Source organism: Vogesella lacus, from assembly GCF_979366295.1.
Map to the genome: position 1 here is coordinate 226042 of NZ_CEETQT010000003.1, position 56865 is coordinate 282906.

The 56865-nt window shown below is 59.6% G+C and carries 51 protein-coding genes (2 of these 51 cut by a window edge); 34 read left to right on the forward strand and 17 right to left on the reverse strand.

From position 1 onward, the window contains the following. A protein-coding gene (locus tag ACZ9W6_RS05175) for a replication-associated recombination protein A (RefSeq protein WP_465190004.1) crosses the window boundary here: on the reverse strand, nucleotides 1-702 show its 5' portion. The gene continues 618 nt to the left of window position 1, outside the view; 702 of the gene's 1320 nt are visible here — the first part of the coding sequence; the start codon lies at nucleotides 700-702; the stop codon falls past the left edge of the window. 102 nt (nucleotides 703-804) lie between these two features. Between ACZ9W6_RS05175 and ACZ9W6_RS05180 the strand changes: the two genes are divergently transcribed. The 3 genes from ACZ9W6_RS05180 to ACZ9W6_RS05190 all read left to right on the forward strand — a co-directional run bounded on the left by ACZ9W6_RS05180 (nucleotide 805) and on the right by ACZ9W6_RS05190 (nucleotide 4071). Continuing rightward, on the forward strand, nucleotides 805-1485 hold the full coding sequence (locus ACZ9W6_RS05180) for a MarC family protein (RefSeq protein ID WP_465190005.1): 681 nt from the start codon (nucleotides 805-807) through the stop codon (nucleotides 1483-1485). A gap of 115 nt (nucleotides 1486-1600) precedes the next feature. Next, a complete protein-coding gene (locus ACZ9W6_RS05185) occupies nucleotides 1601-2674 on the forward strand; it encodes an SEL1-like repeat protein (protein ID WP_465190006.1) in 1074 nt (357 codons plus the stop codon). Nucleotides 2675-2886: 212 nt separating this feature from the next. Then, complete coding sequence (locus tag ACZ9W6_RS05190; protein WP_465190007.1) at nucleotides 2887-4071, forward strand: multidrug effflux MFS transporter; 1185 nt, start codon at nucleotides 2887-2889, stop codon at nucleotides 4069-4071. 6 nt (nucleotides 4072-4077) lie between these two features. Here ACZ9W6_RS05190 and ACZ9W6_RS05195 read toward each other — a convergent pair whose 3' ends face one another. After that, nucleotides 4078-4350 carry a SemiSWEET transporter gene (locus ACZ9W6_RS05195; RefSeq protein ID WP_465190008.1) on the reverse strand — a complete coding sequence of 91 codons (273 nt, stop codon included), beginning with the start codon at nucleotides 4348-4350 and terminating at the stop codon, nucleotides 4078-4080. A gap of 138 nt (nucleotides 4351-4488) precedes the next feature. On the opposite strand from ACZ9W6_RS05195, the gene ACZ9W6_RS05200 reads away from it, so the two are divergent. Then, a complete protein-coding gene (locus ACZ9W6_RS05200; protein WP_465190009.1) occupies nucleotides 4489-5262 on the forward strand; it encodes a sulfite exporter TauE/SafE family protein in 774 nt (257 codons plus the stop codon). Here ACZ9W6_RS05200 and ACZ9W6_RS05205 read toward each other — a convergent pair. Both ACZ9W6_RS05205 and ACZ9W6_RS05210 read right to left on the reverse strand, forming a co-directional pair. Then, nucleotides 5259-5597, reverse strand: a complete 339-nt coding sequence (locus tag ACZ9W6_RS05205; RefSeq protein ID WP_465190010.1) for a cysteine-rich CWC family protein — start codon at nucleotides 5595-5597, stop codon at nucleotides 5259-5261. The two genes, ACZ9W6_RS05200 and ACZ9W6_RS05205, sit on opposite strands and share 4 nt — an antisense overlap. Continuing rightward, a complete protein-coding gene (locus ACZ9W6_RS05210; RefSeq protein WP_465190011.1) occupies nucleotides 5594-6175 on the reverse strand; it encodes a HutD/Ves family protein in 582 nt (193 codons plus the stop codon). Before ACZ9W6_RS05210 ends, ACZ9W6_RS05205 begins: the two co-directional genes overlap by 4 nt. Here ACZ9W6_RS05210 and ACZ9W6_RS05215 point away from each other — a divergent pair. Both ACZ9W6_RS05215 and ACZ9W6_RS05220 read left to right on the forward strand, forming a co-directional pair. Then, nucleotides 6174-6416, forward strand: a complete 243-nt coding sequence (locus tag ACZ9W6_RS05215) for a hypothetical protein (protein ID WP_465190012.1) — start codon at nucleotides 6174-6176, stop codon at nucleotides 6414-6416. The genes ACZ9W6_RS05210 and ACZ9W6_RS05215 overlap by 2 nt on opposite strands. Nucleotides 6417-6498: 82 nt before the next feature. Then, a complete protein-coding gene (locus ACZ9W6_RS05220) occupies nucleotides 6499-7707 on the forward strand; it encodes an amino acid aminotransferase (RefSeq protein WP_465190013.1) in 1209 nt (402 codons plus the stop codon). 96 nt (nucleotides 7708-7803) lie between these two features. Here the strand turns inward: ACZ9W6_RS05220 and dapE are convergent, their stop codons facing one another. The 4 genes from dapE to ACZ9W6_RS05240 form a co-directional block, all read right to left on the reverse strand. Further along, nucleotides 7804-8934 (reverse strand): succinyl-diaminopimelate desuccinylase, encoded by a 1131-nt coding sequence (gene dapE / locus ACZ9W6_RS05225; protein ID WP_465190014.1) that lies wholly within the window; start codon nucleotides 8932-8934, stop codon nucleotides 7804-7806. Beyond that, nucleotides 8931-9281 carry an ArsC family reductase gene (locus tag ACZ9W6_RS05230; RefSeq protein WP_465190015.1) on the reverse strand — a complete coding sequence of 117 codons (351 nt, stop codon included), beginning with the start codon at nucleotides 9279-9281 and terminating at the stop codon, nucleotides 8931-8933. Before ACZ9W6_RS05230 ends, dapE begins: the two co-directional genes overlap by 4 nt. A 20-nt stretch (nucleotides 9282-9301) precedes the next feature. Next, entirely contained in the window at nucleotides 9302-10420 is a 1119-nt protein-coding gene (locus tag ACZ9W6_RS05235; protein ID WP_465190016.1) for a PilT/PilU family type 4a pilus ATPase, read from the reverse strand. Nucleotides 10421-10530: 110 nt separating this feature from the next. Next, the gene (locus tag ACZ9W6_RS05240) at nucleotides 10531-12189 is read right to left on the reverse strand and encodes a long-chain-fatty-acid--CoA ligase (RefSeq protein WP_465190017.1); all 1659 of its coding nucleotides are present in this window, start codon (nucleotides 12187-12189) and stop codon (nucleotides 10531-10533) included. A 273-nt stretch (nucleotides 12190-12462) separates the two neighbouring features. Here ACZ9W6_RS05240 and rimP point away from each other — a divergent pair, with 273 nt between their 5' ends. From rimP to alkB, 8 genes are all read left to right on the forward strand, one after another. Then, nucleotides 12463-12891 carry a ribosome maturation factor RimP gene (rimP, locus tag ACZ9W6_RS05245; protein WP_465190018.1) on the forward strand — a complete coding sequence of 143 codons (429 nt, stop codon included), beginning with the start codon at nucleotides 12463-12465 and terminating at the stop codon, nucleotides 12889-12891. Between the two features lie 57 nt (nucleotides 12892-12948). Next, nucleotides 12949-14427 (forward strand): transcription termination factor NusA, encoded by a 1479-nt coding sequence (nusA, locus tag ACZ9W6_RS05250; RefSeq protein ID WP_465190019.1) that lies wholly within the window; start codon nucleotides 12949-12951, stop codon nucleotides 14425-14427. 35 nt (nucleotides 14428-14462) lie between these two features. Then, a complete protein-coding gene (gene infB / locus ACZ9W6_RS05255; RefSeq protein ID WP_465190020.1) occupies nucleotides 14463-17357 on the forward strand; it encodes a translation initiation factor IF-2 in 2895 nt (964 codons plus the stop codon). A 139-nt stretch (nucleotides 17358-17496) separates the two neighbouring features. After that, nucleotides 17497-17925, forward strand: a complete 429-nt coding sequence (rbfA, locus tag ACZ9W6_RS05260) for a 30S ribosome-binding factor RbfA (protein ID WP_465190021.1) — start codon at nucleotides 17497-17499, stop codon at nucleotides 17923-17925. Then, complete coding sequence (gene truB, locus ACZ9W6_RS05265; RefSeq protein ID WP_465190022.1) at nucleotides 17922-18833, forward strand: tRNA pseudouridine(55) synthase TruB; 912 nt, start codon at nucleotides 17922-17924, stop codon at nucleotides 18831-18833. The genes rbfA and truB overlap by 4 nt, the downstream gene beginning before the upstream one ends. A 106-nt stretch (nucleotides 18834-18939) precedes the next feature. Beyond that, nucleotides 18940-19209: a 30S ribosomal protein S15 gene (gene rpsO, locus ACZ9W6_RS05270; RefSeq protein WP_465190023.1), complete on the forward strand. Its 270-nt coding sequence runs from the start codon at nucleotides 18940-18942 to the stop codon at nucleotides 19207-19209. 159 nt (nucleotides 19210-19368) lie between these two features. Next, on the forward strand, nucleotides 19369-21519 hold the full coding sequence (pnp, locus tag ACZ9W6_RS05275) for a polyribonucleotide nucleotidyltransferase (protein ID WP_465190119.1): 2151 nt from the start codon (nucleotides 19369-19371) through the stop codon (nucleotides 21517-21519). Between the two features lie 97 nt (nucleotides 21520-21616). Further along, entirely contained in the window at nucleotides 21617-22267 is a 651-nt protein-coding gene (gene alkB, locus ACZ9W6_RS05280) for a DNA oxidative demethylase AlkB (protein ID WP_465190024.1), read from the forward strand. Nucleotides 22268-22316: 49 nt separating this feature from the next. Here alkB and ACZ9W6_RS05285 read toward each other — a convergent pair whose 3' ends face one another. From ACZ9W6_RS05285 to ACZ9W6_RS05295, 3 genes are all read right to left on the reverse strand, one after another. Continuing rightward, nucleotides 22317-23984, reverse strand: a complete 1668-nt coding sequence (locus ACZ9W6_RS05285; protein WP_465190025.1) for a cation acetate symporter — start codon at nucleotides 23982-23984, stop codon at nucleotides 22317-22319. Next, entirely contained in the window at nucleotides 23981-24292 is a 312-nt protein-coding gene (locus tag ACZ9W6_RS05290; RefSeq protein WP_465190026.1) for a DUF485 domain-containing protein, read from the reverse strand. Before ACZ9W6_RS05290 ends, ACZ9W6_RS05285 begins: the two co-directional genes overlap by 4 nt. Nucleotides 24293-24445: 153 nt before the next feature. Further along, complete coding sequence (locus tag ACZ9W6_RS05295) at nucleotides 24446-26092, reverse strand: acyl-CoA synthetase (RefSeq protein ID WP_465190027.1); 1647 nt, start codon at nucleotides 26090-26092, stop codon at nucleotides 24446-24448. 172 nt (nucleotides 26093-26264) lie between these two features. Here ACZ9W6_RS05295 and ACZ9W6_RS05300 point away from each other — a divergent pair, with 172 nt between their 5' ends. Continuing rightward, the gene (locus ACZ9W6_RS05300) at nucleotides 26265-28307 is read left to right on the forward strand and encodes a PAS-domain containing protein (RefSeq protein WP_465190120.1); all 2043 of its coding nucleotides are present in this window, start codon (nucleotides 26265-26267) and stop codon (nucleotides 28305-28307) included. Continuing rightward, nucleotides 28289-29026: a response regulator transcription factor gene (locus ACZ9W6_RS05305; RefSeq protein ID WP_465190028.1), complete on the forward strand. Its 738-nt coding sequence runs from the start codon at nucleotides 28289-28291 to the stop codon at nucleotides 29024-29026. Before ACZ9W6_RS05300 ends, ACZ9W6_RS05305 begins: the two co-directional genes overlap by 19 nt. A gap of 1 nt (nucleotide 29027) precedes the next feature. Here the strand turns inward: ACZ9W6_RS05305 and ACZ9W6_RS05310 are convergent, their stop codons facing one another. Both ACZ9W6_RS05310 and ACZ9W6_RS05315 read right to left on the reverse strand, forming a co-directional pair. Next, nucleotides 29028-30068, reverse strand: coding sequence for an oxidoreductase (locus ACZ9W6_RS05310; protein WP_465190029.1), 1041 nt, complete (start codon nucleotides 30066-30068; stop codon nucleotides 29028-29030). Further along, entirely contained in the window at nucleotides 30065-31249 is a 1185-nt protein-coding gene (locus ACZ9W6_RS05315; protein ID WP_465190030.1) for a citrate synthase family protein, read from the reverse strand. Before ACZ9W6_RS05315 ends, ACZ9W6_RS05310 begins: the two co-directional genes overlap by 4 nt. Nucleotides 31250-31363: 114 nt before the next feature. Here ACZ9W6_RS05315 and ACZ9W6_RS05320 point away from each other — a divergent pair, with 114 nt between their 5' ends. After that, nucleotides 31364-32146 carry a class I SAM-dependent methyltransferase gene (locus ACZ9W6_RS05320; protein WP_465190031.1) on the forward strand — a complete coding sequence of 261 codons (783 nt, stop codon included), beginning with the start codon at nucleotides 31364-31366 and terminating at the stop codon, nucleotides 32144-32146. Here ACZ9W6_RS05320 and ACZ9W6_RS05325 read toward each other — a convergent pair. Further along, nucleotides 32124-32978: a response regulator gene (locus ACZ9W6_RS05325; protein ID WP_465190032.1), complete on the reverse strand. Its 855-nt coding sequence runs from the start codon at nucleotides 32976-32978 to the stop codon at nucleotides 32124-32126. The genes ACZ9W6_RS05320 and ACZ9W6_RS05325 overlap by 23 nt on opposite strands. Before the next feature lie 133 nt (nucleotides 32979-33111). After that, nucleotides 33112-34698 carry a YdgA family protein gene (locus tag ACZ9W6_RS05330; protein ID WP_465190033.1) on the reverse strand — a complete coding sequence of 529 codons (1587 nt, stop codon included), beginning with the start codon at nucleotides 34696-34698 and terminating at the stop codon, nucleotides 33112-33114. A gap of 111 nt (nucleotides 34699-34809) precedes the next feature. Between ACZ9W6_RS05330 and ACZ9W6_RS05335 the strand changes: the two genes are divergently transcribed. Together ACZ9W6_RS05335 and ACZ9W6_RS05340 are read left to right on the forward strand one after the other, a co-directional pair. Then, on the forward strand, nucleotides 34810-36033 hold the full coding sequence (locus ACZ9W6_RS05335) for a DesA family fatty acid desaturase (protein WP_465190034.1): 1224 nt from the start codon (nucleotides 34810-34812) through the stop codon (nucleotides 36031-36033). Nucleotides 36034-36105: 72 nt separating this feature from the next. Next, nucleotides 36106-36450, forward strand: coding sequence for a RidA family protein (locus ACZ9W6_RS05340; RefSeq protein ID WP_465190035.1), 345 nt, complete (start codon nucleotides 36106-36108; stop codon nucleotides 36448-36450). 97 nt (nucleotides 36451-36547) lie between these two features. Here the strand turns inward: ACZ9W6_RS05340 and ACZ9W6_RS05345 are convergent, their stop codons facing one another. Further along, on the reverse strand, nucleotides 36548-37933 hold the full coding sequence (locus ACZ9W6_RS05345) for an FAD-binding oxidoreductase (protein ID WP_465190036.1): 1386 nt from the start codon (nucleotides 37931-37933) through the stop codon (nucleotides 36548-36550). A gap of 493 nt (nucleotides 37934-38426) precedes the next feature. On the opposite strand from ACZ9W6_RS05345, the gene ACZ9W6_RS05350 reads away from it, so the two are divergent. Continuing rightward, nucleotides 38427-39821: an amino acid permease gene (locus ACZ9W6_RS05350; RefSeq protein WP_465190037.1), complete on the forward strand. Its 1395-nt coding sequence runs from the start codon at nucleotides 38427-38429 to the stop codon at nucleotides 39819-39821. Nucleotides 39822-39916: 95 nt separating this feature from the next. On the opposite strand, the gene ACZ9W6_RS05355 is transcribed toward ACZ9W6_RS05350, so the two are convergent. After that, the gene (locus ACZ9W6_RS05355; RefSeq protein WP_465190038.1) at nucleotides 39917-41695 is read right to left on the reverse strand and encodes an ABC transporter ATP-binding protein/permease; all 1779 of its coding nucleotides are present in this window, start codon (nucleotides 41693-41695) and stop codon (nucleotides 39917-39919) included. A 187-nt stretch (nucleotides 41696-41882) separates the two neighbouring features. Here ACZ9W6_RS05355 and cysS point away from each other — a divergent pair, with 187 nt between their 5' ends. From cysS to ACZ9W6_RS05425, 14 genes are all read left to right on the forward strand, one after another. Continuing rightward, nucleotides 41883-43256 (forward strand): cysteine--tRNA ligase, encoded by a 1374-nt coding sequence (gene cysS / locus ACZ9W6_RS05360; RefSeq protein ID WP_465190039.1) that lies wholly within the window; start codon nucleotides 41883-41885, stop codon nucleotides 43254-43256. Between the two features lie 128 nt (nucleotides 43257-43384). Continuing rightward, on the forward strand, nucleotides 43385-43600 hold the full coding sequence (gene rpmE, locus ACZ9W6_RS05365) for a 50S ribosomal protein L31 (protein WP_465190040.1): 216 nt from the start codon (nucleotides 43385-43387) through the stop codon (nucleotides 43598-43600). 93 nt (nucleotides 43601-43693) lie between these two features. Next, complete coding sequence (locus ACZ9W6_RS05370) at nucleotides 43694-45334, forward strand: ArnT family glycosyltransferase (RefSeq protein ID WP_465190041.1); 1641 nt, start codon at nucleotides 43694-43696, stop codon at nucleotides 45332-45334. Nucleotides 45335-45551: 217 nt separating this feature from the next. Then, entirely contained in the window at nucleotides 45552-46772 is a 1221-nt protein-coding gene (locus tag ACZ9W6_RS05375; protein ID WP_465190042.1) for an aspartate aminotransferase family protein, read from the forward strand. Nucleotides 46773-46881: 109 nt separating this feature from the next. After that, the gene (gene aruF / locus ACZ9W6_RS05380) at nucleotides 46882-47922 is read left to right on the forward strand and encodes an arginine/ornithine succinyltransferase subunit alpha (RefSeq protein ID WP_465190043.1); all 1041 of its coding nucleotides are present in this window, start codon (nucleotides 46882-46884) and stop codon (nucleotides 47920-47922) included. Then, entirely contained in the window at nucleotides 47919-48953 is a 1035-nt protein-coding gene (gene astA, locus ACZ9W6_RS05385) for an arginine N-succinyltransferase (protein WP_465190044.1), read from the forward strand. Before aruF ends, astA begins: the two co-directional genes overlap by 4 nt. Further along, entirely contained in the window at nucleotides 48954-50414 is a 1461-nt protein-coding gene (gene astD / locus ACZ9W6_RS05390) for a succinylglutamate-semialdehyde dehydrogenase (protein ID WP_465190045.1), read from the forward strand. It begins immediately after the preceding gene. Beyond that, nucleotides 50411-51760 carry an N-succinylarginine dihydrolase gene (gene astB / locus ACZ9W6_RS05395; RefSeq protein ID WP_465190046.1) on the forward strand — a complete coding sequence of 450 codons (1350 nt, stop codon included), beginning with the start codon at nucleotides 50411-50413 and terminating at the stop codon, nucleotides 51758-51760. Before astD ends, astB begins: the two co-directional genes overlap by 4 nt. A gap of 500 nt (nucleotides 51761-52260) precedes the next feature. Continuing rightward, the gene (locus ACZ9W6_RS05400; RefSeq protein WP_465190047.1) at nucleotides 52261-53190 is read left to right on the forward strand and encodes a branched-chain amino acid ABC transporter permease; all 930 of its coding nucleotides are present in this window, start codon (nucleotides 52261-52263) and stop codon (nucleotides 53188-53190) included. Between the two features lie 22 nt (nucleotides 53191-53212). Beyond that, complete coding sequence (locus ACZ9W6_RS05405; protein WP_465190121.1) at nucleotides 53213-54289, forward strand: ABC transporter permease subunit; 1077 nt, start codon at nucleotides 53213-53215, stop codon at nucleotides 54287-54289. After that, entirely contained in the window at nucleotides 54282-55052 is a 771-nt protein-coding gene (locus ACZ9W6_RS05410) for an ABC transporter ATP-binding protein (RefSeq protein ID WP_465190048.1), read from the forward strand. Before ACZ9W6_RS05405 ends, ACZ9W6_RS05410 begins: the two co-directional genes overlap by 8 nt. Next, nucleotides 55049-55759, forward strand: a complete 711-nt coding sequence (locus ACZ9W6_RS05415; RefSeq protein ID WP_465190049.1) for an ABC transporter ATP-binding protein — start codon at nucleotides 55049-55051, stop codon at nucleotides 55757-55759. The genes ACZ9W6_RS05410 and ACZ9W6_RS05415 overlap by 4 nt, the downstream gene beginning before the upstream one ends. A gap of 71 nt (nucleotides 55760-55830) precedes the next feature. Beyond that, nucleotides 55831-56613 carry a YdcF family protein gene (locus tag ACZ9W6_RS05420; RefSeq protein WP_465190050.1) on the forward strand — a complete coding sequence of 261 codons (783 nt, stop codon included), beginning with the start codon at nucleotides 55831-55833 and terminating at the stop codon, nucleotides 56611-56613. After that, on the forward strand, nucleotides 56610-56865 hold the beginning of the coding sequence (locus ACZ9W6_RS05425) for a competence/damage-inducible protein A (RefSeq protein WP_465190051.1). The gene runs 509 nt beyond the window's last position; only the first 256 of its 765 coding nucleotides appear in the window; its start codon is at nucleotides 56610-56612; its stop codon lies off the right edge, out of view. The genes ACZ9W6_RS05420 and ACZ9W6_RS05425 overlap by 4 nt, the downstream gene beginning before the upstream one ends.

Below are 56865 nucleotides of genomic sequence, written 5' to 3' on the forward strand. Positions count from 1 at the left end.
GGTCAGCACTTCGGCGAGAAAGGCGCTGTCGATGCGGCCAAGCTTGCGCGCGCGGGCGGCGGTGCGGGTTTGCTCCAGCAGATTGAGAAAACGTCGCGCATCGCCGTCGGCATAGCCGCACAAGGCCTGACGCGCTTCATCGTCAAAATCCAGCCCGTCAAGCTGGCCAAGCTTGGCCGCACGCGTAAACAATTGCAGCAGCTCGTCGCCGTTCAGCGACTTGAGCACATACACCTGGGCACGTGACAGCAGGGCGGGGTTGACCTCGAAGGACGGGTTTTCGGTAGTGGCACCGATAAAGGTCAACAGGCCGGATTCGACAAAGGGCAAAAACGCATCCTGCTGGCTCTTGTTGAAGCGGTGTACTTCATCGACAAACAGGATGGTGCGCCGTCCGCTTTGCTGCAGGGTGGCGTGCGCGCGCTCGACCGCCTCGCGGATGTCTTTTACCCCGGCCAGCACCGCCGACAGCGGGATGAACTCGGCATCAAAGCCATGGGCGAGGATGCGCGCCAGCGTGGTTTTGCCGACGCCGGGTGGCCCCCACAGAATCATGCTGTGCGGGATCTGGGCGTCGATAGCCAGCCGCAGCGGCTTGCCCTCGCCGATCAGGTGCTGCTGACCGATGACATCAGCCAGCGAGGTTGGCCGCAAGGCCTCGGCCAGCGGCTTGTGCGGTTCTTGCGCAAAGAGATCGTTCATGCCGCTATTTTACGCGCAAAGCGGCGGCCAACGTAGATGGCTATTGCACGGCAGCCGGCCAGTGCTAACATCCAGCCATTCCAAGACACGCGAAAGATGTCCATGAGCCAGTACCTGTCGACCTTTGTCACCAATTTCCTGTTTGTGCTGGCAACCCTGTGGCCCATCATCAACCCGCCCGGTGGTGTGCCGATTTTCATGACGCTGACGGCGCATAACAGCAATGCCGAACGTGCGTTTCTGGCGCGGCGTATCGCGTTTTACAGCTTTTTGCTGCTGATCGGCAGCATGTATTTTGGCGGTGTGGTGCTGTCCTTCTTCGGGGTGGAAATCCCGGTGGTGCAAGTGGCGGGCGGCTTGCTGATTTCGGTTGCCGGCTGGCGCATGATGAACGAGGCACCAGCGCCGAAAAGCGCGCCGGACAGCACCCAGGACATGTCCGACCACCTGAAGCAGCAGGCGTTTTACCCGCTGACCTTCCCGATGATGGTGGGGCCGGGGTCGATTTCGGTGGCGATTACCGTTGGTGCGTCGCTGAGTCGCAAGGGCACGTTGCTTGAGCGTTTCACCATCGCCCCGCTGGCGGCGCTGGCGGCGATTACCATCATCTGTATCGCGGTGTGGGCCAGTCTGCGCTATGCCGACCGTCTGCTGAAATTCCTCGGCAAGACCGGCACCATGGTTTTCATGCGCCTGACCGCCTTTATCCTGCTGTGTCTTGGCGTGCAGATCATGTGGCTGGGTATCAGCGGTCTGCTGGAGCCGCTGTTGGGCACACGATAAGGATGCGGCCAGGGTTGGCCGCAAAGGCTTGAGTGGACAAACGGGCAGGCAGCGCTTGCCCGTTTGTCATTTCTGGCGATAGGATGGCGGCAATTTTTATATCTTTGGAATGACTATGCCGATTCGTCGAGCGCTGCTTGCTGCCTTGCTGGCGCTGACTGTTCATGCCGCTCATGCCAGTTACGAGCAAGGCAAGGCGGCTTATGGGCGCAAGGATTACGCCACGGCGCTCAAACTGTGGCAACCGTTGGCCGCGAAGAATGACGCCCGTGCCGTCCAATCCTTGGGCAGGCTGTATGCCAATGGTTATGGCGTGAAACAGGATGAGGCCAAGGCAGTGGGCTTGTTCCGTCAGGCTGCCGAACTGGGTAATGCCAAAGGGCAAACAGCACTGGCCATCATGTACGATTCGGGCCGGGGCGTAAGCAAAGATGTAAAGCAGGCTATTTACTGGTATCGCAAGGCTGGCGAGCAGAACGAGCTTTTTGCCCAGTATGCCTTGGGCGAAATCTATCACAAGGGGCTTGGCGTCAAGCCGGATTACCGGCAGGCGGCGTTCTGGTATGAAAAGGCTGCCGTTCAAGGTGATGGCGATGCCCAGACCAATCTGGGCACCTTGTACTTTGATGGCAAAGGGGTGGGCAAGGACGCTGCCAAGGCGGCGAGCTGGTTTGCCAAGGCGGCGAGCTGGTTTGCCAAGGCGGCGAGCTGGTTTGCCAAGGCTGCCGCGCAGGGTGAAAAGGTTGCCCGGCACAATCTGGCCGTGCTGTACGCCAGTGGCGAGGGGGTGAGCAAGGATGAAGCCAAGGCGCACCAGCTCTATTTGTTGTCAGCAGAAGCGGGCCACGACAGTGCCCAAGTCAATCTGGGCACTCAATTCTTGCAGGGGCGTGGTACCGGCAAGGACTACTCCCGTGCCAGACACTGGTATCTGCAAGCGGCGCAGCAGGGCAATGATTGTGCTTTCAATAATCTGGGCGTGATGTACCAGGAAGGGCAGGGCGTGCCGCGCGACAAGGTGAAGGCGCATGCCTTGTTCAGCCTTGCGCACAAGGCGGGCAATGCGGCCGCACGTCATAGTCTGCGTGAGCTGACCGGCAGTCTGTCAGCCAGCGAGCGCCAGGCCGCCAGCGACTTGCAGGATGAGCTGGCAAAGCCCGGCATGCTGCTGAAGGTGCTGGGCAGCTAGCTTCGGTAGCGCGGCCAGTGTTGGCCGCAAAGGGTTGGGTGGAAAAACGGGCAGGCGGCGCTTGCCCGTTTTTCATGGCCTGCATTGTGGTGATGTGGCCGTGTTTCGCTTCATTGTTCTGCCACGGGAAAAGCCTGTTTGCCGTGCTGCCTCCCTGCTGGCGGCATTCCCCTGTAAGATGCCCGTCCCGTTTTTCAAGCCTGCCGTTTGCCATGTCTTCAGTTTCTCAAGCCAATAGCCGCCGTGCCGCCCATGCTGCGCGCCTGCTGGTGTTGCTCAGCCCGCTGGGTATTGACCTGTATCTGCCGGCCTTGCCGGCCATCAGCCAGGAGTTGGGCAGCCAGGCGACCTTGTCGCTGAGTGTGTATCTGGCGGCACTAGGCTTGGGCCAGCTGGGTTTCGGCCCATTGTCAGATCGTCTCGGCCGCCGCCGTGTGGCGCTGGCGGGCACGTTGCTGTTTGCCTTGTCGTCGGTACTGCTGTTTTTTACCGGCAGTCTTGCCGGCCTGCTGGTGTGGCGTTTGTTGCAAGGCTTGGCCGCCAGTGCGGCTTCGGTCTGTGCGATGGCCGTGGTGCGCGACCGTTTCAGCGGGGCGGAGGCGGCATGCGAGTATGGCGTGCTGGGCGGGGTGCTCAATGTGGTGCCGTTTGCCGCGCCCTTGCTGGGCAGCGTGCTGTTGCAGTGGTTTGACTGGCGTAGCGGCTTTGCCGTGCTGGCCGCCTTGGGCGCACTGGTGTCGCTGGCCTTGTGGTGGCGCATGCCGGAGACCGCGCCCAAACGCGAGGCCGGGCAGGTGAGCAGCACGCCGTGGCGGCATCCGGTATTTCTCGGTTTTGTGCTGTGCTGCGCGCTGTCGCTGGCGGTAATTCTGAGTTATGTGACGCTGGCCCCGCGCGCCCTGATGAGCGAGGCCGGCTTGTCACCGTTGGCGTTTGGTGGCCTGTTTGCGGCCAACGCTTTGCTGATCAGCGGCAGTTGTCTGGGTTTTGCACGATTGTCGGCGCGTATCGGCGCGGTCAAGGTCTTGCAGCTGGCCTTGGGCCTGCTGGGTGTCGGGGCAGGCTTGCTGCTGCTGTCAGGTGTGCCCGGCGGGGTGGCCAGCTTCATGTTGCCGATGGCGGTGATCAGTGTGGCCTTCGGCGGCATTACCGGCCCGGCCAGTAGTCTGGCGATGCAGCCGTTTGCGCAGAATAGCGGCGCGGCAGCGGCGTGGCTGGGTTGCCTGCAGATGCTGATTGCCTCGCTGATCAGTGGTGGCCTGAGCCTGCTGGCGCTGCCGGTACATCTGCTGCTGGGCGGTCTTGGCCTTGCGGTGTCGCTGCTGTGCCTGGCGGTGGTAATAGCCTTGCAGCGGCGGTATGGCACCGCCGTGTTGCAAGGCTCGGCGCTGGCTTGAGTGGTTTTAGCCGCGGCGTTCGCGCAGCACGTCGCGGACTTTCATCGCCAGAATCAGGCTGGACAGTACCAGCGTCAGCGCGTTGGCGATGATGATGGGCATTTCGCCCAGCATCAGGCCGTAAACCAGCCAGGCACTGATGCCGACCACAAACAGCGTATACATGCCCAGCGAGATGCTGCGGGTGTCGCCGCTTTTCCAGGTGTGGATGACTTGCGGCAGAAAGCTGGCCGTGGTCAGGCTGGCGGCCAGATAGCCGAGAATTTCGGTGACGTTCATGATGTCGGGGTGTCGGTGGGGTAAACGCGTGATTGTGCGTCAATCCCTGCCCGGCTGCCAATGGCAGAACAGGCTGTTCTGCCCGCCACGCCTGCAAAAAGCGTAGAATGTTGCGCCTGTCATCCCGAAAGCCCCCCGATGTTGACCCTCACCTTTCTCTGCGTATTCGCCTTTCTGGCTGGTCTGATTGATGCGGCAGTCGGTGGCGGGGGGCTGGTGCAGATTCCGGCCTTGTTCAATGCCTTGCCGCAGGCCTCGGTCTCCAGCCTGTTCGGCACCAACAAGCTGGTGTCGGCAATGGGCACGCTGTCGGCCACGCGTTCTTATCTCAAGCGGGTGAAAGTGCCGTGGCGACTGGTGTTGCCGGCGGCGGCGGCGGCTTTTGCGATGTCGTTTGCCGGTGCGGCGGTGGTCAGCATGATAGACAAGAGCATCATGCGGCCGCTGGTGCTGGTGCTGCTGATCGGCATGGCCATCTACACCTTCCGCAAGAAGACCCTGGGCGCGGTGCATGCGCCGGTGGAGATTGGCCGGCGCGAGCTGTTTATCGGCATGCTGATCGGTGCCGGCATCGGTTTTTACGATGGTGTATTCGGCCCGGGCACCGGCAGCTTTCTGATGTTCCTGTTCGTGCGCTTTTTTGCCTTTGACTTTCTGCACGCCTCGGCCTCGGCCAAGGTGGTCAACCTTTCTACCAATATTGCGGCGCTGTGCTTTTTCGTGCCGACAGGCAATGTGCTGTACGCCTACGCGATTCCGATGGCGGTGTGCAATATTGCCGGTGCCATCGTCGGCACCCGTCTGGCGATGAGCAAGGGTACCGGCTTTGTGCGCACACTGTTTTTGCTGCTGGTTACCGTGCTGATCTGCAAGCTGGGCTGGGATACCGTGCAGCCGTGGCTGGCGGCTTAAGCTTGGCCGCAGGCTTCGGCAAGACAGGCCGGGCACAGGCAGTCGCCGCCGCTGCGTTTGTCCAGCGGCAGCAAGGGCATGTCCATGCACCAGCAGCTGCCACTCTTGCCTGGCGTGCCACAGCTGAAGTGGCTGCCGCAGCGTTCGCATTGCAGCTGGCGTAAGGGCAGCGGGGTATCTAGTGTGGCGATGCGATCCAGCGCCGCCTGTTTCTGTTCGTCACTGGCGCTGCTCCAGCCACGAATCTCATCCAGGGTGCGGCGACAGCCGGTGCAGTAGCGGCCGCTGTCGTCCAGCTTGCACAGTTTGACGCAAGGGGAAGCAACGGTGCTCATACGGCGTGCTCCTTGATGCTGATCAGCCAGGCTTCGCCGCTGTCTTTTGCACTTAGAGTGACTGCTGTCGCGTGTTCCAGCCAGATGCTGTCTAGCGTCGCCAGCTCGATGTTTTCGGTGCCGTGTTGCACGCTCAGGCTGTTGCCGTGGGCGAGCAACAACAGGCTGTGTGGCGGGCAGCTCAGCGGCTGTTGCGCGGGCAGTGGCAGGCGCTGCAGCTGATGGCTGGCCACGGCGCGGCGCGTCATTACATTGAAATCCCGTACCGCGCCGGCTGGCAGCCGGCTGTCTATCGCCCATTCGCCGGCAAAAGACAGCATGGGGCCTTGGGCTTGCAGCGTCTGCCAGGCCGCGCCATCGCGCAGCAATTCGAGGCCGTTGCCGGACAGGATGGCGAGGGTGCGATCGACGCCGTCAAAGCGCGAAAACGGCCCCTCGCTGGCAACGTCGGCCATGCTGATGCGCCAGCTGAAGTTGTCAAGGTTGGCCGCAGGCGGGTGTATCAGCAGCTGACGGGTGGTGCCGCCGCCGTTTTTCCACGGGCTGGCGGGCAGGTCGGCAAAACGGATGACTTGCATGATGAGTGGCGGCAATCAAAAGCGGCATGGTAACGGCGGATGCCGGCGCGTGAAAGCGTTGGTGCACTTGCCGGCAAAAAATATCGCGCAAGGCGGATTTGCCATGAATTGCCACGCCGTGCGCCGCTCTTGTTACAAAATTCTTGCCATGCGCGAGCCAGGTATTTTTATTGCCGGTTTGGTGGGATCTGCCGCGCTTTATGTCAAAGCTCTTGTCGCAGCGCATCAAAAAGCGGCGTGATAGACTGTCGCCGCTCGCAATTCTGTTTGTGCAAAGCGCAAAATAGCGCCGCACAGCCTCTTTTGATCACCAGGAGTTTTGCATGTCTGCCTCTATTTTTGCCGCCGTGGAAATGGCCCCGCGCGACCCGATTCTGGGTCTGAACGAAGCTTTTAACGCCGATGCCCGACCAAACAAGGTCAATCTGGGGGTCGGCGTTTATTACGACGACAATGGCAAGATCCCGCTGCTGGCTGCCGTGAAGGCCGCTGAAAAGGCACGTCTGGAAACCATGCCACCACGTGGCTACCAGCCTATCGAAGGCCCGGCTGCTTACACACAGGCCGTGCAAAACCTGCTGTTCGGTGCCGGCAGCGAGCTGGCGACCTCCGGTCAGGTGGTGACTGCCGAAGCGCTGGGTGGTACCGGTGCACTGAAGATTGGCGCCGACTTTCTGAAGCGTCTGAACCCGAATGCCAAGGTCTACATCAGCGATCCGTCGTGGGAAAACCACCGCGCGCTGTTCGAATCCGCCGGTTTCGTGGTGGAAAACTATCCATACTACGACGCCGAAACCCGTGGCGTGAACTTTGCCGCGATGAAGGCTTTCCTGCTGGGTCTGGAAGCGGGTTCCGTCATCGTGCTGCACGCGTGCTGCCACAACCCGACCGGCGCCGACATGTCTGACGCGCAGTGGGCTGAGGTGGTAGAAGCTTGCCGCGAAAAAGACCTGGTGCCGTTCCTGGATATGGCTTACCAGGGCTTTGCTGATGGTATCGAAGCCGACGCGGTTGCTGTGCGCCTGTTCTCGGCCTCCGGCCTGCAGTTCTTTGTGTCCAGCTCCTTCTCCAAGAGCTTCTCGCTGTACGGCGAGCGCGTGGGCGCGCTGTCCATCGTGACGGCCAGCAAGGAAGAAGCCGGCCGCGTACTGTCGCAGCTCAAGCGTGTGATTCGCACCAACTACTCCAACCCGCCTATCCACGGTGGTGCGGTAGTGGCTGCAGTGCTGTCCAGCCCGGAGCTGCGCCAGCAGTGGGAAGACGAGCTGGCCGGCATGCGCGACCGTATCCGCGCCATGCGCACCGCGCTGGTTGAGGCGATTCAGGCGCAGGGCGTGGCACAGGACTTCAGCTTCGTGATCAAGCAACGCGGCATGTTCAGCTACACCGGCCTGACTGCCGCTCAGGTTGAGCGTCTGAAGGAAGAGTTCGGCATCTACGCCGTGTCTACCGGCCGTATCTGCCTGGCTGCGCTGAACAGCAAGAACATCGGCTATGTGGCCGAGGCGATTGCCAAGGTTGTGAAGGCCTAAGCTTTTCTGCCTTAAAACAAAACCCCCTGTGCCGCGAGGTGCAGGGGGTTTTGTTTTGCAGCTTGGCCGCAAGAACTTGCGGCCAAGCTTGAGCCTTTATCGGGCCAGCAGTTTGCGCAGGGTTTTTTCGTAGACCTGCGACAGTGGCTCGATGTCGTCCACGCAGACGCATTCGTTGAGTTTGTGGATGCTGGCGTTGATCGGGCCGAACTCGACCAGTTCGCGCGCGATGCGCTTGATGAAGCGTCCGTCCGAGGTGCCGCCGGTGGTATTGAGCTCGGGCGTCACGCCGCTGGTTTCGACAATCGCACTGCTCAGTGCATCGGTCAGCTGGCCGGGCTGGGTCAGGAAGGGGTTGCCCGACAGCATCCAGTGCAGCTCGTAGCTCAGACCGTGCTTGTCGAGTATGTCGTACACGCGCTCTTTCAGTGATTCGGCGGTGTTTTCGGTCGAGAAGCGGAAGTTGAAGCGGATATCGCAGTGGCCCGGAATCACATTGGTGGCGCCGGTGCCGGCGTGGATGTTGGAAATCTGCCAGCTGGTGGGCGGGAAGTAGTCATTGCCTTCATCCCACACCGTTGCGGCCAACTCGGCGATGGCGGGCGCGGCCAGGTGGATTGGGTTCTTGGCCAGGTGCGGGTAGGCGATGTGGCCCTGGATGCCGTGCACGATCAGGTGGCCGGACAGCGAGCCGCGGCGGCCGTTCTTGATGGTGTCGCCGAACTGCTGCGAGGAAGTCGGCTCGCCGACGATGCAGTAATCGATGCTGTCGCCGCGCGCCTCGAGCGCATCCACTACGCGCACGGTGCCATCCTTGGCATCGCCTTCTTCGTCTGACGTAATCAGAAAAGCGATGGTGCCTTGGTGATCAGGGTTGGCCGCAACAAAGCGTTCGCTGGCGGTGATGAAGGCGGCCAGCGAGGCCTTCATGTCGGCGGCGCCGCGGCCAAACAGGTGTTCATTGCGAATGGTTGGCTCGAAAGGGTGGCTTTGCCACTGGTCGTGCGGGCCGGTCGGCACTACGTCGGTGTGGCCGGCAAAACACAGCACCGGTGCGCCGTGGCCGCGATGCGCCCAGAAATTGCTGACCTCGCCGAAGGGCATGCGCTCGACGGTAAAGCCGAGGTCTTCGAGGCGGGCGATCATCATTTCCTGACAGCCTTCGTCACGCGGGGTGATGGAATCCTGGCGGATCAGGTCGCAGGTCAATTGCAAGGTCGGGTTCATGCGGCAAATACCTCGGCGTACTGGCTGTCCTTGAAGCCGACATGCAGCTGGCCGGCGTGGTCGAGTACCGGACGCTTGATTAGCGAAGGCTTGTCTTGCAGCAGGGCAATCGCGGTATCAGGGGTGGCCGCAAGGCTTTTCTCGTCGTCCGACAGCGCACGCCAGGTCGTGCCTTTGCGGTTGATCAGGGTGTCGAGGCCGATTTCACTGATCCAGCGTTGCAGCGTGCTGCTGTCTATGCCTTGTTTTTTGAAGTCGTGGAAGGTGTAGTCAAGGTTCTGGCTGCTCAGCCAGGTGCGGGCTTTCTTGACGGTGTCGCAGTTGGGAATGCCGTAAAGGGTGATCATGGGTGTTTTATGTCTTCAAATCAGTGCGAAAGGGTAAAGCCATCAAAGTTGTTGCCGCTATCGATGGCGTTGCCGTTGTCCTGGTTGGTGTGATTGACCAGCCAGTAGAGATTGGTTGGCGAGTCGGCGTTGCGCAGTGCTTCTTCCAGTGTGATCTTGTCTTCCTGGTACATCTTGAACAGTGATTGTTCGAAGGTCTGCGCGCCATCTGACAGGCTGGACTCGATGGCTTCCTTGATCTTGTCGATCTCGCCGTTGCGGATCAGCTCCGAGATGTGTGGCGTATTGATCAGCAGCTCGAGTGCCGGCAGCCGTTTGCCGTCCTTGCAGGTAATCAGGCGCTGCGATACCACGGCTTTCAGGGCGGCGGACAGGTCCATCAGCAGGGCATGGCGGTTTTCCAGCGGGAAGAAGCTGATGATGCGGTTCAGCATGTGATAGCTGTTGTTGCCGTGCAGCGTTGTGATGCACAAGTGACCGGACTGCGCGTAGTTGATCGCGTGGATCAGGGTTTCGGCATCGCGGATTTCGCCGATCATCAGTACGTCCGGTGCCTCACGCATGGCATTTTTCAGTGCGGCGGCGTAGCTGTGGGTGTCGATGCCGATTTCACGCTGGTTGATCAGCGATTTCTTGTGCTCGAACAGGAATTCGATCGGGTCTTCAACGGTCAGGATGTGGCCGCTTTGGCTGATATTGCGCTGTTCCAGCATGGCGGCCACAGTCGAGCTCTTGCCTGAGCCGGTAGAGCCGACGACAAAGATCAGCCCGCGTTTGAGCGCCATCAGCTCGCGCAGTTTGTCGGGCAAGTTGAGCTCGGCCAGTGACGGAATTTGCGGGGCGATATAGCGGATCACCATGCCGATAGAGCCGCGCTGGCGGAAGATATTGATACGGAAGTTGCCGATTTCGGGCACGGCGGTGCCGAAGTTCATCTCCAGCTCGCGCTCGAATTCCTGCTGGCGCGGTTCGTCCATCAGGCTGTAGGCCAGCCGTTTGACGTTGTCCGGGCTAAGTGGCTTGTCGTTGACCGGCAGGGTTTCGCCATTGATCTTGATCTGGGGCGGCGCGCCGCAACTGAAGAACAGGTCGCTGGCTTTTTTGTCGGCCATCAGTTTGAAAAACGGAAGCATCAGCATGATAAACGGTGGGGTCGGCATATCAGGTGTGCCAAGTCTAGCCTGACTGCGCGTTTGTGGGGCAGGGCTGTAATAAAAAAACCCGCCGGGTGGCGGGTTTTGGGGGCTGCTTAGTCGCGCAAGGCTCGGCGCAGAATCTTGCCGACGTTGGTTTTCGGCAGTTCGGTACGGAACTCGACTGCCTTGGGTACCTTGTAGCCGGTCAGATTGGCCTTGCAGTGCTCGATGACGTCTTTTTCGTTGAGGCTCGGGTCTTTCTTGACGATGAAGACCTTGACCACTTCGCCTGACTTTTCATCCGGCACGCCAATGCAGGCAACTTCAAGAACGCCGGGGTGCAGGGCAACGATGTCCTCGATTTCATTCGGGTAAACATTGAAGCCCGAAACCAGGATCATGTCCTTTTTGCGGTCAACCAGCTTTACGAAGCCGTCCGGCGTAATGACGGCAACGTCACCGGTGGCGAGGAAGCCTTGATCGTCGAGTACCTTGGCGGTTTCTTCGGGGCGGTTCCAGTAGCCCTTCATCACCTGCGGGCCCTTGATGCACAGCTCGCCCGCTTCGCCATGTGCAACCTGTTTGCCGTCATTGTCACGCAGTTCGATCAGGGTGGACGGAACGGGTACGCCGATGGTGCCGTTGTACTCGGTAAGATCCAGTGGATTCATGCATGCGGCAGGGCTGGTTTCGGTCAGGCCGTAAGCTTCGATCAGCGGCGTGCCGGTGACCTGTTTCCATTTTTCCGCGACGGCTTTTTGCACGGCCATGCCGCCACCCAGAGCCAGGCGCCAGCTTGAGAAGTCCAGTGTCTTGAATTCCGGGTTGTTCAGCAGGGCGTTGAACAGGGTATTAACGCCAGTCATGGCGGTAATCTTGTATTTGCGCAGTTCCTTGACGAAATTCGGGATGTCGCGCGGATTGGTAATCAGGATGTTCAGTGCGCCGATATTGGTGAATACCATCAGATTCGCTGTCAGCGAGAATATGTGATACAGCGGCAGGGCGGTGACGATGACTTCCTGACCCTCGCGCACAACCGGCTTTACCCATTCGCCAGCTTGCAGCATATTGGCAACGATATTGCGATGCAGCAGCATGGCACCCTTGGCGACGCCAGTGGTGCCGCCGGTGTATTGCAGGAAGGCAATGTCGTCATGAGTCAGTGGAACGTGCTGGTGCGGCTTTTGCGAGCCCTTCTTCAGGCAGTCGCCAAAGGTAATGTGCTTAGGAATGTGCCAGTCCGGTACCATCTTCTTGATCTTGCGGACGACGAAATTCACGATCATGGACTTCGGGAAGCCCAGCATTTCGCCGATGCTGGCGACAATGACGTTTTTCACCGGTGTGCGCGGCAGTACGCCTTCAAGCACGCTGGCAAAGTTTTCGAGGATGATGATGGTCTCGGTGCCGGAGTCTTTCAGCTGGTGCTCGAGTTCGCGCGGGGTGTAAAGCGGGTTGACGTTTACCACGGTGCAACCCGCACGCAAGATGCCGAATACCGAAATCGGGTATTGCAGCAGGTTGGGCATCATGATGGCGACGCGGGCGCCTTTGGCCAGTTTCAGTTCGTGCTGCAGATATGAGGCGAGCTGGCAGGATAGTGTGTCGAGCTCTCCATAGCTGAGAACCTTGTCCATGCAGGCCATTGCCGGTCTGTCACGAAATTTGTTGATGCTCTCTTCGAAAACCTCCACTACGGACTGGTAGCGGTTGATATCGATTTCATTGGCAACGCCTGCCTGGTAGTTCTTCAACCAGATCTTTTCCATAGCGTGTGGCTTCTCCATCGTGTTGTCGTGTTGGCACTGGCGCGTTATTCGGCCTGCTTTTTGTAGTGCTTAATAATATGCGAGCTTGTAGTGATGTGCTTGAAACGATCGTTTGGCACGGTGGCAAATGTATCGTGATGTGACACAAAGTGCAAAGCCAAGGTTCCCTGCGCGGAAGGCTTGACAGTTTTCTTTCGGCCTAATCTCGGGTATAATCTCAACATTTAAGAGATGGGCGGTTCGCCCATTTTTCATTTCTGGAATCGAATGCCCATGGATGTACGTTTGTTGCTTGAGAATACCCTGCCTGGCCTTGGCTATGAGCTGGTTGATTTAGAATTGACCCCCGGGGGTGGTTTTCGTGTCTTCATCGACAAGCCTGGTGGTATTTCGGTTGAAGACTGCGTAAAAACCAGCAATCACCTGACTCGTTTGTTCATGGTTGAGAATATCGACTATGACCGCCTGGAGGTTTCGTCTCCGGGGCTGGATCGTCCGTTGAAAAAGGAAGCTGATTTTGTGCGCTTCCAGGGCAGTCTGGCAAAGGTGCGTACCCGGTTGCCGGTAGAGCAGCAAAAACGTTTCCAGGGCCGTATTGCCGGCTTTGCTGATGGTGTGCTGCAACTCCAGCTGGATGATGGTCGTCTTGTGGCCATTCCCCTGTCTGCGATCGACAAGGCTCGACTGGAGCCTGAGTTCTAAGCTGGCGGGACGTTGGTCTTGAGATGACGAGAGTGATGAAGGAATTCGGAGGGTTTGATGAGTCGTGAAATCTTGTTGCTGGTAGATGCGCTGGCAAGTGAAAAGAATGTCGGCCGCGAAGTGGTATTCGGTGCGCTGGAGCTGGCACTGGCTTCTGCTACCAAGAAAAAATTCAATGAAGACGAGCTGGATGTTCGTGTAGAGATTGATCGCCATACCGGTAATTATCAGACCTTCCGTCGCTGGACGGTTGTGGATGCGACCGAGCTGGAGTACGAAGATCGTGAACTGGGTCTGGAAGAGGCTCGCGAGCGCGATCCTTCTCTGGAGCTGGGCTCTATCATCGAAGAGCCGATGGAGGCTGTCGAGTTTGGCCGTATCGGCGCACAGGCTGCCAAGCAGGTGATCCTGCAGAAAATTCGTGATGCAGAGCGCGAGCAGCTGCTGGCCGAGTTCCTGCAGCGTCGTGAAAGCATTGTGACCGGTACCATCAAACGTATCGAGCGTGGCAATGCGATTGTTGAATGTGGTCGCCTGGAGGCGCTGCTGCCGCGCGATCAGATGATCCCGAAAGAAAACCTGCGCGTGGGTGACCGCGTGAAGGCTTATCTGCTGCGTGTTGACCGTCAGGGGCGTGGTCCGCAGTTGATCTTGTCGCGTACTGCACCGGAATTCCTGGTAAAGCTGTTCGAGCTTGAAGTGCCGGAAATCGAAGAAGGTTCGCTGGAGATCAAGGAAGCAGCACGTGACCCGGGCATGCGTGCCAAGATGGCCGTCAAGTCTAATGATGCGCGTCTGGATCCGCAGGGTACTTGTATCGGCGTGCGTGGTTCCCGCGTACAGGCTGTTACCCAGGAACTGGCTGGCGAGCGCATCGATATCGTGTTGTGGGCGGCTGACTCTGCCCAGTTCGTGATCAACGCACTGTCGCCTGCCGAAGTCAATCGCATCATGGTTGATGAAGACAATCGCAGCATGGACGTGGTGGTTGAAGAAGATCAGCTGGCGCTGGCTATCGGCCGCAGCGGCCAGAATGTGAAGTTGGCCGCAGAATTGACTGGCTGGAGCCTGAACATCCTGACCGTGACCGAGGCTGAAGAAAAGCATCTGGAAGAGGATGCCAAGCTGCGCGACCTGTTCATGCAGCATCTCGGTGTTGATGAAGATATGGCGGCTGTACTGGTGCAGGAAGGTTTTGCTGCGCTGGAAGAAGTCGCTTATGTACCAGTGGCAGAAATGCTGGAGATCGAAGGCTTTGATGAAGAGTTGGTTAACGAGCTGCGTTCGCGTGCCCGTGATGCCATTCTGACCCTGGCGATCGCCTCCGAAGAAAAAGTGGAAGAAGTGGCCGATGAGCTGAAGGATCTGGAAGGCATGGATGCCGAGATTCTGCGCAAACTGGCCGAAAATGGCGTGACTAATCGTGATGACCTGGCTGATCTTGCGGTTGATGATCTGGTCGACATGACCGGCATGGTGCCCGAGGCTGCCCGCGCCTTGATTATGAAGGCTCGTGAGCACTGGTTTGACCAGTAAGGCCTGGAACGATTGCAGAGGAATTAGGAATACGCATGGTTTTGACAAATATTAAGCAGTTTGCCAGTGAGTTGGGTCTGTCACCGGAGCGCCTGTTCGAACAACTGAACAAGGCCGGTGTGGCCAAGCGCAGCCTGGAAGATACCCTCTCTGAGGGCGACAAGAAGCGTTTGCTCGACTTTTTGAAAGCATCTCATGGTGCTCGTGATGACAAGCAGGTTGCTTTGACCCGCAAGCAGACTACCGAAGCGCACAGCGCCACCGGTAGTACTGTCAAGGTTGAAACTCGCAAGCGCCGTGTGGTGGTTCGTGATGATGAATCGGCAGCGCAGCCTGCGGCAGTTGAGGCAGCGCCGATTGCGGCCAAGGTTGAGCCGGTAGCGCCGGTTGCCGAGAGCAAGCCGGCTGAAGTTGCCAAGCCAAAGGTTGAAGAAAAGCCGAAGGCAGAACCGGTTGCGGCCAAGGTTGAGGCCAAGCCTGAAGTCAAGGCAGAAACCAAGACTGAGGCACCGGTTGCTCCAGTCAAGCAGCCGACCCTGAGCCGTCCGGCACCATCTTCTTTCCTGTCGCAGGAAGAGCTGGATTCCCGTGCTGCGGAAGAGCGTCGCCAGGCTGAGTTCCGTGCTCGTCAGCAAGCGTTGCTGCGCGAGAAGCAGGAGCGCGAGGCACGTCGTACTGCTGCCAAGCAGGAAGCGGCCAAGCCGGTGGAAGTCAAGCCGGCTCCGCAGCCTAAGCAGGAAGAGCTGCCGCGTTCGGCCAAGCCGACCCAGCCACGCCTGAATCAGGGTGCTGGTGAGCAGCGTCGTGAAGGCGGCCGTCCTGAAGGTGGTAATCGTGATGGCAACCGTCCGCAAGGTGGTCAGCGTCCAGGTCAGAATGCTGGTCAGCGTCCAGGTGCGGCGGCTGGTGCGCGGCCTGCTGGTGCTCGTCCGGCTCCTGCAGCTGCGACTACCGATGCGCCGGCTGCTGCCGCGCCGTCCGGTGACAACCGTGGTGGCCGTGGTGGCAACAAGAAGGGTGCTGGTCAGGGTCGTGACTGGAATGATGGTAAAAAAGGTGGCAAGGGTCTGAAGACACGGGGTGGCGACGCCAGCAATGACTGGAAGAGCCGCAAGGGTGGCAAGCATAAGGGTGGCAACAACCAGCATGCTTTCCAGGCGCCTACCGAGCCTATCGTGCACGAGGTTCTGGTGCCGGAAACCATTACCGTTGCTGATCTGGCCCACAAGATGGCCGTGAAGGCCGCCGAAGTGATCAAGATCCTGATGAAGATGGGCATGATGGTAACCATCAACCAGGTTCTGGATCAGGAAACTGCGCTGATTCTGGTTGAAGAAATGGGCCACCAGGGTAAGGCTGCCCAGGCTGATGATCCTGAAGCTTATCTGGATGACGGTGCCGAAGTGGTGCACGTTGAAGCAACCGCGCGTCCGCCGGTGGTTACCGTTATGGGTCACGTTGACCACGGTAAGACCTCCTTGCTCGACTACATCCGTCGTGCCAAGGTTGCTGCTGGCGAGGCTGGCGGTATTACCCAGCACATTGGTGCCTACCACGTGGAAACCCCGCGCGGCATGATTACCTTCCTGGATACGCCAGGTCACGAGGCGTTTACCGCCATGCGTGCCCGTGGTGCCAAGGCGACCGATATTGTGGTGCTGGTAGTGGCGGCCGATGATGGCGTGATGCCACAGACCATCGAGGCGATTCACCACGCGAAAGCGGCCGGTGTGCCTATCGTGGTTGCCGTGAACAAGATCGACAAGCAGGGTGCCAACCCTGAGCGTATCCGCCAGGAACTTGTTGCCCACGAAGTGGTGCCGGAAGACTGGGGTGGTGATGTGCAGTTCATCGAGGTTTCGGCCAAGATGGGTCAGAACATCGATGCGCTGCTCGAGGCAATCCTGCTGCAGGCCGAGGTTCTCGAACTGACTGCGCCTATCGAGGCGCCAGCCAAGGGCATCATCGTCGAGGCGCGCCTCGACAAGGGTCGTGGCCCGGTTGCTACTCTGCTGGTTCAGTCCGGTACGCTGAAGAAGGGTGACATCGTACTGGCGGGTACTGCATTTGGTCGCGTTCGTGCCATGATCGACGAAAACGGCAAGCAGATTAATGAAGCGGGCCCGTCGATTCCGGTCGAGATCCTGGGTCTGTCCGACGTGCCGTCGGCTGGTGAAGATGCAATGGCGCTGGCTGACGAGCGCAAGGCGCGCGAAATCGCCCTGTTCCGTGCCGGCAAGTATCGCGATGTGCGTCTGGCCAAGCAGCAGGCCGCCAAGCTGGAAAACATGTTTGCCCAGATGACCGAAGGCGAAGTGCAGAGCATGCCAGTCATCATCAAGGCCGACGTACAGGGTTCTTACGAAGCACTGGCTGGCAGCTTGCAGAAATTGTCGACCGAAGAAGTTCGCGTCAACATCCTGCACTCCGGTGTGGGTGGCATCACCGAATCCGATATCAACCTGGCGATTGCCTCCAAGGCTATCGTGGTGGGCTTCAACGTGCGCGCCGATGCGGCTGCACGCAAGCTGGCCGAGGGCGAGGGTGTCGAGATTCGCTACTACAACATTATCTATGACGTAGTGGATGATGTTCGTGCGGCGATGTCGGGCATGCTGGCTCCGGAGAAGAAAGAGCAGATCATCGGTACGGTCGAGATCCGTCAGGTTATCTCCGTTTCCAAAGTCGGCAATATTGCCGGTTGTATGGTTACCGATGGCTTCGTCAAGCGCAGCGCCCAGGTTCGTCTGATTCGTCAGAACGTGGTGGTGCACACCGGCGAACTGGACTCGCTCAAGCGCTTCAAGGATGATGTGAAGGAAGTGAAGCAGGGCTACGAATGTGGTCTGATGCTGAAGAACTACAACGACATCCAGGAAGGCGACCAGCTGGAAGTGTTCGAAATCGTCGAAGTGGCTCGTACACTGTAAGGCGATGTACAGGGGCGGGTGCAAGGTTGGCCGCAAGGCTGGCTGGCACTCGCCTTTTTTGATTGTTTGCCACGAAACCCGCGAAATGGTGCTGTAAGCAGTGTCATTTCGCGGCTTTCGTGGTTTCAGGATGCAAGTCATGGCAAAAGCCAAAAAAGGTTTTTCCCGCTCGGATCGTGTTTCCGAGCAAATCCAGCGCGAGCTGGCCGAGCTGGTGCGCAAGGGTATCAAGGACCCGCGCGTCGGTTGGGTAACCATCACGGCGGTGGATGTCACTCGTGATTATTCCCATGCCAAGGTTTTTTACACCGTGATGGATGAAAGCAAGCGCGAGCTGACCCAGGAGGCGCTGGAAAGTGCAGCCGGTTTCCTGCGTGTCGAGCTGGGTAAGGCGATCCGCCTGTTCTCCATGCCGCAATTGCACTTTGTTTACGATGACTCGATCGCGCGTGGTGTTTATATGAGCCGCCTGATCGACGAGGTTGTCGGTACAGCGACAACCGTCGAGCATGATGCCGATGATGAGCCAGCTGATGATGTGGCTGACGAGGAAGCGGACAAGGCATGAGTGCACCGCGCCGTATCAAGCTGAATATCAATGGTGTGTTGTTGCTCGACAAGCCTTATGGCATCAGTTCGAACGGCGCATTGCAAAAAGCACGCTGGTTGTACAGTGCGGCCAAGGCCGGACATACCGGTGTGCTTGATCCGCTGGCGACCGGCTTGTTGCCGGTTTGTCTCGGTGAGGCAACCAAGTTTTCCTCGTATCTTTTGGATGCGGACAAGGGCTATCGTGCCACCATCAAGTTTGGCGAGGTCACCACGACGGGTGATGTCGAAGGTGAGGTGGTGCTGCAGCGGCCGGTTGTGTTCAGTGAGGAGCAGCTGCGCGCCGCAATAGCCGCACATACCGGCCCGATTTCACAGGTGCCGCCGATGTATTCGGCACTCAAGCATCAGGGCAAGGCCTTGTACGAATATGCGCGTGAAGGCATCGAGATCAAGCGCGAGGCGCGCGATGTGACGATTCATCGCATCGAACTGATCGAGTTTTCCGGCGATGTGGCCATCGTCGATGTGCTGTGCAGCAAGGGGACTTATATCCGCACGCTGGCACAGGATATTGGCGAGATGCTGGGCTGTGGCGCACATTTGACGGGGTTGCGTCGTACCCAGACGGGTGGTTTCCGTCTTGAGGATGCGGTAACGCTGGAGCAGTTGGAGGCGGTGGCGTCTGATGCGCGCGGAGAGCTGTTGATGCCGGTTGATGTGCTGGTATCACATTTTCCTGGCGTAATGATTCCGACCGTCGAGGCGGACCGTTTTTGTCACGGGCAGGCGGTGCGTGTGGCGCAAAAGTGTGAGACAATGCACCGTTTTCGCATCTTCCGCGAGGAGGGTGGCGCATTCCTCGGTCTGGCCGAGGCAACGCCGCAAGGCTTGCTGCAGCCGGTTCGGGTTATCGCAAACAGCTAGCTGTTTGCTACAAGCGAAGTGAGGATGGGTTTTCATTTGGAAGGCTCGCCGCACTTGTCGGGCAGGGAGTGATCCTTGCTCTAAACCGATATTGGAGTAAGTAATAATGGCAATGACCGCCGCTCAAAAAGCAGAAATCGTTAAACAATACCAGCGCAAAGAAGGCGACACCGGTTCTACCGAAGTTCAGGTTGCCCTGCTGACCGCTCGTATCAACGATCTGACCCCGCACTTCAAGACGAACACCAAGGATCATCACAGCCGTCGTGGCCTGCTGAAACTGGTGAGCTCCCGCCGTCGTCTGCTGGACTACCTGAAGCGTACCGACGTTGAAGGTTACCGCAGCCTGATCGCTCGTCTGGGCCTGCGCAAGTAATCGGTTTGAATTCGGAAAAGTCGCAGACCCGTCTGCGACTTTTTCGTTTTTGCAGTTTTTATTGTGTCAACGGGGGGAGCCTCTAGGAATCGTGTTTGCCAGACCGGCAGTGACGATTGCTAGGGGTTCCCGTTGCAAAACTTCCGAAAAGGAAACCTCATAGTGTTTAACAAAATCAGCAAGTCTTTCCAGTACGGTCGTCATACCGTTACCCTGGAAACCGGCGAAGTTGCTCGCCAGGCCTCCGGTGCCGTTCTGGTTACCGTTGAAGATACCGTTGTACTGGTGTCGGTTGTCGGCTCCAAAAACGTCAAGCCGGGCCAGGATTTCTTCCCGCTGACCGTAGATTACCTCGAGCGTACCTACGCTGCCGGCAAGATCCCGGGCGGCTTCTTCAAGCGTGAAGGCAAGCAGTCCGAGAAGGAAGTGCTGACCAGCCGCCTGATCGACCGTCCTATCCGTCCGCTGTTCCCGGAAGGCTTCTACCACGACGTACAGATCGTCGCTACCGTGATGTCGCTGAACCCGGAAGTGGATTCCGACATTCCTGCGATGATCGGTGCATCCGCTGCGCTGGCTATCTCCGGTCTGCCGTTCAACGGCCCGATCGGCGCAGCTCGCGTAGGTTACATCAATGGCGAATACGTACTGAACCCGACCAAGTCCGAACTGGCTGATACCCAGCTGGATCTGGTGGTTGCCGGTACCGAACGCGCGGTACTGATGGTTGAATCCGAAGCCCGCGAACTGTCCGAAGCCGTGATGCTGGGTGCCGTGGTATTCGGTCACGACCAGATGCAGGCTGCCATCAAGGCCATCAACGAATTCGCTGACGAAGTGAACCCGGTAGTCTGGGACTGGCAAGCCCCAGCCAAGAATGAAGAGCTGATCGCCCAGATCCGCGGCATTTGCGGCGAAGCGATTGCCAACGCCTTCCGCATCCGTTCCAAGCAGGCACGTTCCGAAGCACTGAACGCAGCTTGGGCTTCGGTCAAGGAAGCGCTGATCACTGAAGATACCGATACTCTGCTGGCTAACGAGATCAAGGGCATCTTCAAGGGTCTGGAAGCCGAAATCGTTCGCGGCCAGATCCTGTCCGGCGAGCCACGCATTGACGGTCGCGACACCCGCACCGTACGTCCGATCGCCATCCGCACCGGCGTACTGCCGCGCGTACACGGTTCCGCCCTGTTCACCCGTGGCGAAACCCAGGCTATCGTGACCACCACACTGGGCACCAAGCAGGACGAGCAGATCATCGATGCACTGGCCGGTGAATACACCGACCGCTTCATGCTGCACTACAACTTCCCGCCGTACTCCACCGGTGAAGCTGGCCGCATGGGCCCGCCTAAGCGCCGCGAAATCGGTCACGGCCGTCTGGCCAAGCGTGCACTGGCCATGGTCCTGCCGGCTGAAGACGAATTCGGCTACACCATGCGTGTGGTTTCCGAGATCACCGAATCCAACGGTTCGTCCTCGATGGCTTCCGTTTGCGGCGGCTGCCTGTCGCTGCTGGCTGCCGGCGTACCACTGAAGGCACAGGTTGCCGGTATCGCCATGGGCCTGATCCTGGAAGGCAACCGCTTCGCGGTGCTGACCGACATTCTGGGTGACGAAGATCATCTGGGCGATATGGACTTCAAGGTTGCCGGTACCGCCAATGGCGTGACCGCACTGCAGATGGACATCAAGATCCAGGGTATCACCAAGGAAATCATGCAGATCGCACTGGAACAGGCCAAAGACGGTCGTCTGCACATCCTGGGTCACATGAACGACGCCATCCAGGGCCCGCAAGAGCTGTCCAGCCACGCGCCACGCCTGTACGTGATGAAGATCAACCCGGAGAAAATCCGTGAAGTGATCGGCAAGGGTGGCGAGACCATCCGCGGCATCACCAAGGACACCGGTTGCGAAATCAATATCGAGGAAGATGGCACCATCACCATCGCTTCGGTTTCCAACGAAGGTGCCGAGGCTGCCAAGCGTCGCATCGAAGAAATCACCGCCGAAGTCGAAGTGGGCAAGGTCTACGAAGGCCCGGTAGTGAAGATCCTCGACAACAACGTGGGCGCCATCGTGTCCATCATGCCGGGCAAGGATGGTCTGGTTCACATTTCCCAGATCGCTCACGAGCGTATCAAGAATGTGTCCGACTACCTGAAAGAAGGCCAGATCGTGAAGGTCAAGGCCATCGAGATGGACGACCGCGGCCGCGTGCGTCTGTCGATCAAGGCCCTGCTGGACAATCCGAACGGTTCCCCTGCCCAGGGTGACGCTGCCTTCGGTCTGAAGTCCGGCGCCTGATTGATCAGCTTGCGCTGAACGAAAGCCTGTCCTGCAAAGGGCAGGCTTTTTTCATGCTGATCAGGCTTGCGGCCAACCTTGAGCCAAGGAGCGAATCATGGAAACTGCAGACCTGTTTGCCGGCTTTGCCGAGCCGGAGCGCATCGAGCTTGGCGAGCAGAGTTTCATCCTGCCCGGCTTTGCCTTGTCGTATGAGGCACAACTGATGCAGGCCTTGCCGGTCTTGTTGCAACAGTCACCGCTGCGCAGCATGCAGACGCCGGGCGGCAAGCGGATGTCGGTGGCAACCAGTAGTTGCGGCTCTTATGGCTGGGTGTCAGATGCGTGCGGTTACCGTTACAGCGAGCTCGACCCGCTATGCGGCCAAGCCTGGCCGGCGATGCCGCTGGATTGGCAACGGTTGGCCGCAGCGGCGGCCGCACAGGCAGGCTTTGCCGGTTTCGCGCCGGACGCCTGCCTGATCAACTGTTATATTCCGGGCGCGCGCATGGGCCTGCATCAGGACAGGGACGAGCGTGATTTTGCCTGGCCCATCGTGTCGGTGTCGCTGGGCTTGCCGGCACGTTTCCAGTTTGGCGGTTTGCGGCGCACGGATGAGACGCAACGTTATCTGCTGTGCCATGGTGATGTGGTGGTGTGGGGCGGGGTAGACCGGCTGCGCTTTCATGGCGTGATGCCATTGGCAGAAGGCAGGCATCCCTTGCTGGGCGAGCAGCGCATCAATCTGACCTTCCGTCGCGCCCGATAAAAAAATCCCCGCCGGAGCGGGGAATAAAGGGGGGATGTTTGAATGCGGCCTAGTGCTGATGGGCTGCCGCAGCACCGTGGCCGGTTTGCGCACGGACGAACTGGTCGTCAAAGCGGGCGCGCTCGGCCTCGGCAGCCTGGCTGCGATCCAGCAGCGAGACGATGATGCTGACGGCAAAAGCCAGCGGCATCGAGAACAGTGCCGGATGTTCATAAGGGAAGATGGCTTCTTCGTAGCCCAGCACCGTTACCCACACTGCCTTGGACAGGATGACCAGAGTCACCGCCGAGAACAGGCCGCTGAAGCCGCCGAGCAGGGCACCGCGTGTGGTCAGGTCTTTCCAGTACATCGACAGGATCAGGATAGGGAAGTTGGTGGAGGCGGCGACGCCAAAGGTCAGGCCTACCAGGAAAGCGACGTTTTGTTTTTCGAACAGGATGCCGAGGATGATGGCCAGCACACCGATGGCAATCGCGGCGATACGCGAAACTTTCAGCTCGCTCTTTTCATCGGCTTTGCCTTTCTTGATCACCGTGGCGTACAAGTCGTGCGAGATTGCCGAGGCACCGGCCAGCGCCAGGCCGGCAACTACCGCCAGAATGGTGGCAAACGCCACCGCCGACAGGAAGCCGAGGAAGAGGTTGCCGCCGACAGCCTTGGCCAGGTGCATGGCCACCATATTGCCGCCGCCTACCAGCTTGCCGCCCAGCTCACCATTGACGAAGTACTGCGGATCCTTGCCGATGATGACCATCGCCGCAAAGCCGATGGTGCAGACCACCAGAAAGAAGAAACCGATAAAGCCGGTGGCGTAGAACACTGATTTGCGGGCTTCCTTGGCGTTCGGCACGGTAAAGAAGCGCATCAGGATATGTGGCAGACCGGCAATGCCGAATACCAGGCCCAGCGACATCGAGGCTACATTGACCGGGTCAGCCAGCATGCTGCCTGGCCCCATGATATCCAGACCGTCCTTGTGGACGCTGACAGCTTCACGTGCCAAGGTTTCGTAGCTGAAGCCGAACTGTGACATCGCCATCAGCGCCAGCGTGGTGCCACCTGCCAGCAGTAGCACGGCCTTGATGATCTGTACCCAAGTGGTGGCAATCATGCCGCCGAAGATCACATAAGCCACCATCACCACACCAACCACTACCACGGCAATCGGGTAATCCAGACCAAACAGCAGCTGGATCAGCTGGCCGGCACCTACCATCTGCACGATCAGGTAAAAGCTCACCACGGTCAGCGAGCCAAACGCCGCAAAGGTGCGGATCTTGGTCTGATCAAGGCGATAGCTGGCAATGTCGGCAAAGGTAAAGCGGCCGAGGTTGCGCAGGCGTTCGGCCATCAGGAAAGTAATGATGGGCCAGCCGACGAAAAAGCCGACGGTGTAGATAAAGCCGTCATAGCCCTTGGCAAACACCATGCTGGACAAGCCCAGCAAGGTGGCGGCCGACATATAGTCACCGGCAATCGCGAGGCCGTTCTGGAAGCCGGTAATGCCGCCACCAGCGGTATAAAAATCACTGGCCGAGCGGGTGCGGCGCGATGCCCACCAGGTAATGGCCAGCGTCAGCAGCACAAACACCATGAACATGGCGATGGCGTGCAGGTTCAGGGGCTGCTTTTCTGCAGCACCAGCCACCGCCGGGCCAGCGTGTGTCAGGCCGCTGACACTCAGCATCGTGGCAAGGAAAATGGAAGACGGCTTCATACTTCGCTCTCCTGCAGGATGGTGGCAGTCAGCTTGTCAAACTCGGTATTGGCCTTGTAGACGTAATAGCCGGTCAAGGCCCAGGTCAACACGATGATGGCCGCGCCAACCGGCACGCCGACAGACAGCACGCCACCACGGCTGATGGCCTGATGCAGCGCGCCGGGTGCAAGGGCGACCACCAGCATATACAGGTAGTAAGTGACTAGCGTGAGCGCCGATAGCGTCCAGGCCAGATTGGCTCGCCGACGTACCAGCCTGGCGAATTGCGGGTGCCGCCGAATGGCAGCTGCAGCATTGCTTTGCATGATCGTTCTCCGTGTCATTTGCTTGGTGAAGCTGCCGTGCAGGCAGCAGCCGGCCTCCGCTCTGCGGCGGATAGGCCGGGGCCGGCAGTTGTCGGCATGTTGCGGCCAACCCTGATTGCTCAGGACGCGGCCGCAAGATGTCGTCAGCGCGGTTTACTGGATGGCGGCGGTCGCGTTGGTTTGCTGGCGCAGCAGGAATTTCTGGATCTTGCCGGTAGAGGTCTTGGCAATCGGCCCGAAGATGATGTGCTTGGGCACCTTGAAGCGGGCCAGATGGGCGCGGCAGTGTTCGATCACCGCGGCCTCATCGCCAACAGCACCTTCGCGCAGCTCGATAAAGGCGCACGGCACCTCGCCCCATTTGGCGTCTGGCATTGCCACCACGGCGGCGGCGATTACATCAGGGAAGCGGCACAGCACGTCTTCGACTTCGAGCGAGGAGATGTTTTCGCCGCCGGAGATGATCACGTCCTTGGATCTGTCCTTGATCTTCACATAGCCGTCAGGCTGGATCACCGCCAGATCACCGGTGTGGAACCAGCCACCGGCCAAGGCTTCTGCGGTGGCTTCGGGGTTCTTCAGATAACCCTTCATCACCAGATTGCCGCGGAACATGATCTCGCCCATGGTCTCGCCATCGTGCGGCACTTCCTGCATGGTGTTCGGATCCATCACCGTCATGCCATGCTGCATGGTGTAACGCACGCCCTGGCGGCCATTGCGCTCGGTGCGGCTGGGCAGATCCAGCGCCTGCCATGCCGGTTGTTTGGCGCAGACCGCGGCCGGGCCGTAGGTTTCGGTCAGGCCATAAACGTGGGTGATGTTGAAGCCGAGCTTCTGCATGCCTTCGATCACCGCAGACGGCGGCGCGGCACCGGCAACCAGACAGTTGACCGTGTGCTCGATGCCTTGCTTGCACTCGGCCGGCGCGTTGATCAGCATGGTGTGCACGATAGGCGCACCGCAGTAGTGGCTGACCTTGTGTTCCTTGATCAGGCTGAAAATCATGCGCGGATCGACGCGGCGCAGGCAGACATTGGTGCCGACGTTGGCCGCAATCGTCCACGGGAAGCACCAGCCATTGCAGTGGAACATCGGCAGCGTCCACAGATAGATGGCGTGCTGCGGCATGCCCCAGTCAACGATATTGCTGATGGCGTTCAGATAGGCGCCGCGATGGTGATAAACCACGCCCTTGGGATTGCCGGTGGTGCCGGAGGTGTAATTCAGCGCGATAGCGTCCCACTCGTCGTCCGGGCCTTGCCAGGCAAAGTCAGGGTCGCCGCCGGCGATGAAATCTTCGTACTCGAGCTGGCCCAGAAGCTGGCCGGCACCATCAAATTCGGGATCGTCCACGTCGATCACCAGCGGCGGGTTTTCCAGCAGCGCCAGTGCCGGTGCGATGGTGAAGGCAAACTCGCGGTCGGTAATCAGCACCTTGGCTTCGCCATGCTGCAGCATGAAGGCAATCGCCTCGGGATCCAGCCGGGTATTGAGCGTGTTCAATACCGCCCCGCTCATCGGCACGCCAAAATGGCATTCCACCATGGCCGGGATATTCGGCAGCATCACCGCCACGGTATCGCCTTTGCCGATGCCACGCTGTTGCAGCGCCGAGGCCAGCTGGCGACTGCGGGTATACGTCTCGCGCCAGTTGCGGCGCAGGCTGCCGTGTACGACGGCGAGATGATCGGGATACACCGTGGCAGCACGTTCGATAAAGCCCAGCGGGCTCAGGGTGGCAAAGTTGGCCGCGGTCTTGTCTAGGCCATGCTGATACGGGTTGGCATGCTGCAACATCCTGCTCTCCTGTGTTGTCGCCGGTGCGCCGGCTTATGACAGTGATGTTTGCGTTAAAACCTTGCCAGAATTTGTGGCAAATGTAACGAATCGTTTCGCATGGGATATTTCCCAAGTAACTACTCTAGAATCAGTGTTTTCGCAGCCATCCGGGGGTGGCCAAGTCGTGACGATGCAACAAGCTGCGGTGCCGGCGAGTCCGGCGGATGCCATGCTGCTGTCCGGCCTTGATCTGCTGGATCAGGGCGTGACGGTTTTTGATGCCGATTTGCGGTTGATTGCCTGCAACAAGCGCTTTCTGCAGTTGCTGGATTTCCCCGAGTCGCTGGGCGAAGTCGGCACGCCGTTTGATGCCTTCATCCGCTACAACGCCTTGCGCGGTGAATACGGCCCTGGTGACGCCGAGGCGCAAGTAGCCGAGCGGGTGCGGCTGGCCGAGCGTTTCGAGCCGCACGACACCGAGCGCATCCGCCCCGATGGCTCGGTATTGCGGGTGCGCGGCGAGCCCTTGCCCGGCAATGGCGGTTTTATTGCGCTGTATACCGACAAGACCGAGCAGCAGACTTACGAGCAGCTGCTGGAAAAGCAGAAGCAGGATCTGGAATGGCATGTGCAGCAACGCACCGCCGAGCTGGAAGCCGCCAACCGCCAGCTGCGCGAGGCGCATGCGGCCAACGTCGAGATGACCGCCGCCCTGAGTCGCAGCGAGGAGCGCATGAGGCTGATCACCGACACCATTCCGGCGCTGATTGCCTACTTCGACAAGCATCATGTCTACCGTTATGCCAACAAGGGCTATAGCGACTGGTTTGGCCGTCGTGGCGAACACATCGTTGGCCGCCATATCGAGCAGGCGCTGGGCAGCAAGTTTTACGCCGCGGTGGTGCAGCAGGTCGAGACGGCGCTGACCGGCCAGCAAGTGACCTACGAATACTCGATGGAGAAGGACGACGGCAGCAATATCTATGCGCGCAGCACGCTGGTGCCGGAAATTGCCGCCGATGGCGAGGTGTTGGGTTGCTTTGTGCTGTCCTTTGACATTACCGAACAGAAGCAGACCCAGGCCGCGCTGGTGCAGGCGCAGAAGATGGAGGCCATCGGCCAGCTGTCCGGCGGCATGGCGCATGACTTCAACAATATGCTGACCGTGGTGCTGGGCAATCTTGATGAATGGCACCGCCATCATGCCGAGCAATATCCGCATATGCTGGCTTATCTCGAGCCGGCGCAGCAGGCGGCGCGGCGCGGGGTGGAGCTGGTCAAGCGGCTGCTGACCTTTGCCCGCCAGCAGCCGCTGGCCCCCAAGGCGGTGCCGCTGGCCGGCCTGCTGGGCGACATGATGCAGCTGTTGCAGCGCTCCTTGCCGGAAACCATCAAGCTGCAATGCTGTTTGCCGGCGGAAGATTGCTACGCAATGGCCGATGCCCACCAGCTGGAAAGCGCGATTCTGAATCTTGCCTTGAATGCGCGTGATGCGATGCCCGATGGCGGCAGCCTGCGCATCGACACCACAGTCGTGTCGTGCAATGCCGAGCAGGCAGCCGAGCGGCAGTTGGCCGCAGGCGATTATGTGCGGGTGGATGTCACCGATAGCGGTGCCGGCATGCCGCTAGAGGTGCAGCTGCGGGTGTTCGAGCCCTTCTTTACCACCAAGCCGTTTGGTCGCGGCAGCGGCCTCGGCCTGGCGATGGTCTATGGCTTCGCGCGCCAATCCGGCGGTACGGTGACGGTGGCCAGCCAGCAGGGCAAGGGCAGTTGCTTCAGCCTGTGGCTGCCGCTGGGCAGCGCCCAGGCCCAGCCTAGCGGCCAGCTGAATTTCAGCGGCAAGGCCGGCGGGCGCGAGCGGCCACTGATGTTGCTGGTCGAGGATAATCCGGAGGTGCGGCGCGTGGTGCAGCGCCAGCTGACCGAGCTGGGCTTTCCGGTGCTGGAGGCGGAAAATGCCGACGAGGCGCTGGCCATGCTGGCGCAGATCCCCGATATCGGTCTCTTGCTCAGCGATATCGTGATGCCGGGCAGTCTGGATGGCCAGCAGCTGGCGCTGCAGGCACGTCAACGTTGGCCGCGTCTGCGCATTGCGCTGATGAGTGGCTATGCCGCCAGCGATGGCGCGCGCGCGCAGGCGGGCAATATCCCGCGACTGGAAAAACCGTTTACCCAGGCCGAGTTGGCCGCAGTGCTTGATGAGGTGTTGTTATGTCCGCCAATGAGCTGAATACCGCTGCTGGCGATCGGCAGATCTTTGTGGTCGAGGACGATCTGGCCGTATCGCGGCTGATTACGACCGTGCTGGCCGATTACCAGTTTCGCTGCGAGGCGTTTCGTTCCGGCAGCAGCCTGCTGCAAAGGCTGCGCCAGCAGGTGCCGGATTTGTGCATCGTTGATCTGGGGCTGCCGGACATGGACGGCATGGATATCGTGCGGCAGATCCGCGAGCGCTATCGCTGCGGGGTGATCATCCTGACCGGGCGTGGCCATGTCGGCGATCGCATCATGGGGCTGGAGACCGGTGCCGACGACTACATCATGAAACCGTTCGAGCCACGCGAGCTGGTGGCGCGGGTGCGCAGCATCCTGCGTCGTTGCGAAACCACCGGAGAAACGCCGGCAGAGCAGAGCACACGCATTGCCCATTTTTCCGGCTGGCGTTTCGATGTGGCGCGCCTGTCACTGTATGCGCCCGACGGCAGCGAAAAGCCCTTGAGTGCCGGCGAAGGTCAGATGCTGCAGCGTTTTCTCGAACGGCCGAATCGCGTGCTGCCGCGCGAGCAGCTGCTGGGGCAGAACGATATCTCGCCGTTTGACCGCAGCATCGATGTGCGGGTGTCGCGTCTGCGACGCAAGCTGGAAGACGACTCGTATAACCCGCGCCTGATCAAGACCGTGTACGGCGCGGGCTATCTGTTTGTCAGCAATGTGGAGTGGGAAGGCTAATTCAGCGTATCAGCAGCTCGCAGCCGTTGTGGGCGCTGTCCAGCCCCAGCTCCAGCAGCTGCTGTACGGCGACGGCCTCGTGCGGCGGCACCGGATTGGATAGCCCCTGCAGCAGCGCTTCGCCAATCGCCTGATAGAAAGCACCGTAGTCGCCGCGCTCGTTGGGAATGGCCTGACCGCGTTCTTCGCCGTCCTGCTGCCAGTAGTGCAGGCCCGGAATCGGGTCCAGCCCCCATTCGTGGCTGCCCGGCATTTCGCCGGCGCGCAGCGAAGTCTCCTGACTGTCCATGCCGTATTTGATATAGCTGCCGCTATGACCGTGAATGGCAAAACGCGGCGAGCCGCCGCTGATCAGGCAGGAGCCGGCCAGCCGCACGCGCATGCGGCCGTAACGCAGCTGGGCATGGAAGTAATCTATCGCCGCAGCCCCCTGGCGCTGCGCCGCCATGTCGACATGAATCGCATGCGGCATGCCGAACAGCTGATAGGCCTGATCGAGCAAATGCGGGGCAAGGTCATACCACAGGCCACCGCCGGGTGCGGCATCCTCGCGCCAGCGACTGAGCACCTGCGGGCGGAAGCGTTCGAAGCGTGACTCGAACAGCGCAATCTCGCCCAGCGTGCCGGCCTGCAACAGTTTGCGCACGGTGAGGAAGTCGGCATCCCAGCGCCGGTTGTGAAACACCGACAGCAGCTTGTGTCTTTGCCCGGCCAGCACCTGCAGCTGTTGGGCCTCACGCAGTCGCAGGGTGAAGGGCTTGTCGACGACCACATGCTTGCCGGCATACAAGGCCGCTTCGGCCAGCGGAAAGTGGCTGTCGTTGGGGCTGGCAATCACCACCAGATCAATCTCGTCATCAGCCAGCACCTGGCCGAAATCACTGCAGATGCGCGGCTTGCCGGGCAGGCCGGCCAGCGCCTCGCCACGGCTGCTGACAATGCTGTGCAGACGCAGCCGCGGGCAATGCTGGATCAGTGGTGCGTGTATGGTCTTGCCGGCGTAGCCATAGCCGACCAAGGCGACATTGACGATATCGGTCATGCTGAATTCTCTCCAAGGTTGGCCGCAGCGCCGTGTTTTGCCGCTGGCGGGCCATCGTAATGTGCACGCGGCCTGATCAGGCTGCCGCGGTCGGCCTGCTCCATGATGTGGGCGAGCCAGCCTGCCGTCCGGCCCAAGGCAAACAGGGTAAACGCCGCCCCGCGTGGCAGGCCGAGGCTGCGGCGCAGGGCCACCAGTGCGAAATCTATGCTGGTCATCAGCTGGTAGCGCTCGTGCATGTCTTGCGTAAAGCGTGTGGCCGGGCTGTCGGGCATATTTGACATTAGCAGACAAGCCCGCGGATCGCCTTCGGGATACAGCGGGTGGCCAAAGCCGGCCGGGGGCGAGCCGGCAGCAGCATCGGGCAGGGTGTTGCCGGGCAGATGCTCATCCAGCAGTTTTTCCACCTGCCAGGTTGCGCCGCCGTGTTTGTCGCCACCCAGGGTCGCCAGTGCGGCCAGCAGGGCGGCAGCCATCTCGCTGCCGGTCGAGCCGGTACAGCGCGCGACAAAGCTGGAGGCGTTCAGCTCGTGGTCGGCGCAGAGTATCAATGCCTTATCCAGCAGGCCTTGTTGCGCGTCTGACAGCTGCCAGTGCTGCGCGAGCTGGCAGCCGAGGCTGGCGCTACCCGGTTTCGTGCCCAGCAGGCAGGCACACATCAGCCGCAGCAGGGTCAGGGCCTGTCTGGTGCTGTCTTGTTGCGGCAAATCGGCCAGTTGCTGACGGGCCAGTGCCAGCAGCGCCATGCTGTGCCACAAGCTGCCATCGTGTCTTGCGGCCAACTGTTGCCAGGCGGCATCCAGCAGCGGGGCAGGCTGCTGAAAGAGGGCAGGCTCGCATTGCCACAGCTGGGTAATGCAGTGTTCGAAAGGCTGTTTGATCAGCTCGCTGACGGCCATGCCGCGGTAATACAGCATCTGCTCGCTGATCAGGCTGATGCCGGACGACAGCACCGGCTTGCCCCAGTCCAGGGTATGGCTGGCAATCTGGCCGGCCTTGCGGCCAACCTGCTTGCTGGTCAGCAGGCGTTCGATATCGGCGCGCCGGTAGTAGTTTTCGCGATAGCTCTTGCCCGGATAAACCTTGATCAGCCCGCGACTGACATAGCTGTACAGCGTCTGGCGACTGATGCCCAGCAAGGCAGCCGCCTCGCGGGCATCCAGCAGGCCGCGAGTGTCCATTTTCATTCCTCCAGGTGGTGCTGTCGCACAATCTGATACTTGATCGAATCAATCAAGATTGATGCGGATAAGGCGTGGCGCGATATTGCGACTGTCATTGCACGGGAGCTTAACATGAAGACAAACATCGATTTCGGCCGCACGGCCAGTGATTATTCGCGTCATCGTGCCGGTTTTCCAGCGGCCTTGCTTGCCGCCTTGCGCGAGCGGCATCTGGCACTGCCGGGGCAGCGTGTACACGATATGGGCACCGGTACCGGCAATCTGGCGCGCTTGCTTGCCGGCGGTGGTTGCCAGGTTGGCGCCAGTGATATCGCGGCGCCCTTGCTTGCCGAGGCACGGCGGCTGGATGCGCTGGCGGGTGTGGCGATTAACTATGCCGAAGCCGCGGCCGAGGCTTTGCCGCTAGCTGATGGCGAGCTGGATTTGCTGACAGCGGGCCAGTGCTGGCACTGGTTCGAGCGCAGCCGTGTCGCCGCTGAGGCGTGGCGGGTATTGCGGCCCGGTGGAGCGCTGCTGATCTGTCATTACGACTGGCTGCCCTTGGCGGGTAATGTGGTGGCCGCCACCGAGTCGCTGATTCGCCGGCACAATCCGGCCTGGCAGATGCATGGCGGCTGCGGGATTTATCCGCAGTGGTTTGGCGATCTGGCGCAGGCGGGTTTTGGCGGGATTCAGAGTTTCAGCTTTGATACGGCCGAGCCCTACACCGCCGAGGCATGGCGCGGCAGGATACGGGCCAGTGCCGGGGTGGCGGCTTCGCTGGATGCAGAGGCGGTGGCGAGGTTTGATGCCGAATTGGCCGGGATGCTGCAAAGTGACTTTCCCGGCAAGGTGTTGGCGATACCTCACCGGGTGTTTGCGGTATGGGGGCTCAAGCCGGACGACGCTGCCTGAGTTTTTCCAGCTCCAACCAGTGCCCGTCTTGCTGGCGCACACAGTTGGCCGCAACTTCGGCGACGATGGCCAGATGGTCGCGCAGGCGGCCACAGCGGTCGTCGTCATGGATCGGCATATTGCGTACTACCAGACAGAAGTTCGGGTAGTTGAAAGCGGTATTGCTGCCTTCCGAGGAAATATGCGGCAGGGCCAGTGCAGTTTCGATGATGCTGGATTCCAGCGGGCTGACCGGCCCCTGCGTCGAGTGCAGGAACTGGCCTTGCTCACCATAAGCCTGCATGCAGCCTTCCAGGCTGTAACGGTTCAGCGCCTGGCCGGCGGCACTGGCGATATCCTGATAGCTCTTCCACAGGCTGCTGTTGCGCAGAAAGTCAATCAGCTCGCCCATTTCCGACATGGTGGTCATCGCTGTCATCGCGGTGGCAAACGCCATCTGGCCATCGGACTGCAGGCGCTGGCGCTCATCATGCTGTCTGAGCAGAATGTCGATCTTGCAGCGCAGCTCGTTCTCGTTGGCCGGCTTGGCGATGAAGTCGTTGCCGCCGACATCGTAGGCGCGCAGGCGTTGCGACAGGTCGGTCTTGGCCGAGACGAAAACCAGCGGGCCGCTGTAGCCCTGCTGGCGCAGTTGCTGGCAACACTCGAGGCCGTCCATCTCGGGCATTTCGATGTCCATCACGATCAGGTCTGGCTGGCTTTCATGGCAAAACTGCAAGGCCTGAAGGCCGTTTTCGGCCAGCCTTAGCTGGTAATGGTTGCCGAACATGGTCTGGTAAACCATGCGCTGGGTCTTGCTGTCATCGACAATCAGTAAATTGGCATTCTGCATACGGGGTCCCTGCGGCGAGGAGGCATTGCTGTCAGATGATCGGGAGATATCCGGTTAAACACAGTATATGCAAAAGAAATGGCACGGTGGCAAGCAAAAGAATGCCCCGGGTAGCGGGCCCGGGGCTATTCATTTACTGCGCGGCGGAGGCGTCGGCAGGCGGGGCTGCTTCAGTCTCTTCCCACGGTAGCGGGACGTGTACCTTGTTGACACGCAGCTGGCCTTGCTTGAAGTCGATCGAGGTCCTCAGCTGGCCGTGGTCATGCACCAGCATCTTCTGGTTTTCCCACTCGGACAGCTGGGCATCCAGCAGACCTTTGGCCAGATTGTCGATCTCTTCGAGATTGGGTTGCTCTTCGGCGCTGGCATCCACGGTAAACAGATTGCGAGCCTGGCTCACTACCAGGTTTTCCAGTGTCTGGCGCGGCAGCTCGATATTGAGGTTGGCGATAAAGCGCTTGATGAACTCGACCGGCGCTTTCATATCGCTTTCCTGCAGGCCTTGCAGTGCCAGCTGGCCATCCAGCTTGGCCATGCCGGTCGGCATCTTCAGTGAGAAGGTGTTGATCTGGATTTTCGGGTCCTGCATCAACAGCGGCAGGCCTTCCTTGGTGATGGTTTCGACATAGCGCTTGCGCAGCTGGGCCGGATCTTTCACCTCGAAAGGCAGGCGGGTCAGCGCCTGATCCAGCTTCACCAGTGTCGGGCCATGCAGATGGTTGGCCGCAATATCCAGTTTCAGCGGGCCGTACACGCTGTCGTTGTAGCTGAAGGTGTCAAAGTCCAGCTTGCCGCGGGTGTTGACGAACTCTTCCTGCTCGCTGGTGACGATCTGGTATTTGAGGTTTTTCAGCTCGACCTTGGACGGGCGGAACTCGCCGCTCGGGTTGATGAATTCACCCACGCGTACGCGGCTGACCAAGTGGATCAGCTCGTTCAGCTTGATGCTGTAGGGGATGCTTTCGTTCCAGTTGAGCTTGACGCTGCCGACGGTCAATTCGCCCGTGCCCAGTTTCACACCGGTATTGCCGGGGCGCACATCGGACAGGTAGCGGATCTGGTCAAAGCCGAAGCTGCCTTTCGGGCCGGCCTGCAGCAGGAAGCCCGGGCTGACGGCCTCGGACTGGTATTCCTTGTAGCCGGCGGCGTAGGCCAGTTTCAGGTCAAAGCCTTTCCAGCCCATCTTCACGCCGGCCAGCGCTTCTTCGTAGTCAAACTTCGGTACCGACACCTCAAGTTGGCCGCCACCGGTCAGGCCAAGATGATTGGTGATGGTGATCGGTTCGGCATCGCCAAAGAAGCGCGACAGCATCTTGCGCGTGTCTTCCGACATGTCAAAGCGGGTTTCGACGCGGGCCCGGCCTGGCTGGAAGTGGCCGGACAGCAAGCCCGGCATCGGGCCGTGCTGTACCTGGTGTTCATAGCGGATAGTGCCCTGGAACAGCGGGCGCATGTTTTCCGGCAGCAGACCGATGTACGGCCCCAGCAGCTCCTGATTGAAGACCAGCTCGGTGCGCTCGCTGGACGAGAACCAGCCGCGCTCGTACTGGTGGGACTTCACCTTGAAAACCGTCATGCCGGCAATCATGGCGTGCTGTTCTGCCAGGGTCTCTTCGGCCTTGATGCCCGCCCAGTAAGAAAAGCCGCCGTAAATGGCCAGGATGCTGGCCGCAGTAATCGCAGTAAGTTTCAGTGCGTGGGTGTTGACGTTCACGGTCATGCCTGTGTGTCTGATGGATGGCGTATCTTAACCCATGCAAGTGCCGGCTGACGATTGGCGGGCAGGGCGCGGCGAAATAGTTTGTCTTGCAGCGGCAGGGATTTGTGTAAAATGGAGCGCTTACTCTCATTACAGTTCGAGGTTAAAGCCGGTATGCAATGGCTTAACGGTCTGATTGATCTGCCCTGGTGGGGCTATATTGTCGTGGCACTGGTGCTGACTCATATCACCATCGCGTCGGTTACCATTTTCCTGCATCGTCACCAGGCACATCGTGCGCTGGATCTGCATGCCATCCCGAGTCATTTTTTCCGTTTCTGGCTGTGGCTGACTACAGGTCAGGTCACCAAGGAGTGGGCAGCCATCCATCGCAAGCACCATGCTCGCTGCGAGACTGCCGAAGATCCGCATAGCCCGCAGGTGCTGGGCATCAAGAAAGTGCTGTGGCAGGGTGCCGAGCTGTATCGCACCGCCTGCAAGGATCGCTCCATCATGGAGAAGTTCGGTCACGGCACACCGGATGACTGGCTGGAGCAAAACGTCTACACCCGTCACACCGGCAAGGGCATTATCCTGATGCTGGTGATCAACCTGGTGTTGTTCGGCGCGGCGGGCCTCGCGATCTGGGCGGTGCAGATGGCGTGGATTCCGTTCTTTGCGGCCGGCGTGATCAACGGCATCGGCCACTTCTGGGGCTATCGCAACTTCGAGAACGAAGATGCCTCCACCAATATCGTGCCTTGGGGCATCCTGATTGGTGGTGAAGAGCTGCACAACAACCACCATACCTTTGGTACATCGGCCAAGCTGTCGTACAAGTGGTACGAATTCGACATCGGCTGGATGTATATCCGCATGCTGGAAATCTGCGGTCTGGCCAAGGTGCGCAAGGTTGCACCGCGTCTGGCCGAAGCCGACGCTGCGGCCAACCTGAGCCTCGAGCACCTGCAGGCGATTGTCAGCAACCGTTATGCGATTGCTGCCCGTTATGCGCGTGAACTGCGCGACGTTTATCGCGGCGAGCTGGAAAAGCTGCAACTGCCTGAGCTGCGCCAGCCGCAAATGATGCGCAAGATGAAGGTGTGGCTGAAGCAGGATGCCAAGGACACGACCGAGTCTGATCGTCAGCAGTTGGCCGCCGTGCTTGAAAAGAGCCAGGTGCTGCAGACCATCTACGCCATGCGTCAGGAACTCACCCGCCTGTGGGAACGTTCCTCGCTGAGCCGTGAAGAACTGCTGAAAGAGCTGCAGGACTGGTGCGCACGCGCCGAGGCCAGCGGTATCGAATCGCTGCAGCGCTTCTCGCTGAGTCTGCGCCGCGCCGCGATGGCCTGATCGCCAGCTGTTTTGCCGGGCGCTGGTCTTGTGGCCAGCGCCTTTTCATTTGCCGGATAGAGTGGGGGAATCATGAGTCTGTATCGTCACAAACCAGGCAAGCGCCTGTCCGAAGCTGTAGTCGTCAATGGCCTGATCTACACCGTGCAGGTGCCGGATAGCGGCAAGGGCGATGCACGCGAGCAAACCGCCGAAACGCTGGGCCTGATCGACAGCGTGCTGGCCGAGCTGGACAGCGACAAGACGCGTATTGTCGAGGCCACCATTTTCCTGGCCGATCTGGCCGACTTCGACCAGATGAACGAAGCATGGGATGCCTGGGTGCCGGAAGGTCAGCCGCCGGTGCGCTGCACCGTGCAGGCCGCGCTGGCTAATCCGGACTGGAAAGTGGAAATCCGCATCGTGGCCAGCCGCTAAGTCTTTGCGGCCAACCTTGCTTAAGAAAAAAACCGCGCCAATCGGCGCGGTTTTTTCATGGCTGCGACGCTAGCGGCAAGGTTGGCCGCAAGCTGTTTCAGGCGGCTGGCGGCAGGATCTTGCCGGGATTCAGCAGATTCAGCGGGTCCAGCGCCAGTTTGATGGCGCGCATCATGTCAAGGCCGGCCTCGCCCGCCTCGGCAGCCAGATAGGCCTGTTTGCCGATGCCGATGCCGTGCTCGCCGGTGCAGGTGCCATCCATGGCCTGGGCGCGGGTCACCAGCCGGTGATTGATGGCCTTGGCCCGGGCCATGCCGGCTTCGTCGCCCGGTACTACCAGCAGCATCAGGTGGAAATTGCCGTCGCCGACATGACCGAATAGCGGCGCATCGACACCTTGTTCGGCCAGATCGGCATAAGTGGCCTCGATGCATTCGGTCAGCCGTGAAATCGGCACGCAGACATCGGTGGCCACGCAGCGGCTGCCCGGCAGCAGTTGCAGGCCGGCAAAGTAGGCGGCGTGCCGCGCCTGCCACAGCTTGTTGCGCTCTTCGTCGCGGGTGGCCCAGGCAAAATCGCCGCCACCATTGCTGCTGGCAATGTCCTTGACCAGCGTTGCCTGTTCTTCAACTGCTGCCGCGGTGCCGTGAAACTCGAGAAACAGGGTTGGCCGCTCGGGGAAGGTGGTGCGGCTGTGGCGGTTGACCGCCTGCATGGTCAGCGCGTCGAGCATTTCGGCGCGCGCCAGCGGAATGCCGCACTGGATGCTCTGGATCACCGTGTCTACTGCACCGGCGACGCTGTCGAAATTCACCACGGCGGCCGACATGGCCTCGGGCATGCCGTACAGCCGCACGGTGACTTCGGTAATGATGGCCAGCGTGCCTTCCGCCCCCACCAGCAGGCGGGTGAGGTCGTAGCCGGCCGAGGATTTGCGAGCGCGACTGCCGGTGTGCACGACGCGGCCATCAGCCAGCACCGCCGTCAGTGCCAGCACGTTTTCGCGCATCGTGCCGTAGCGCACGGCATTGGTGCCGCTGGCACGGGTCGAGGTCATGCCGCCCAGTGTTGCGTCGGCGCCGGGGTCGATAGGGAAGAACAGGCCGCTGTAGCGCAGTTCGCGGTTCAGCTGCAGGCGGGTGACGCCGGCTTCGACAGTGGCGGTGAGATCGGCCTCGTCGATGTGGCAGATGCGGTTCATCTGCGACAGGTCGATACAGACGCCGCCGTGGATCGCGAGGATGTGGCCTTCTACCGAGCTGCCGACGCCGTAGGGGATCATCGGTACACGATGCTGGTGACACAGGCTGACAATGCGGCTGACTTCTTCCGTGTTGTGCGGCCACACCACGATATCGGGCAGGGCATCGCCGTGACACGATTCGTCACGGCCGTGCAGGGTGCGGATGGCTTCGGCGCGGCTGGCGCGGTCTTGCAGCAGGGTTTGCAGTTTGGCAAACAGGGTGTCGAGTTGGCTGCTCATGGTTTCTCTCTTGTCATGTTGTGCGACAAGCGTAGCAGCACTACTACGGCGGGTAATGTCGGGTTTACCCTCGGGTGAGGTGGAGTGTTTGCCATGCTGCTGGCACAGTGCAGCGCGCGCCTGCCTGGCAAGCATCGGGTGATTTTTCTATCGAATCTGGCAAATACTTGTCACCGAGTGCGCTCAAGACTGGAAAGGGGTGAATTAGTTTCAGTCGACGAATTTTTGCATTGATCTGCCGGATTTTTGTGAGTCGAAGGCAGGGCAGAGTAGCTTGTTGTGGCGTAGCGGCATGGCTGTTCAGTAAATCAATATATTTTGAAATATATACAAAATACAGAATACGTTTGCTGTCTTGAAGGGTGTGTTGCGATGCGGCATAGTCCCGCCCCTGCTCGTATCTGCCACTGGCAATGCGACGCTATTCAAAGCACAACAAAGACTGGCAGCCGAGCTTTGGCAAGGTGACTTGGCCGGTGCAACGGGACACAAAATGAGTTTGTTACGCAAGAAAGATGTGCGCCAGATGATGGCTGCATCGCAGGGCGCGGGCGTGCTTCGCAAGGAGCTTTCGGCTTTTGACCTCACCATGCTGGGTATCGGTGCCATCATCGGTACCGGCATTTTTGTACTGACCGGGACCGGTGCGACAGTGGCAGGCCCCGGCCTTGTGCTGTCTTTCCTCATCGGCGCGATTGCCTGCGGATTTGCTGCACTGTGCTATGCCGAGTTTGCCTCGATGTTGCCGGTTTCCGGCTCCACTTATACCTATGCCTACGCGACATTGGGTGAAATCATTGCCTGGATCATCGGCTGGGATCTGATGCTGGAATATCTGCTCGCCTCCTCTGCGGTATCGGTGGGTTGGTCCGGTTATTTCCAGAGTTTGCTGTCGGGTTTTGGCCTGCACTTGCCGGACTATCTGACGGCGGCGGCGGGTGCGCGTCCTGGCGTGGAAACCTTGTTTAACCTGCCGGCCTTCATGATTGCGATGCTGGTCACGGCCTTGCTCGCTTTCGGCATCAAAGAGTCGAAGAAGGTGAACAATATCGTCGTGCTGATCAAGGTGGCAGTAGTGTTGCTGTTCATCGGCATTGCGGTGTGGCATGTGAAGCCTGCCAACTGGAATCCGGCTTTGCCCTATGGCATGAGCGGTGTATTCCAGGGCGCAGCGATCGTGTTTTTCAGCTTTCTCGGTTTTGATGCGGTGACCTGCGCGGCGGAGGAAGTCAAGAATCCGGAAAAAGACATTCCGCGCGGCGTGTTGTGGTCGCTGGCCATCTGCTCGCTGCTGTACGTGATTGTTTCGGCAATCATGACGGGCATTGTGCCTTTCATGCAGTTCAAGGGTGTTGATCATCCGGTGTCGCTGGCCTTGCAAGTGGCCAAGCTTGACTGGTTTGCCGGCTTTGTCGATCTGGGCGCGATTCTTGGTATGTTGACGGTGATACTGGTAATGACTTATGGCCAGACCCGCATCCTGTTCGCCATGTCGCGTGATGGCTTGCTGCCCAAGGTATTCTCGGAGGTGCATCCGAAATATGGCACACCTTACAAGGCAACCTGGCTGATCGGCACCATCATTGCGCTGATTGCCGGCTTTGTGCCGCTGGGCACGCTGGCCGAGCTGGTGAATATCGGTACCCTGGCGGCCTTTACCCTGATTGCTGCCGCGATCATCGTGCTTCGCAAGCGCGAGCCTGATCTACCGCGTAAATTCCACTGCCCAGGTGTGCCTTATGTGCCGGTACTGGCGATGGTGTTCTGCGTCTTCCTGATGGCACAGCTGTCGGTGCTGACCTGGATCTGCTTTGTCGTCTGGCTGTTTATCGGCTTGCTGGTGTACTTCGGCTATTCGCGCCAGCGTTCGCACTTGCACAAGGCCTGATGATGCCGGCCAGACTTGGCCGCAAGACCTGACGTGAAACAATGCCGCCAGCCCGGTTCGGGTGGCGGCATCTTCATTTACCCCGGCGGTGGTACTCAGCCTGCGTTTTGCCAGCGACCATCACCGTTCAGCTGCAGCTGACGGTTGTGATGTACCAGCAGGCTGCTGCGATGGCCGACGCTGACCAGCGTGGTTTGCGGCAGCTGTTCGCGCACCAGCCGGTACAGTGCTTCTTCGAGGCCTTCGTCCATCGCCGAGCTGGCTTCGTCAAGGAAGGCCACTTGCGGTGCGGCCAACAGCAGGCGGCCGAAGGCGAGGCGTTGCTGTTCGCCCAGCGACAGAATGCGGCTCCAGTCGGCAACGGTGTCGAGCTGGCTCAGCAGATGGCCGAGCTGCACGGTTTTCAGTGCGATGTGCAAGGTAGCATCGTCACGTCGCGGGTGCGGGTAGCACAGGGCAGCGGCGAGTGTGCCCAGCGGCAGATACGGCTTTTGCGACAGGAACAGCATCTGCTCTGGTGCCGGGTGCGCGACTTCGCCTTCGCAATACGGCCACAGCCCGGCAATCGCACGCAGCAGCGTGGTCTTGCCGCTGCCCGATGGCCCGCGAATCAGCAGGGCATCGCCGGCAGTCAATTGCAGCGACAGCTTGTCCAGCAGCAGGCTCTGGTCGGGCTTGCGTACCGTCAGTCCGCTAAGGCGCAGGCCCTCGCTGCTGATCTGCTGGCGGGCTTGCGGCAGCTCGACCGCGGCTTCGGCAGCATCAAGAAAGCCGGTCAGACGATCAAGCACCGCCTTGTATTCGGCAAAGCTGTCGTAGGCATTGCGGAAGAAAGACAGATTGTCCTGCAGCTGGCCAAAGGCTTGCGCGGTCTGCACCATATCACCCAGGCTGATCTGTTTGTCGAAGAAGCGCTTGGCCTGGATCATGAATGGGAAGACCGCCGCCGTCTGGCTGACGATGAAGTTGAAACCCTGGAACTTCAGGCTTCGGAACACGATATCCCAGGCGTTGCTGATGACGGCGGCAAAGCGCTGGCGCAGGGTATTGCCTTCGACCTGCTCGCCACGATAAAAGGCAATGCTCTCGCCGTACTCGCGGATGCGTACCAGGGCATAACGGTAATCCGCGCCGAGCTTTTCGTTGAGGAAGTTCAGGCGGATCAGCGGGCGGCCGATCCACACTGCGGCAAAGGTAGAGGCGATGACATAAACGTAGACGGCAAACACCATGCCGCGCGGGATGTCGTAGCCGAACAGGTGTAGTACGCCGGACAGCCCCCACAGGATCAGGGTGAATTCAAAGGTTGAGACCAGTGCATCTATCACCCCCATCGACAGCGACAGGCTGCTGCCGACAAAGCTGCCGATGTCCTGCTGGATACGCTGGTCGGGGTTGTCGGAGTTTTTCTCGAGGAAATTGCTGCGATAGTGCGCCTGGCGATCCAGCCATTTTTGCAGCAGGGTTTCGTTCAGTGATTCCCGCCAGCGCAGCACGAAAGCCTGTTTGATATAGAAGTCGAACAGCGCGCGGCCAACGTGTACGCTGGCCAGCACGGCAAATAGCAGCATTGACGTCCAGAATGCCTTCTCATCGAGATTCTGCAGCGAGCTGTACATGCCGTTATACCAATTGGAAAACAGCACGCTGAGTCTTACTCCGGCCAGGGTCAGCAACAGGATCAGCAGCACGGTCAGCAGTGGTCGCCAACCGTTTTTCGGGTGCAGGAAGGGCTTGGCCAGCCGCCAGAATTGCCCGCCCCAGACGGTGCGCCGGATCAGCAGCCAGCAGCCGATGGCCGAGACCGCCAGTGTGATCAGAAAGGCTTCGGCCAGCCAGATGGCGCTGGCGGAGAGTTGGTGGGTCCAATCCATGATTTCCCCCTGAATGGATAAGGATTGCGGTCGGTTTGCTCTTGCTTTTGTCTGTCCGCCCCCTTGGGGGCTTGTTCCATCATATTACCCAGCGCCGGCGCTTGCCGGAAAGTGCAGCTTGCCCCTCGTGTTGACAGCGACTTTTGCTACAATAGCCGATTGTCTAATTCCCACAGGCTGTGCCGACATGCTGAATCTATACAACACCCTTACCCGCCAGAAAGAAGCGTTCAACCCCATCGAGCCAGGCAAGGTAAAGATGTATGTGTGTGGCATGACCGTGTACGACCTGTGTCACATCGGTCACGCGCGCATGCTGACGGCGTTTGACGTGATCTATCGCTGGTTCGCGGCCAGCGACTATGACGTGACCTATGTGCGCAATATCACCGACATCGACGATAAGATCATCAAGCGCTCGGCCGAGCGCGGCATCACACCGGAGGCGCTGGTAGAGGAAACCATCGCCGACATGCATGCCGACACCGAGGCGCTGGGCCTGTTGCGGCCAACCTTCGAGCCGCGTGCCACCCAGCACATCGACGGCATGCAATCCATCATCAACAAGCTGATCACCCGTGGCAAAGCCTATCCGGCACCGAATGGTGATGTTTACTACGCCGTGCGCGAGTTTGATGGCTACGGCAAGTTGTCCGGCAAGACGCTGGAAAGCCTGCGTGCCGGCGAGCGTATCGATGTCGACCCGAACAAGCGCGATCCGCACGACTTTGTTCTGTGGAAAGCCGCCAAGCCGGGTGAGCCGCAGTGGCAAAGCCCGTGGGGTGTCGGTCGTCCGGGCTGGCATATCGAATGCTCGGCGATGAGCTGCCATCACCTGGGCGAACATTTCGACATTCACGGCGGTGGCGAGGATCTGCAGTTTCCGCATCACGAAAACGAAATCGCCCAGAGCGAAGGCGCGCATGGCCACCAGTACGTCAACTACTGGATGCACAACGGCTTCATCAATGTGGATGGCACCAAGATGTCCAAGAGCCTGGGCAACTTCTTCACCATCCGTGATGTGCTCGGCCATTTTGATGGCGAAGTAATCCGTTTCTTCATCGTGCGCAGCCACTACCGCAGCCCGGTGAACTTTACCGACGGCATCCTTAATGACGCCAAGCAGGGCCTGACCCGCTTGTACACCGCGCTGCGAGGTCTGGATCTGCCGGTATCCAGCGGCATCGACTGGAATAACAGCTACGCAGCGCGTTTCAAGACGGCGATGGATGACGACTTTGGTACATCAGAAGCGGTTTCGGTGCTGTTCGAGCTGGCCGGCGAAGTCAACAAGAGCAAGGATCTGCAACTGGCGCGTCTCTTGAAAGATCTGGGCGGTGTATTGGGCCTGCTGGAGCGTGATCCGGAAGCCTTCCTGCAAGGCGAGGGCAGTGAGGATGGTCTGAGCGCCGAGGCGATCGAGGCGTTGATCCAGGCGCGCAAGGATGCGCGCGCGGCGAAAAACTGGGCCGAATCCGATCGTATCCGTGACGAACTGACTGCCGCCGGCATCGTGCTGGAAGACAGTGCTGGCGTAACTACCTGGCGTCGTGCCTGAGGCAAATTGGCAGGCAAGGTTGGCCGCATGCCGCCTTGCCCTTGCCAAAGCCGGCCGATGACCGGATAATGCCGTGTTTTCATGAAGTGCAGGCAAAACCCCTGTACCCGATAGCTAAAGGAAAAACCATGCAAGCTGATATCCAGCCGAACTACAAAGAAGTTGCCGTTACCTGCTCTTGCGGTAACAAGTTCACCACCAAGTCCACCATGGGCAAAGAAGCTTTCCACATCGAAGTTTGCTCCGAGTGCCATCCGTTCTACACCGGCAAGCAGAAGATCGTTGACACCGCCGGCCGCGTTGACCAGTTCAACCGCAAGTTCGGTAGCTTCTTCAAGCGCTAATTGCTTGGCTGAAGTCATGAAAAAGGCAGCGATAGCTGCCTTTTTTGTTTGTTCGGCGTATTCTGTTGTTCTGTTTTCCTGATCCTTTCCTGCATGCTGACCTATAGCGATTCCCGATTGCAGCGCCTGCCTGAGGCACGTGAAAAGCCGTGGCTCTTGCTGTTGCTGACCTTTGTCTGGCTGTGGCCAGGCATTCTTGGCCATACCCCATGGAAGCCTGACGAGCCGTATGTGACGGCAGTCGTGCAGCAGATGCTGCATGGCGGTCACTGGTGGTTGCCGCAAATCGAAGAGCAGGTTTACCTCGATAACGGCCCGCTGTACTACTGGGTGTCCATGCTGTTTGTGCAGCTGCTGTCGCCATGGTTGCTGCCGGTGCATGATGCGGCACGACTGGCGACGCCGCTGTTCATGGCCTTGGGCCTTGCCTTTGCCGGCGGGGTTGGCCGCGAGCTCTTGGGGCGGCGTCATGGTCGCAGCGTGGTGTTGATCCTGATCGGCTGCTTTGGCCTGATTGTGACCGGCCACGAGATGAATCCGATCGTGGCGGCCTTTGCCGGTTATGCCGGGGTGTTCTACGCACTGGTGCTGACCTTGCGCTCGCCGGCACTGGCCGGTGCCTTGCTGGGTGGAGCTACGGTGGTGTTGTTTCTGGCCAGCAGCCTGTTGCCGGTGATGCTGGTGTGGAGTGTGGCCTTGTTCTTGCCGGCGTTTGCCGCGTGGCGCAACAAGGGCTATACGATCACCCTCATCATGGCGTTGCTGGTGGCCATTCCGCTGGCCGGTGTCTGGCCGTTGGCACTGTCGCGTGGCGCGCCGCATGTCTTCGAGCTGTGGTGGCAGGATTACGCACTCGGCCCCTTGAACGGTTTTGGCCGCATCGGCCTGTTCCATGAGTTCGGTTACTACCCGAAGCTGATGCTGTGGTATGCGATGCCGGCATGGCCGTTGGCTGCATGGGCGCTGTGGAAGAATCGCCGCTATGACACGCCGCAGCTGCAACTGCCTTTGCTGTTTTTTACCGTCATTTTGCTGCTGCTGACGTTTTCCGATCGCAGCAGCGGCGAGGATGCGATGCCTTTGCTGTTACCGCTGGCGGTGTTGGCGGCGCTGGAGCTGGATAGTCTCAAGCGTACGGCGGCGGCATTCCTCAACTGGTTTGGCTTGATGACTTTCGGCCTGTTTTCCTTGCTGGTATGGCTGGGTTGGGTGGCGCTCAACTTTGGCTGGCCGGCAGGGTTGGCCGCAAGGCGTGATTACTTTACGCCGTTTTACGAGCCGCAAGTTTCGCTGCCGGCGGTGGTGCTGGCGGTGCTGGCTTGTGCGTTCTGGTTGTGGGCGGTGACGCGGCGCAATCTGCGCGGGCGTCAGGCGGTAACCAACTGGGCGGCCGGCCTCACGCTGCTGTGGGGCTTGCTGCTGACCTTGTGGTTGCCGGCGCTGGATGCTGCCAAGAGCTATCAGCCGGTGGTGGTGCGTATGGCAGCCAGCTTGCCGCAGCGTGATGTGTGCGTGGCGGTAGAGCGCAATCTCTTGCTGACCCGCATCAGCTGGCTTTATTACGCGGATATGCGCCTGCAGCCTTATGCGGCGGGTCAGCCGGTGCCGTGTGACTGGGTGTTGGTCGTGCGCAGTCGGGACGAGGCGATGGCGCATGAAGGCTGGATCCTGCACTGGCAGGGCGGGCGACCGCGCGACAAGCATGAAATTTACGGTTTGTTCCGTCGGCCTTGAATCATGAAAAAGCCACCGCAAGGTGGCTTTTTCATGGGTGTTACAGTTAAGTTGCTGATTTTAATGAAAATTGCCGGTCGTGAATATTGTTGGACAGTGGCGATAAAAGTGTAACTGCATGTCGCAAAGCGGATATGGCCAGATTCACGGAATGGATTAGAATCTTTTGCAGACTAGGCGATACGCCGCAAATCCCATAAGAACGAAGGAACTATCAATGAGCAAGCAAGTTAGCCGTGAGACTTTTGACCAGGTTATGGTCCCCAACTACGCACCTGCCGGTTTTATCCCGGTCAAGGCTGCCGGTTCGCGAGTGTGGGATCAGGATGGTCGCGAGTTCATTGACTTCGCCGGCGGTATCGCTGTGAACTCCCTTGGTCATTGCCATCCGGAGCTGGTTGCCGCGCTGACCGAGCAGGCGAACAAGGTCTGGCACGTGTCCAACGTGTTCACCAACGAGCCGGCACTGCAACTGGCCAGCGATCTGGTCGAGAAGACCTTTGCCGAGCGCGTGTTCCTGTGCAACTCCGGTGCAGAAGCCAACGAAGCCGCCTTCAAGCTGGCGCGTCGTTATGCGTTTGACCACTTTGGTGCCGACAAGTACGAAATCATCTCCTGCACCAACTCCTTCCACGGCCGTACCGTGTTCACCGTGAATGTGGGTGGCCAGCCGAAGTACTCCGAAGGTTTCGGCCCGAATCCGACCGGTATCAGCCATGTGCCGTTCAACGATATCGAGGCGCTGAAGGCCGCGATTTCCGACAAGACCTGCGCGGTCGTGATCGAACCTATCCAGGGTGAGGGTGGTGTCCTGCCGGCGACGCTTGAATACCTGCAGGCAGCGCGTGAGCTGTGTAATCAGCACAATGCGCTGCTGGTATTCGACGAAGTGCAGACCGGTATCGGCCGCACTGGCGAGCTGTACGCCTACCAGGCTTACGGCGTGACTCCGGATATCCTGTCTTCGGCCAAGGGTCTGGGCGGCGGCTTCCCGGTTGGTGCGATCCTGACTACCGAAAAGATTGCCAAGAGCCTGGCTGTCGGCACTCACGGCACCACCTATGGTGGCAACCCGCTGGCGTCTGCCGTTGCCGGCAAGGTGCTGGAAATCGTCAGCCGCCCGGAAGTGCTGGCCGGCGTAAAAGCCAAGCATCAGCGCTTTGTTGACGGTCTGAATGCCATCAACGCCAAATACAATGTGTTCAAGGAAGTGCGCGGCATGGGCCTTTTGATCGGTGCCGTGGTCAGCGACGAGTTCGCCGGTCGCGCCCGCGAATTCCTGAAAGCCGCTGAAGCCAAGCAGCTGATGGTGCTGGTAGCTGGCCTGTCTGTTGTCCGTTTCGCTCCTTCCCTGCAAATCGCTGACCAGGACATCGACGAAGGCCTGGCGCGTTTTGATGCGGCCATTGCCGAGCTGGTTGCAGCCAACCGCAAGTAAGCCGTCCTTAGGGTCATTTCATAGATAAACAAAGGGGAACCTGCTGTCGCAAGACAGCAGGCGGCCCTTGCTGCGCCCTGAATTTGGCGCAACACGAGGAGAATCCGTCATGTTGATTGTGCGACCCGTGCGCATTTCCGATCTGCCGGTCATCGAGAAAATGGCGGTCGAAAGCGGTATCGGCGTAACCAGTTTGCCGAACAACCGCGAAAAACTGTACGAGAAGATCCAGAACTCGCTGGGTGCTTTCGAGCACGAGGCCGTGGCCGGCACCGGCCGCGAGTACTATATGTTTGTGCTGGAAGATGCCGGCGAAGTGGTGGGTACCGCCTCGATCAGCGCATCGGCCGGCTTCGAAGAGCCGTTCTACAGCTATCGCAGCGAGACCATGGTGCATGCTTCGCGCCAGCTCAAGGTCAACAACCGCATTCATGTGCTGACCATGTGTCACGACCTGACCGGCATGGTGCAGCTGTGCGGCTTTTTCTGTGACCGTCGCCTGAGTCTGCAGGCTGGCGAGTTGCTGTCGCGTGCCCGTCTGGCCTATATGGCCGCCGCGCGCGAGCGTTTTGGCCGCCGCGTGCTGGTTGAAATGCAGGGCATTCTGGACAAGCAGGATCAGTCCCCGTTCTGGGATGCCATCGGCCGCCGCTTCTTTAATATGGATTTCCCGCAAGTCGAGCAGGCTTTTGCCCAGCGCAGCAAGACCTTTATTGCCGAGCTGATGCCGACTTATCCGATTTATGTGCCGCTGATGCCGGATGCCGCGCAAAACGCCATCGGCCAGATCCACCCCGATTTCGAGCGTCCGTTCAGCATTCTGAACCGCGAAGGTTTCGAGGCGGACAACTATATAGATATCTTCGACGGTGGCGCGGTGCTGACTGCCGAGGTCGACCAGCTGTTTACCATGCGCGAGCAGCGTCTGCTGCCGGTGCAGATCGTGGCGCAACTGCCGGCCGAAGCCAGCGAGCAGCTGATCTCCAATCATCGTTGCGACCGCTTTGCCCTGACGCAGGCGCTGGCACTGGTGCGTGATGGGCAACTCTTGCTGAGCGCCGAAACCGCCCACGCGCTGCAATTGCAGCAAGGCCAGCAGGCCTGTCTGATTCCGGTATTGCCGAACGAACACAAAGGAGCCGAGGCATGATGATCATCCGTCCTGTCCGTGCGACAGATCTTGAAGGCCTGATGGAGCTGGCGCGTAGCGCCGGTGTGGGCCTGACTTCACTGCCGGTGAATGCCGACAGGTTGGCCGCAAGAATCGCCCGTTCCGAAGCGAGCTTTGCCGGCAAGGCCAGCGAGGCCGATCGCGGCTATGTCTTCGTGCTTGAAGATGCGGCCAACGGTCGTGTCGGCGGCATTTGCGCCCTCGAGGCTGCCGTCGGCCTGAAAGAGCCCTGGTACAACTACCGTGTCGGCACCATCGTGCACGCCTCGGAAGAGCTGGGTGTGTACACCCGTCACGAAACCCTGTTCCTGTCCAACGACCATACCGGCTATTCCGAGCTGTGCACCTTGTTCCTGCATCCGGATTACCGCGTCAATCGTAACGGCAGCCTGTTGTCCAAAAGCCGTTTCCTGTTCATCGCCCAGTTTGCCGAGCTGTTTGGCAAACAGGTGGTGGCCGAGATGCGCGGCGTGTCGGACGAGGCGGGCAATTCGCCGTTCTGGGAGGCGCTGGGCCGTCATTTCTTCTCGATGGAATTCGCCCAGGCGGACTACCTGACTGGCGTGGGGCAGAAGGCTTTCGTGGCCGAGCTGATGCCGAAGTTTCCGGTGTATATCGACTTCCTGCCGCATGACGCGCAGGCCGTCATCGGCAAGACCCATGACAACACCCGGCCGGCCGTGGCGATGCTGCACGGAGAAGGCTTCCGTTACGAAGGCTACGTCGACATTTTCGATGCCGGCCCGACAGTGCAGGCTTACACCCAGGACATCCGCGCTGTGCGCGACAGCCAGCTGGTGAGTGTCGTGATCGGCGACGCCCAGCCCGCCGGCAATAGCGACAGTTATCTGGTCAGCAATACCAGCCTTGATGGCTTCCGTGTGCTGTTGGCCGAGTTGTGTGTCCAGGCAGAACAGATTGTGCTCAGCGCTGCGCAGGCGGCGTCACTCGGAGTTGCGGCCGGCGACAAGGTACGCGTCGTGACTCTGACACCAAGGGAGAATGTATAAATGACGACTCATTTCATTCAGGGCCAGTGGCTGGCGGGTGCCGGCGAAGCCTTGCAAAAACAGAATCCGGCCAATGGCGACACCATCTGGCAAGGTCAGGCGGCTGATGCAGACCAGGTTGGCCGCGCCGTGGAGGCTGCCCGTGGCGCCTTCAAGGCCTGGGCGCGTACCTCGCTGGACGAGCGTATCGCCATCATTCGCCGCTTTGGCGAATTGCTGAATAGCAACAAGGCCGCACTGGCCGAGGTGATTGCGCAGGAAACCGGCAAGCCGATGTGGGAAGCGCTGACTGAGGTCACCACCATGGTCGGCAAGGTCGAGATCTCGATCAAGTCCTACCACGAGCGTACCGGCGAGCGCAGTGCCGTAATGGGCGATGCGCAGGCGGTGTTGCGTCACAAGCCGCATGGTGTGGTGGCGGTATTCGGCCCGTACAACTTCCCCGGCCATCTGCCGAACGGCCATATCGTGCCGGCGCTGATCGCCGGTAACTGCGTGATCTTCAAGCCATCCGAACTGACGCCGTGGACCGCGCAGGAAACCGTCAAGCTGTGGGCCGAAGCCGGTCTGCCGGCAGGCGTGCTGAATCTGCTGCAGGGTGCACGAGACACTGGCGTGGCACTCGCGAATCATGCCGGCATCGACGGCCTGTTCTTCACCGGCAGCTCGACTACCGGCAATGTGCTGCACAAGGCCTTCGCTGGTCAGCCGGAGAAAATCCTCGCGCTGGAGATGGGCGGCAACAACCCGCTGATCGTCGGCAAGGTGGCTGATGTCGATGCGGCCGTGCATCACGTGATCCAGTCGGCCTTTGTATCGGCCGGTCAGCGCTGTACCTGCGCCCGCCGTCTGCTGGTGGCCAATGGTGCCGCAGGCGATGCCTTCATTGATCGTCTGGTAGCGGTGGCGGCCAGGCTCAAGGTCGGCCGTTACAACGATGAGCCGCAGCCTTTCATGGGCGCGGTGATTTCGAATGCGGCTGCCGATGCCTTGCTGACGGCGCAGTCCACGTTGGCCGCAAGCGGTGGTCGTATCCTGCTGGAAATGAAACGTGTAGCCGAAGGCGCAGCCATGCTGACCCCGGGCATTATCGACACCACCAAGGCTCAGCGTCCGGACGAAGAGTTCTTCGGCCCGCTGCTGCAGATCATCCGTTACAACACGCTGGATGAGGCGATCGAACTGGCTAATGACACCCGCTTTGGTCTGGCCGGCGGCGTGCTGTCGGACGACCGTGCCGAGTACGAAGCCTATCTGCTGGAAGCGCGCGCAGGCGTGGTGAACTGGAACAAGCCGCTGACCGGTGCTTCGAGCGCTGCACCATTCGGTGGCATTGGTGCCTCCGGCAACCACAAGCCTAGCGCCTATTATGCGGCGGACTACTGCGCGTGGCCGATGGCCTCGCTGGAAAGCGACAGCCTGGTGCTGCCGGCACAACTCTCTCCGGGGATCGTATTGTGAGCAAAGCCTACGAAGTGAATTTCGACGGCCTGGTCGGGCCGACGCACAATTACAGCGGCCTGTCTTTCGGCAATGTGGCCTCGACCGGCAACCAGAATGCGGTGTCCAACCCCAAGCTGGCGGCCAAGCAGGGCCTGGAAAAAATGAAAGCCCTGCACGATATGGGCTTCAAGCAGGGCGTGCTGGCGCCGCACGAGCGTCCGGACGTGGCGAGTCTGCGTCGTCTGGGCTTTGCTGGTACTGACGCCGAGGTGATTGCACGTGCGGCCAAAGAGGCACCGGCGATTCTGGCGGCGGCCAGCTCGGCCTCCTGCATGTGGACGGCTAACGCGGCGACGGTCAGTCCGTCTGGAGATACTGCCGATGGTCGTGTGCATTTCACGCCGGCCAATCTGAACAACAAGTTCCACCGTTCGATCGAGCATCCGACCACGCGCCGCATCCTGCAGGCGATGTTTGCCGACGAATCGCGCTTTGCCGTACACGAGGCGCTGCCGGCGCAGATGCACTTCGGTGACGAAGGTGCGGCCAACCATACCCGTTTCTGTGCCGAGTACGACGGGGCAGGGGTGGAGTTCTTCGTGTTTGGTGCCGCGGCGTTCGATGCACGTTATCCGAAGCCGCAGAAATTCCCGGCACGCCAGACGCTGGAAGCTTGCGAGGCGGTAGCGCGGCTGCATGGCCTGTCCGAAGCTGGCGTGGTGTATGCGCAGCAGGATCCGGACACCATCGACGCTGGCGTGTTCCACAACGACGTGATCTCGGTTGGCAACCGAAATGTGCTGTTCCACCATCAGAAGTCCTTCCTGCAGCAGGCCGAAGTGCTGGCCGAGCTGGATCGCAAGTTGGTCGCCAAGGGTGGTCAGTTCATCGCGGTCGAGGTACCGGATGCCGAGGTATCGGTAGAAGAGGCAGTGAAGAGCTATCTGTTCAACAGCCAGCTGCTGTCCAAGGACAATGGTCGGATGCTGATCGTGGTGCCGGAAGAGTGCCGCAATATGCCCCGTGTCTGGGCATACCTGCAAAAGCTGGTGGCCAGCGGCGGCCCGATCGACGAGGTACGCGTCTTCGATCTCAAGCAGAGCATGCAGAATGGCGGCGGCCCGGCTTGTCTGCGCCTGCGCGTGGCGCTGTCGGCCAGCGAGATCGCGGCGGTGAACCCGAATGTGATGATGAGTGCGTCCTTGTTTGGCACGCTTAATGCTTGGGTAGATAAACACTATCGCGATCGTATTGCACCGGCCGATCTGGCTGACCCGTCATTGCTGATCGAGTGCCGCACGGCGCTTGATGAGCTGACCGGCATTCTGAATCTGGGCTCGGTCTACCCCTTCCAGCTTGCCTGACAGGCAGCAGCAGGGGGCTGATATGAAAAACCATCCGCGAAGGCGGATGGTTTTTTTTATGGTCAGGTGAGTGCGCTGCGAAAGTCGATTGTATACAAACCAATTTACTACCACGAAACCAAGGATGAGCGAAAATGCAAAACCATATATTCGACTTTGATCGGATAATGACATTTGATGTAAATATTCGAATATTTTCAAACTTTACGGCTTTTGAAAGTGAACATGTCAGGGGGTGTTTGTGTGCGCTGCAGCAAAAAATACCATTGAATGTATTGGTGATTTAATTCATTAAAATCAATGACTTGCAAAATGGTGATGCACCTTCAAAACACTGAAGTTTTAGCAAGTTTTAAGATTGACAGTAGATTGGATACGCCAGCATAATCCGCACGGCTTGTCGGACAGAAACCCAACTGCCGGCTATGTCGTATAAAGACGATATAAGAGGGAAAGCCCCGAAAAAATCGTCGGGACAATCATCCTTAGGAGATCCCACCGTGGACATTTTTCTGCAACAGATCCTCAACGGCTTGGTGCTGGGCAGTATTTACGCCCTGATCGCACTCGGCTACACCATGGTGTACGGGATCATGGGCCTCATCAACTTTGCTCATGGCGAAGTCGTGATGTTTGGTGCCATGGTAACCATCACCGTTGTTACCACCATGCTTGGTGCCGGCGTAGCTCTGCCAGGCCCCTTGCTGGTGCTTATCGGCCTTATGGTCGCTATTCCGGCGTGCATGCTGCTCGGTTACACTATCGAGCGCGTCGCATACCGCCCGCTGCGCAATGCGCCGCGTCTGGCACCGCTGATTACCGCGATTGGTCTGTCCATCGTGCTGCAGCAGGTTGCCATCCTGATCTGGGGTCGTAACTACATCCCGTTCCCGCCTATCCTCAATCACGACACCATCAGCATCATGGGTGCAACCATCACCAAGCTGCAGGCCGGCATTATTGCCTTGTGTCTGCTGATCATGGTTGGCCTGCTGGTTGTCGTCGAGAAGACCAAGCTGGGCCGCGCCATGCGTGCGACCAGCCAGAATCCGGCTGTCGCCAGCCTGATGGGCGTGAACGTCAATACCATCATTTCCGCTACTTTCGTCATGGGCTCGGCCCTGGGTGCGATTGCCGGCGTGATGGTGGCAACCAACTATGATCAGGCTCACTACTATATGGGCTTCATGATCGGTCTGAAGGCGTTTACTGCTGCGGTACTGGGTGGTATCGGCAATCTGGGTGGTGCAGTGGCGGGTGGCATCCTGCTGGGCATTATCGAGAGCCTGGGTGCCGGCTATATCGGTGACCTGACCGGCGGCTTCCTCGGTTCGCACTACCAGGACATCTTTGCCTTCGCCGTATTGATTGTCGTGCTGATTTTCCGTCCTTCTGGCCTTCTGGGCGAGAAGATGGCCGATCGTGCCTAATCCGGGAGACAGACAAGTGAGCATGACCATGGATAGCAACAAGAAACTGGCGATTTTCCTCGCCTCCGGCATTCTGCTGGCGGTGCTGCCCTTCATCGTGGGCAGTACTCTCGGCAACTCCTGGGTTCGTACCATCGACTATGCGCTGCTGTATGTGATGCTGGCGCTGGGTCTGAACATCGTGGTCGGTTTTGCCGGCCTGCTGGACCTGGGCTTCATTGCCTTCTATGCAGTAGGTGCCTATACCTTTGCCTTGCTGGGTTCGCCGCACTTCGGCATTCACCTGCCGTTCTACATCAGCATTCCGCTGGGCGCGCTGTTTGCCGCGATCTTCGGTCTGTTGCTGGGTACGCCAGTGCTGAAGCTGAAGGGTGACTATCTGGCCATCGTGACTCTGGGTTTCGGCGAGATCATCCGTATCTTCATGAACAACCTGAACGCACCGGTCAACATCACCAATGGCCCGCAGGGTATCAACCTGATCGATCCGATCCAGATTGGCGGTTTCTCGCTGGGCAAGGCACTGGAAGTCGGTTCCTTCACCGTCTCGCCGGTACAGCTGTACTACTACCTGTTCCTGGCGCTGACCATCGGTGTAGTAATCATGGCGCATCGTCTGCAGCACTCGCGTATCGGTCGTGCGTGGGTTGCCATGCGTGAAGACCAGATTGCTGCGGCGGCCATGGGTTTGAACATCCGCAACATCAAACTGCTGGCCTTTGCACTGGGCGCCTTGTCCGGTGGTGTGGCTGGTGGCCTGTTTGCCTCTTTCCAGGGCTTCATTTCGCCGGAATCCTTCGGCTTGCTCGAATCCATCATGATTCTGGCGATGGTAGTGCTGGGTGGCATGGGCCATATTCCTGGCGTGATTCTGGGTGCCGTGGTGCTGACTATCGCCCCGGAAATCCTGCGTGACGTAATTGGCCCGCTGCAGCGCGCAGCCTTCGGCAAAGAGCTGGTAGACCCCGAGAACGCACGTATGTTGCTGTTCGGTGGTGCCATGGTCGTGATGATGCTGGTACGTCCGGAAGGTATGTGGCCGTCCAAGCGTCGTGCTGCTGAATTTGCTGATGCCAAGAAAGGAGCCAGCCATGGCTGAGGTATTGCTGAAAATTGATGGCATCAACAAACGGTTTGGTGGCCTGCATGCGCTGAGCAATGTCAGCCTGCATATCAATAAAGGTGAGATTTACGGTCTGATCGGCCCGAACGGTGCCGGCAAGACCACCATGTTCAACGTGTTGACCGGTTTGTACACCCCGGATGAAGGCCAGTTCACCTTTGACGGTAAAGACCTGTTCCGCGCTGCACCGCACATCGTGGTGAGCTCCGGCATTGCGCGTACTTTCCAGAACATTCGCCTGTTCCATGAAATGACCGCGCTGGAAAACGTCATGGTTGGCCGCCACATCCGCAGCAAGGCCAATGCCTTGGGCGCGGTGCTGCGCAACAAGGCGACCCGTGATGAAGAAGCGGCCATCGAAGCCAAAGCGTGGGAATTGCTGCGCTATGTAGGTATCGAGGATGTGGCTCACGAACGCGCCAAGAACCTGTCTTACGGCCACCAGCGTCGTCTCGAAATCGCTCGCGCACTGGCTACCGAGCCAAAACTGCTGGCGCTGGACGAGCCGGCAGCCGGTATGAACCCGAGCGAAACCGACTCGCTGAAGGCGCTGATGGAAAAGATCCGCGACGACGGTGTGACTGTTTTGCTGATCGAGCACGATGTAAAGCTGATGATGGATTTGTGCGACCGTATTGCCGTGCTGGATTACGGCAAGAAAATCGCCGAAGGGGTGCCAGAAGTGGTACGCAAGGATCCTAAAGTGATCGAGGCCTATCTGGGAGTGGCACACGAATGAGCATGCTGGACGTCAAGAATCTTCAGGTTTCTTATGGCGGTATTCAGGCCGTCAAGGGTATCGATTTCCATATCAACAAGGGCGAGCTGGTTACCCTGATCGGTGCCAACGGCGCCGGCAAGACCACCACGCTGAAAACCCTGGTCGGCATGGTGCGTCATTCGGGTGGCAACATCCTGTTTGACGGCAAGGACACTGCCGGCATCGCAACCCACGATTTTGTGCGTAACGGCCTGGTGATGGTGCCGGAAGGTCGCGGCATCTTCGGCAAGCTGACCGTCGAAGAAAACCTGCAAATGGGTGGCTACCATCGCAATGACAAGGATGGTATCCAGCGCGATATCGAGCGCGGCTACGAGCTGTTTCCGCGTCTGAAGGAACGTCAGTTCCAGCTGGCTGGCACCCTGTCCGGTGGCGAGCAGCAGATGGTGGCGATGGCACGCGCAATCGTGTCGCAACCCAAGCTGCTGTTGCTGGACGAGCCTTCCATGGGTCTGGCCCCGCTGATCGTGGAAAAGATCTTCGAGATCATCCAGATGGTGGCAAAAGAAGGAGTAACCATGTTGCTGGTCGAGCAGAACGCCAAACTGGCCCTGCAGGTATCGCAGCGCGGTTACGTGATGGAAAGCGGCAAGATCACCATGAGCGGCCCGGCCAAAGAGCTGCTCGACGACGAGCGCGTGCGTAACGCCTACCTCGGCGGTTGATCCGGCCTTGCAGTAAATGACGGCATGGTAGCCTTGCGCTACCATGCCGTTTTTCATGGCCGGAGCATGCCGTGTCAGATACTGTCAGTCTTGATTTTCTGTTGCGCCAGCTGCTGGCAATGCTGTTCCTGCCGCCACTCAATGCCTTGTTGCTGCTGTCGGGGGCGTGGTTGCTGCGCCATCGTTGGCCGCGAAGTGCGCGAGCAGCAACCCTGACGGCGCTGTTGCTGATTTACCTGCAAAGCACCCCCTGGCTTGCCAGCCAGCTGAATGAGAGCCTGTCGCCGTATCCGCCGGCCACGCTGGCACAGGTCAGGCAAAGCGAGGCCATCGTGATACTTGGTGCCGGCAAACGACCGGCGCGCGAATATGCGGCCAACGTGCCGACCGGCGATGCGCTGGCAAGGCTGCGCTATGGTGTGTGGCTGTCACGCCAGAGTGGTGTGCCGATCTTGCTGTCTGGTGGTGCGCCGATTCCGGGGGAGGCTGAGGCACTGGTGATGGCGCGGGTGCTGCAGCAAGAATACGGCCTGACACCGCGCTGGCTGGAGGCGGCTTCCAATACGACGGATGACAACGCCAGGCTGTCTGCGCAGATACTGCGCCAGCACAAGGTTGGCCGCATCACGCTGGTGACGCAGGCTTGGCATATGCCGCGCGCGATGGCGGCTTTCGCCACTACCGGATTACAGGTCTTGCCGGCACCGACCGGTTTTGTCGAATATGAAGGTGTAGCGCTGCATAAGTGGCTGCCATCCGGCCGCGCCATGCAGGAGGTGCATCAGGCCGAGCGCGAATGGCTGGGGCGTGGCTTTTACCAACTCAGGGAAATCATACGGAGCATGACAAGATGAAAACCGGAGCACTGATCATTGGTGACGAACTGCTGTCGGGCAAGCGGCAGGACAAACATATGCAGGCGCTGATCCGCATCCTGGCGGCTCGTGGCATGAAGCTGTCGTGGGTCGAGTATCTGGGCGATGATCCGGCCCGTATCGAAGCCGCGCTGCAGCGGGCGTTTGCCGGCGGCGAGCTGGTATTCAGCTTTGGCGGTATTGGTGCGACACCGGACGATCACACCCGCGCCTGTGCCGCGCGCGCATTGG

Coding starts and splice junctions, on each gene's coding strand:
- ACZ9W6_RS05375 (WP_465190042.1), top strand. CDS start 45,552: ATGAGCAAGCAAGTTAGCCGTGAGACTTTTGACCAGGTTATGGTCCCC.
- ACZ9W6_RS05345 (WP_465190036.1), bottom strand. CDS start 37,933: ATGAGCAGCCAACTCGACACCCTGTTTGCCAAACTGCAAACCCTGCTG.
- rimP (WP_465190018.1), top strand. CDS start 12,463: ATGGATGTACGTTTGTTGCTTGAGAATACCCTGCCTGGCCTTGGCTAT.
- ACZ9W6_RS05205 (WP_465190010.1), bottom strand. CDS start 5,597: ATGAGCACCGTTGCTTCCCCTTGCGTCAAACTGTGCAAGCTGGACGAC.
- ACZ9W6_RS05405 (WP_465190121.1), top strand. CDS start 53,213: ATGACCATGGATAGCAACAAGAAACTGGCGATTTTCCTCGCCTCCGGC.
- dapE (WP_465190014.1), bottom strand. CDS start 8,934: ATGAACCCGACCTTGCAATTGACCTGCGACCTGATCCGCCAGGATTCC.
- infB (WP_465190020.1), top strand. CDS start 14,463: ATGGTTTTGACAAATATTAAGCAGTTTGCCAGTGAGTTGGGTCTGTCA.
- ACZ9W6_RS05320 (WP_465190031.1), top strand. CDS start 31,364: ATGAAGACAAACATCGATTTCGGCCGCACGGCCAGTGATTATTCGCGT.
- ACZ9W6_RS05415 (WP_465190049.1), top strand. CDS start 55,049: ATGAGCATGCTGGACGTCAAGAATCTTCAGGTTTCTTATGGCGGTATT.
- ACZ9W6_RS05185 (WP_465190006.1), top strand. CDS start 1,601: ATGCCGATTCGTCGAGCGCTGCTTGCTGCCTTGCTGGCGCTGACTGTT.
- ACZ9W6_RS05290 (WP_465190026.1), bottom strand. CDS start 24,292: ATGCAAAGCAATGCTGCAGCTGCCATTCGGCGGCACCCGCAATTCGCC.
- rpmE (WP_465190040.1), top strand. CDS start 43,385: ATGCAAGCTGATATCCAGCCGAACTACAAAGAAGTTGCCGTTACCTGC.
- aruF (WP_465190043.1), top strand. CDS start 46,882: ATGTTGATTGTGCGACCCGTGCGCATTTCCGATCTGCCGGTCATCGAG.
- ACZ9W6_RS05230 (WP_465190015.1), bottom strand. CDS start 9,281: ATGATCACCCTTTACGGCATTCCCAACTGCGACACCGTCAAGAAAGCC.
- astD (WP_465190045.1), top strand. CDS start 48,954: ATGACGACTCATTTCATTCAGGGCCAGTGGCTGGCGGGTGCCGGCGAA.
- ACZ9W6_RS05295 (WP_465190027.1), bottom strand. CDS start 26,092: ATGTTGCAGCATGCCAACCCGTATCAGCATGGCCTAGACAAGACCGCG.
- ACZ9W6_RS05335 (WP_465190034.1), top strand. CDS start 34,810: ATGGAGCGCTTACTCTCATTACAGTTCGAGGTTAAAGCCGGTATGCAA.
- ACZ9W6_RS05195 (WP_465190008.1), bottom strand. CDS start 4,350: ATGAACGTCACCGAAATTCTCGGCTATCTGGCCGCCAGCCTGACCACG.
- alkB (WP_465190024.1), top strand. CDS start 21,617: ATGGAAACTGCAGACCTGTTTGCCGGCTTTGCCGAGCCGGAGCGCATC.
- ACZ9W6_RS05325 (WP_465190032.1), bottom strand. CDS start 32,978: ATGCAGAATGCCAATTTACTGATTGTCGATGACAGCAAGACCCAGCGC.
- ACZ9W6_RS05305 (WP_465190028.1), top strand. CDS start 28,289: ATGTCCGCCAATGAGCTGAATACCGCTGCTGGCGATCGGCAGATCTTT.
- ACZ9W6_RS05285 (WP_465190025.1), bottom strand. CDS start 23,984: ATGAAGCCGTCTTCCATTTTCCTTGCCACGATGCTGAGTGTCAGCGGC.
- ACZ9W6_RS05300 (WP_465190120.1), top strand. CDS start 26,265: ATGCAACAAGCTGCGGTGCCGGCGAGTCCGGCGGATGCCATGCTGCTG.
- ACZ9W6_RS05330 (WP_465190033.1), bottom strand. CDS start 34,698: ATGACCGTGAACGTCAACACCCACGCACTGAAACTTACTGCGATTACT.
- nusA (WP_465190019.1), top strand. CDS start 12,949: ATGAGTCGTGAAATCTTGTTGCTGGTAGATGCGCTGGCAAGTGAAAAG.
- cysS (WP_465190039.1), top strand. CDS start 41,883: ATGCTGAATCTATACAACACCCTTACCCGCCAGAAAGAAGCGTTCAAC.
- ACZ9W6_RS05340 (WP_465190035.1), top strand. CDS start 36,106: ATGAGTCTGTATCGTCACAAACCAGGCAAGCGCCTGTCCGAAGCTGTA.
- ACZ9W6_RS05355 (WP_465190038.1), bottom strand. CDS start 41,695: ATGGATTGGACCCACCAACTCTCCGCCAGCGCCATCTGGCTGGCCGAA.
- ACZ9W6_RS05315 (WP_465190030.1), bottom strand. CDS start 31,249: ATGGACACTCGCGGCCTGCTGGATGCCCGCGAGGCGGCTGCCTTGCTG.
- ACZ9W6_RS05190 (WP_465190007.1), top strand. CDS start 2,887: ATGTCTTCAGTTTCTCAAGCCAATAGCCGCCGTGCCGCCCATGCTGCG.
- ACZ9W6_RS05235 (WP_465190016.1), bottom strand. CDS start 10,420: ATGCTGATGCTTCCGTTTTTCAAACTGATGGCCGACAAAAAAGCCAGC.
- ACZ9W6_RS05210 (WP_465190011.1), bottom strand. CDS start 6,175: ATGCAAGTCATCCGTTTTGCCGACCTGCCCGCCAGCCCGTGGAAAAAC.
- rpsO (WP_465190023.1), top strand. CDS start 18,940: ATGGCAATGACCGCCGCTCAAAAAGCAGAAATCGTTAAACAATACCAG.
- ACZ9W6_RS05215 (WP_465190012.1), top strand. CDS start 6,174: ATGATGAGTGGCGGCAATCAAAAGCGGCATGGTAACGGCGGATGCCGG.
- ACZ9W6_RS05240 (WP_465190017.1), bottom strand. CDS start 12,189: ATGGAAAAGATCTGGTTGAAGAACTACCAGGCAGGCGTTGCCAATGAA.
- truB (WP_465190022.1), top strand. CDS start 17,922: ATGAGTGCACCGCGCCGTATCAAGCTGAATATCAATGGTGTGTTGTTG.
- ACZ9W6_RS05180 (WP_465190005.1), top strand. CDS start 805: ATGAGCCAGTACCTGTCGACCTTTGTCACCAATTTCCTGTTTGTGCTG.
- ACZ9W6_RS05410 (WP_465190048.1), top strand. CDS start 54,282: ATGGCTGAGGTATTGCTGAAAATTGATGGCATCAACAAACGGTTTGGT.
- ACZ9W6_RS05310 (WP_465190029.1), bottom strand. CDS start 30,068: ATGACCGATATCGTCAATGTCGCCTTGGTCGGCTATGGCTACGCCGGC.
- rbfA (WP_465190021.1), top strand. CDS start 17,497: ATGGCAAAAGCCAAAAAAGGTTTTTCCCGCTCGGATCGTGTTTCCGAG.
- ACZ9W6_RS05350 (WP_465190037.1), top strand. CDS start 38,427: ATGAGTTTGTTACGCAAGAAAGATGTGCGCCAGATGATGGCTGCATCG.
- astA (WP_465190044.1), top strand. CDS start 47,919: ATGATGATCATCCGTCCTGTCCGTGCGACAGATCTTGAAGGCCTGATG.
- ACZ9W6_RS05220 (WP_465190013.1), top strand. CDS start 6,499: ATGTCTGCCTCTATTTTTGCCGCCGTGGAAATGGCCCCGCGCGACCCG.
- ACZ9W6_RS05370 (WP_465190041.1), top strand. CDS start 43,694: ATGCTGACCTATAGCGATTCCCGATTGCAGCGCCTGCCTGAGGCACGT.
- ACZ9W6_RS05200 (WP_465190009.1), top strand. CDS start 4,489: ATGTTGACCCTCACCTTTCTCTGCGTATTCGCCTTTCTGGCTGGTCTG.